52 protein-coding genes (1 of these 52 running past the window's edge) are annotated in these 55,310 nt (G+C 73.3%); 16 read left to right on the top strand and 36 right to left on the bottom strand.

All coding sequences use genetic code 11. From position 1 onward, the window contains the following. Positions 1 to 346 precede the first annotated feature (346 nt). Positions 347 to 856 carry an RNA polymerase sigma factor gene (locus J5Y09_RS18355; RefSeq protein WP_209353278.1) on the top strand — a complete coding sequence of 170 codons (510 nt, stop codon included), beginning with the start codon at positions 347 to 349 and terminating at the stop codon, positions 854 to 856. Further along, positions 853 to 1,518 carry a hypothetical protein gene (locus J5Y09_RS18360; protein WP_209353279.1) on the top strand — a complete coding sequence of 222 codons (666 nt, stop codon included), beginning with the start codon at positions 853 to 855 and terminating at the stop codon, positions 1,516 to 1,518. Before J5Y09_RS18355 ends, J5Y09_RS18360 begins: the two co-directional genes overlap by 4 nt. Positions 1,519 to 1,811: 293 nt before the next feature. Here the strand turns inward: J5Y09_RS18360 and J5Y09_RS18365 are convergent, their stop codons facing one another. The 5 genes from J5Y09_RS18365 to tsaE all read right to left on the bottom strand — a co-directional run bounded on the left by J5Y09_RS18365 (position 1,812) and on the right by tsaE (position 8,164). Beyond that, positions 1,812 to 2,672, bottom strand: a complete 861-nt coding sequence (locus J5Y09_RS18365; protein ID WP_209353280.1) for a calcium-binding protein — start codon at positions 2,670 to 2,672, stop codon at positions 1,812 to 1,814. Positions 2,673 to 2,933: 261 nt separating this feature from the next. After that, complete coding sequence (gene addB / locus J5Y09_RS18370) at positions 2,934 to 5,981, bottom strand: double-strand break repair protein AddB (RefSeq protein ID WP_209353281.1); 3,048 nt, start codon at positions 5,979 to 5,981, stop codon at positions 2,934 to 2,936. A 13-nt stretch (positions 5,982 to 5,994) separates the two neighbouring features. Continuing rightward, positions 5,995 to 6,723, bottom strand: coding sequence for a nucleotidyltransferase family protein (locus J5Y09_RS18375; RefSeq protein WP_209353282.1), 729 nt, complete (start codon positions 6,721 to 6,723; stop codon positions 5,995 to 5,997). Then, positions 6,720 to 7,709 (bottom strand): aminoglycoside phosphotransferase family protein, encoded by a 990-nt coding sequence (locus tag J5Y09_RS18380; RefSeq protein ID WP_209353283.1) that lies wholly within the window; start codon positions 7,707 to 7,709, stop codon positions 6,720 to 6,722. Before J5Y09_RS18380 ends, J5Y09_RS18375 begins: the two co-directional genes overlap by 4 nt. Then, positions 7,706 to 8,164: a tRNA (adenosine(37)-N6)-threonylcarbamoyltransferase complex ATPase subunit type 1 TsaE gene (tsaE, locus tag J5Y09_RS18385; RefSeq protein ID WP_209353284.1), complete on the bottom strand. Its 459-nt coding sequence runs from the start codon at positions 8,162 to 8,164 to the stop codon at positions 7,706 to 7,708. The genes J5Y09_RS18380 and tsaE overlap by 4 nt, the downstream gene beginning before the upstream one ends. Before the next feature lie 82 nt (positions 8,165 to 8,246). Between tsaE and J5Y09_RS18390 the strand changes: the two genes are divergently transcribed. Continuing rightward, entirely contained in the window at positions 8,247 to 9,263 is a 1,017-nt protein-coding gene (locus tag J5Y09_RS18390; protein ID WP_209353285.1) for an NAD(P)/FAD-dependent oxidoreductase, read from the top strand. 29 nt (positions 9,264 to 9,292) lie between these two features. Here J5Y09_RS18390 and J5Y09_RS18395 read toward each other — a convergent pair whose 3' ends face one another. After that, entirely contained in the window at positions 9,293 to 10,537 is a 1,245-nt protein-coding gene (locus tag J5Y09_RS18395) for a putative DNA modification/repair radical SAM protein (RefSeq protein WP_209353286.1), read from the bottom strand. A gap of 123 nt (positions 10,538 to 10,660) precedes the next feature. Here J5Y09_RS18395 and J5Y09_RS18400 point away from each other — a divergent pair, with 123 nt between their 5' ends. Continuing rightward, on the top strand, positions 10,661 to 10,879 hold the full coding sequence (locus J5Y09_RS18400; RefSeq protein WP_209353287.1) for a DUF4170 domain-containing protein: 219 nt from the start codon (positions 10,661 to 10,663) through the stop codon (positions 10,877 to 10,879). Here J5Y09_RS18400 and J5Y09_RS18405 read toward each other — a convergent pair. Beyond that, positions 10,868 to 12,139: a bifunctional folylpolyglutamate synthase/dihydrofolate synthase gene (locus J5Y09_RS18405; protein WP_342451501.1), complete on the bottom strand. Its 1,272-nt coding sequence runs from the start codon at positions 12,137 to 12,139 to the stop codon at positions 10,868 to 10,870. The genes J5Y09_RS18400 and J5Y09_RS18405 overlap by 12 nt on opposite strands. Positions 12,140 to 12,144: 5 nt before the next feature. Then, positions 12,145 to 13,071, bottom strand: coding sequence for an acetyl-CoA carboxylase, carboxyltransferase subunit beta (accD, locus tag J5Y09_RS18410; protein WP_209353288.1), 927 nt, complete (start codon positions 13,069 to 13,071; stop codon positions 12,145 to 12,147). 184 nt (positions 13,072 to 13,255) lie between these two features. Between accD and J5Y09_RS18415 the strand changes: the two genes are divergently transcribed. Continuing rightward, a complete protein-coding gene (locus J5Y09_RS18415; RefSeq protein ID WP_209353289.1) occupies positions 13,256 to 14,149 on the top strand; it encodes a LysR substrate-binding domain-containing protein in 894 nt (297 codons plus the stop codon). 46 nt (positions 14,150 to 14,195) lie between these two features. On the opposite strand, the gene trpA is transcribed toward J5Y09_RS18415, so the two are convergent. The 12 genes from trpA to J5Y09_RS18475 form a co-directional block, all read right to left on the bottom strand. Next, the gene (gene trpA, locus J5Y09_RS18420) at positions 14,196 to 15,026 is read right to left on the bottom strand and encodes a tryptophan synthase subunit alpha (protein ID WP_209353290.1); all 831 of its coding nucleotides are present in this window, start codon (positions 15,024 to 15,026) and stop codon (positions 14,196 to 14,198) included. 154 nt (positions 15,027 to 15,180) lie between these two features. Beyond that, positions 15,181 to 16,419: a tryptophan synthase subunit beta gene (gene trpB, locus J5Y09_RS18425; protein ID WP_209353291.1), complete on the bottom strand. Its 1,239-nt coding sequence runs from the start codon at positions 16,417 to 16,419 to the stop codon at positions 15,181 to 15,183. A gap of 114 nt (positions 16,420 to 16,533) precedes the next feature. After that, positions 16,534 to 17,508: a dienelactone hydrolase family protein gene (locus tag J5Y09_RS18430; RefSeq protein ID WP_209353292.1), complete on the bottom strand. Its 975-nt coding sequence runs from the start codon at positions 17,506 to 17,508 to the stop codon at positions 16,534 to 16,536. Between the two features lie 51 nt (positions 17,509 to 17,559). Further along, positions 17,560 to 18,213 carry a phosphoribosylanthranilate isomerase gene (locus J5Y09_RS18435; RefSeq protein ID WP_209353293.1) on the bottom strand — a complete coding sequence of 218 codons (654 nt, stop codon included), beginning with the start codon at positions 18,211 to 18,213 and terminating at the stop codon, positions 17,560 to 17,562. A gap of 4 nt (positions 18,214 to 18,217) precedes the next feature. Continuing rightward, a complete protein-coding gene (gene pyrF, locus J5Y09_RS18440; protein ID WP_209353294.1) occupies positions 18,218 to 18,931 on the bottom strand; it encodes an orotidine-5'-phosphate decarboxylase in 714 nt (237 codons plus the stop codon). Continuing rightward, positions 18,928 to 19,242, bottom strand: coding sequence for a LapA family protein (locus tag J5Y09_RS18445; protein ID WP_209353295.1), 315 nt, complete (start codon positions 19,240 to 19,242; stop codon positions 18,928 to 18,930). The genes pyrF and J5Y09_RS18445 overlap by 4 nt, the downstream gene beginning before the upstream one ends. A 1-nt stretch (position 19,243) precedes the next feature. After that, the gene (locus tag J5Y09_RS18450) at positions 19,244 to 19,561 is read right to left on the bottom strand and encodes an integration host factor subunit beta (protein ID WP_198378182.1); all 318 of its coding nucleotides are present in this window, start codon (positions 19,559 to 19,561) and stop codon (positions 19,244 to 19,246) included. A gap of 49 nt (positions 19,562 to 19,610) precedes the next feature. Continuing rightward, complete coding sequence (sppA, locus tag J5Y09_RS18455) at positions 19,611 to 20,525, bottom strand: signal peptide peptidase SppA (RefSeq protein WP_209353296.1); 915 nt, start codon at positions 20,523 to 20,525, stop codon at positions 19,611 to 19,613. A 108-nt stretch (positions 20,526 to 20,633) separates the two neighbouring features. Further along, positions 20,634 to 22,346: a 30S ribosomal protein S1 gene (gene rpsA, locus J5Y09_RS18460; protein ID WP_209353297.1), complete on the bottom strand. Its 1,713-nt coding sequence runs from the start codon at positions 22,344 to 22,346 to the stop codon at positions 20,634 to 20,636. Between the two features lie 197 nt (positions 22,347 to 22,543). Continuing rightward, positions 22,544 to 23,734, bottom strand: a complete 1,191-nt coding sequence (locus J5Y09_RS18465) for an MFS transporter (RefSeq protein ID WP_209353298.1) — start codon at positions 23,732 to 23,734, stop codon at positions 22,544 to 22,546. A gap of 102 nt (positions 23,735 to 23,836) precedes the next feature. Continuing rightward, positions 23,837 to 25,537 (bottom strand): stimulus-sensing domain-containing protein, encoded by a 1,701-nt coding sequence (locus J5Y09_RS18470; RefSeq protein ID WP_209353299.1) that lies wholly within the window; start codon positions 25,535 to 25,537, stop codon positions 23,837 to 23,839. A 20-nt stretch (positions 25,538 to 25,557) separates the two neighbouring features. Further along, positions 25,558 to 26,259, bottom strand: a complete 702-nt coding sequence (locus tag J5Y09_RS18475) for a response regulator transcription factor (RefSeq protein WP_198376555.1) — start codon at positions 26,257 to 26,259, stop codon at positions 25,558 to 25,560. A 106-nt stretch (positions 26,260 to 26,365) separates the two neighbouring features. Between J5Y09_RS18475 and J5Y09_RS18480 the strand changes: the two genes are divergently transcribed. Continuing rightward, a complete protein-coding gene (locus J5Y09_RS18480; protein WP_209353300.1) occupies positions 26,366 to 27,100 on the top strand; it encodes a HugZ family pyridoxamine 5'-phosphate oxidase in 735 nt (244 codons plus the stop codon). A 90-nt stretch (positions 27,101 to 27,190) separates the two neighbouring features. Further along, positions 27,191 to 28,786 (top strand): phosphoenolpyruvate carboxykinase, encoded by a 1,596-nt coding sequence (locus tag J5Y09_RS18485; protein WP_209353301.1) that lies wholly within the window; start codon positions 27,191 to 27,193, stop codon positions 28,784 to 28,786. Positions 28,787 to 29,011: 225 nt separating this feature from the next. Here J5Y09_RS18485 and J5Y09_RS18490 read toward each other — a convergent pair whose 3' ends face one another. The 6 genes from J5Y09_RS18490 to J5Y09_RS18515 form a co-directional block, all read right to left on the bottom strand. Beyond that, on the bottom strand, positions 29,012 to 29,395 hold the full coding sequence (locus tag J5Y09_RS18490) for a hypothetical protein (RefSeq protein WP_209353302.1): 384 nt from the start codon (positions 29,393 to 29,395) through the stop codon (positions 29,012 to 29,014). 163 nt (positions 29,396 to 29,558) lie between these two features. Further along, on the bottom strand, positions 29,559 to 30,563 hold the full coding sequence (locus tag J5Y09_RS18495) for an adenosine kinase (protein ID WP_209353303.1): 1,005 nt from the start codon (positions 30,561 to 30,563) through the stop codon (positions 29,559 to 29,561). A gap of 143 nt (positions 30,564 to 30,706) precedes the next feature. Then, positions 30,707 to 31,621: an AEC family transporter gene (locus J5Y09_RS18500; RefSeq protein WP_209353304.1), complete on the bottom strand. Its 915-nt coding sequence runs from the start codon at positions 31,619 to 31,621 to the stop codon at positions 30,707 to 30,709. A 39-nt stretch (positions 31,622 to 31,660) separates the two neighbouring features. Next, positions 31,661 to 32,101, bottom strand: a complete 441-nt coding sequence (locus J5Y09_RS18505) for a hypothetical protein (RefSeq protein ID WP_209353305.1) — start codon at positions 32,099 to 32,101, stop codon at positions 31,661 to 31,663. Positions 32,102 to 32,157: 56 nt separating this feature from the next. Then, positions 32,158 to 32,805 carry a bactofilin family protein gene (locus J5Y09_RS18510; protein ID WP_245217224.1) on the bottom strand — a complete coding sequence of 216 codons (648 nt, stop codon included), beginning with the start codon at positions 32,803 to 32,805 and terminating at the stop codon, positions 32,158 to 32,160. A 99-nt stretch (positions 32,806 to 32,904) separates the two neighbouring features. Next, positions 32,905 to 33,564, bottom strand: a complete 660-nt coding sequence (locus tag J5Y09_RS18515; RefSeq protein ID WP_209353306.1) for an EI24 domain-containing protein — start codon at positions 33,562 to 33,564, stop codon at positions 32,905 to 32,907. Positions 33,565 to 33,754: 190 nt separating this feature from the next. Here J5Y09_RS18515 and J5Y09_RS18520 point away from each other — a divergent pair, with 190 nt between their 5' ends. The 3 genes from J5Y09_RS18520 (at position 33,755) to J5Y09_RS18530 (ending at position 35,486) form a co-directional block, all read left to right on the top strand. Further along, positions 33,755 to 34,720: a Bug family tripartite tricarboxylate transporter substrate binding protein gene (locus J5Y09_RS18520; protein WP_209353307.1), complete on the top strand. Its 966-nt coding sequence runs from the start codon at positions 33,755 to 33,757 to the stop codon at positions 34,718 to 34,720. Positions 34,721 to 34,751: 31 nt separating this feature from the next. After that, the gene (locus J5Y09_RS18525) at positions 34,752 to 34,982 is read left to right on the top strand and encodes a hypothetical protein (protein ID WP_209353308.1); all 231 of its coding nucleotides are present in this window, start codon (positions 34,752 to 34,754) and stop codon (positions 34,980 to 34,982) included. A 114-nt stretch (positions 34,983 to 35,096) separates the two neighbouring features. Continuing rightward, positions 35,097 to 35,486, top strand: coding sequence for a hypothetical protein (locus J5Y09_RS18530; RefSeq protein ID WP_209353309.1), 390 nt, complete (start codon positions 35,097 to 35,099; stop codon positions 35,484 to 35,486). 94 nt (positions 35,487 to 35,580) lie between these two features. Here the strand turns inward: J5Y09_RS18530 and J5Y09_RS18535 are convergent, their stop codons facing one another. From J5Y09_RS18535 to J5Y09_RS18550, 4 genes are all read right to left on the bottom strand, one after another. Next, on the bottom strand, positions 35,581 to 36,018 hold the full coding sequence (locus J5Y09_RS18535) for a DUF488 domain-containing protein (protein ID WP_209353310.1): 438 nt from the start codon (positions 36,016 to 36,018) through the stop codon (positions 35,581 to 35,583). Then, positions 36,015 to 38,315, bottom strand: coding sequence for an NADP-dependent malic enzyme (locus J5Y09_RS18540; protein WP_209353311.1), 2,301 nt, complete (start codon positions 38,313 to 38,315; stop codon positions 36,015 to 36,017). Before J5Y09_RS18540 ends, J5Y09_RS18535 begins: the two co-directional genes overlap by 4 nt. A gap of 85 nt (positions 38,316 to 38,400) precedes the next feature. Then, the gene (locus J5Y09_RS18545) at positions 38,401 to 39,978 is read right to left on the bottom strand and encodes an ABC transporter substrate-binding protein (protein WP_209353312.1); all 1,578 of its coding nucleotides are present in this window, start codon (positions 39,976 to 39,978) and stop codon (positions 38,401 to 38,403) included. 80 nt (positions 39,979 to 40,058) lie between these two features. Further along, positions 40,059 to 40,463 carry a VOC family protein gene (locus J5Y09_RS18550; protein WP_209353313.1) on the bottom strand — a complete coding sequence of 135 codons (405 nt, stop codon included), beginning with the start codon at positions 40,461 to 40,463 and terminating at the stop codon, positions 40,059 to 40,061. Positions 40,464 to 40,506: 43 nt separating this feature from the next. On the opposite strand from J5Y09_RS18550, the gene mutS reads away from it, so the two are divergent. The 3 genes from mutS to J5Y09_RS18565 are packed head-to-tail and all read left to right on the top strand — an operon-like array spanning position 40,507 to position 47,575. Next, entirely contained in the window at positions 40,507 to 43,212 is a 2,706-nt protein-coding gene (gene mutS / locus J5Y09_RS18555; RefSeq protein WP_209353314.1) for a DNA mismatch repair protein MutS, read from the top strand. A 15-nt stretch (positions 43,213 to 43,227) separates the two neighbouring features. After that, complete coding sequence (locus J5Y09_RS18560) at positions 43,228 to 46,047, top strand: [protein-PII] uridylyltransferase (RefSeq protein WP_408904066.1); 2,820 nt, start codon at positions 43,228 to 43,230, stop codon at positions 46,045 to 46,047. Between the two features lie 43 nt (positions 46,048 to 46,090). Further along, the gene (locus J5Y09_RS18565) at positions 46,091 to 47,575 is read left to right on the top strand and encodes a UdgX family uracil-DNA binding protein (protein WP_209353315.1); all 1,485 of its coding nucleotides are present in this window, start codon (positions 46,091 to 46,093) and stop codon (positions 47,573 to 47,575) included. A 9-nt stretch (positions 47,576 to 47,584) separates the two neighbouring features. On the opposite strand, the gene hrcA is transcribed toward J5Y09_RS18565, so the two are convergent. Together hrcA and J5Y09_RS18575 are read right to left on the bottom strand one after the other, a co-directional pair. Continuing rightward, positions 47,585 to 48,658 carry a heat-inducible transcriptional repressor HrcA gene (gene hrcA / locus J5Y09_RS18570; protein ID WP_209353316.1) on the bottom strand — a complete coding sequence of 358 codons (1,074 nt, stop codon included), beginning with the start codon at positions 48,656 to 48,658 and terminating at the stop codon, positions 47,585 to 47,587. Between the two features lie 131 nt (positions 48,659 to 48,789). Further along, entirely contained in the window at positions 48,790 to 49,125 is a 336-nt protein-coding gene (locus tag J5Y09_RS18575; protein WP_209353317.1) for a hypothetical protein, read from the bottom strand. Between the two features lie 153 nt (positions 49,126 to 49,278). On the opposite strand from J5Y09_RS18575, the gene rph reads away from it, so the two are divergent. The 3 genes from rph to J5Y09_RS18590 all read left to right on the top strand — a co-directional run bounded on the left by rph (position 49,279) and on the right by J5Y09_RS18590 (position 51,865). After that, positions 49,279 to 50,001, top strand: a complete 723-nt coding sequence (gene rph / locus J5Y09_RS18580; RefSeq protein WP_209353318.1) for a ribonuclease PH — start codon at positions 49,279 to 49,281, stop codon at positions 49,999 to 50,001. Between the two features lie 5 nt (positions 50,002 to 50,006). After that, positions 50,007 to 50,654: an RdgB/HAM1 family non-canonical purine NTP pyrophosphatase gene (gene rdgB, locus J5Y09_RS18585; RefSeq protein WP_209353319.1), complete on the top strand. Its 648-nt coding sequence runs from the start codon at positions 50,007 to 50,009 to the stop codon at positions 50,652 to 50,654. A gap of 77 nt (positions 50,655 to 50,731) precedes the next feature. Continuing rightward, on the top strand, positions 50,732 to 51,865 hold the full coding sequence (locus J5Y09_RS18590) for an endonuclease/exonuclease/phosphatase family protein (RefSeq protein WP_209353320.1): 1,134 nt from the start codon (positions 50,732 to 50,734) through the stop codon (positions 51,863 to 51,865). Between the two features lie 77 nt (positions 51,866 to 51,942). Here the strand turns inward: J5Y09_RS18590 and zigA are convergent, their stop codons facing one another. From zigA to aroA, 4 genes are all read right to left on the bottom strand, one after another. Next, entirely contained in the window at positions 51,943 to 53,145 is a 1,203-nt protein-coding gene (gene zigA, locus J5Y09_RS18595; protein WP_209353321.1) for a zinc metallochaperone GTPase ZigA, read from the bottom strand. Beyond that, positions 53,142 to 53,777 (bottom strand): DUF1826 domain-containing protein, encoded by a 636-nt coding sequence (locus J5Y09_RS18600; RefSeq protein ID WP_342451502.1) that lies wholly within the window; start codon positions 53,775 to 53,777, stop codon positions 53,142 to 53,144. Before J5Y09_RS18600 ends, zigA begins: the two co-directional genes overlap by 4 nt. A 63-nt stretch (positions 53,778 to 53,840) precedes the next feature. Then, the gene (gene cmk, locus J5Y09_RS18605; RefSeq protein WP_209353322.1) at positions 53,841 to 54,476 is read right to left on the bottom strand and encodes a (d)CMP kinase; all 636 of its coding nucleotides are present in this window, start codon (positions 54,474 to 54,476) and stop codon (positions 53,841 to 53,843) included. Beyond that, a protein-coding gene (aroA, locus tag J5Y09_RS18610) for a 3-phosphoshikimate 1-carboxyvinyltransferase (protein ID WP_209353323.1) crosses the window boundary here: on the bottom strand, positions 54,473 to 55,310 show its 3' portion. Its footprint extends 509 nt past the window's final position; 838 of the gene's 1,347 nt are visible here — the last part of the coding sequence; its start codon lies beyond the right edge, outside the window — the gene reads right to left on this strand; the stop codon is at positions 54,473 to 54,475. The genes cmk and aroA overlap by 4 nt, the downstream gene beginning before the upstream one ends.

Raw genomic sequence — 55,310 nt, forward strand, 5'->3', positions numbered from 1 at the left:
AGCCGCCGCCATCGCCGGCCGCGCCGCCGCCTCCCACGCCGCCGCCGCCTCCGCCTGCGCCAGCACCGCCATCGCCGGCGCCCGCACCGCCGCCGCCGCCGCCGGCGCCACCGCCACCCGCGCCACCGCCCCCTGCGCCACCGCCCCCTGCACCACCGCCGCCGCCATCGCCGCCATCATCGTCGGCCAGCGCCGGCGCGCCCCCGAGCAGCAGGAGCAACGCCAGCACGGCAAAGGGACCGAAACCTCGACTGCGCAAACCTCTCGCCCTCGTCAGACCATGATTCCCGGGATATGAGACACCGAAACGGTTGCACCATTCCTTATTCTCCGGAGTCGTCATCGCGTGTCCTCCTTCCAAGCGGACCTGGTCGCGCTCCTGCCGCGCCTTCGCCGCCTGGCCCGGGCGCTGACCGGGAGTCCCGCGGCGGCGGACGACCTGGTGCAGGACGCCTGCGAACGGGCCCTCCGGAACCACTCCTCCTTCGAACCAGGAACGCGCTTCGACGCCTGGATGTTCCGGGTGCTGCGGAATTTATGGCTGGACAGCCACCGCCGCCGCGCCGCCCGCGGCGGGGTGCATGAGCCGATCGACGCCGCCGAAACGATCTCCGGGGCGGATGGTGCCGAAATTATGGCACTTCGTCTGTCCGTGAAGGATGTGGAGCGGGCCATGCTGCGTTTGCCGGAGGAGCAACGCGAGGCGCTGGCCCTGACATGCATCGAGGAATTCACCTTCGCCGAGGCGGCGGCCCTTCTGGGCATCCCGCCGGGCACGGTGATGAGCCGGGCGGCACGGGGACGGATGGCACTGGCGCGGATGCTGAAACCCGCCCCAGGAAGGGACGAGTCATGAGCGTCACCGACGAGACCCTGCTGCTGTTCGTCGACGGCCTTCTCCCCGATGCCGAGGCCGAGGCGATCGCCGCCGCGATCGAATCCGACCCCGCGCTCGCCGAGCGCGCCGCGCTGCTGGCCGAAGGGCGCGACGCCGCGCGCGGCGCCTTCGCCGATACGCTGGCGGAACCCGTGCCGGCGCACCTGGTCGCGGCGGCGATGGCGCCGGCCGCGGGGAACGACAATCGCCCGGGCTGGCGGCGCACCGGCTTCGGGCTGCTCGCCGGCGTGGCCGCGGGATTCGCGCTCGCCCTGTCGCTGCCGAGCGGGGACGGGGACGGGATGCTGACGCCGCGCATCCTGGCCGCGCTGGATTCGCGGGCCGGGACCGTCGGCGGCGGCGTCGTCGTCGCCGGCACCCACGCGACCGAGGCGGGCATGATCTGCCGCGCCTTCACCGTGGCCGAACGCGCCGGCGGGATGGCAGGCCTCGCCTGCCGGGAGGAGAATGGCTGGCGCCTGCGCGCCGCCGTCGCCCGCGCCGGCGGGGGCGGCTACCAGCCCGCGAGCGGCGTCGACCCCCTGATCGGGGAGGTGCTGGAACGGCTCGGCGCCGGCCCGGCGCTCTCGGCCGAGGAGGAAGCCGCGGCGCGCCGTCGCGGCTGGACGCCGGCGTACTGACCGCGCGCCCGGCCCGCCGTTGAGCATGGCGGGCAAGCATTCGCTCGCTTCGATCGTGCCGGCGCGGTCCGCCGCTCCGACGGCATGACGCGACAAGCGGCACGGAGGCAAACCCCCGTGCCGCATACCAGACCATTCCTCGTGGCCGCGACCGTCGCATGGCGCGACATCGGCAGGATGCCGGGCCACCCCCCAGCGGCCCGGCACCCACCCTCGGCATCCGCGGCGCCCCGCGACTGGCAGGACGCGCGGCGGTGGTCGCGGTCCCGGCATGGCCGGGACCGTCCCGCGCCTCAGCCGAAGGAGAAGTCGTCGCTCGTCAGCGACGCGACGCGCACGCCGACCAGCGTGACCGAGACGCCATCCAGCGGGTCGCCCCAGGCGACGACGGCGTTGCCGCCGAGATCCTGGCGGAAGCGGAGGTCCGAGAAATCGTCCACGCCCGCATGGGCGATCTGGATCTTGTCGTCGGTGACCGAGAAGTCGGTGATGCGGTCGGCCCCCGTGCGGCCTTCGAAGCGGAAGGTGTCGTCGTCCGCGCCGCCGGTCATCACGTCGTTGCCGAGCCCGGCGAGGAAGAAATCCGCACCCGTGCCGCCACGCATGACATCGGCGCCCGCGCCGCCGTCGAGCGTGTCGGCCTCGGTGCCGCCATCCATCACGTCGTTGCCGATGCCGCCGCGCAGGATGTCGTTGCCGGCCTCGCCGAACATGCGGTCGGCGCCGTCGCCGCCTTCCAGCGTGTCGTTGTCCGCGCCGGCGTTGAGCTGGTCGGCGCCCGCGCCGCCGCGCAGCAGGTCGTTCTCCTTGCCGCTGCGCAGGATGTCGTTGCCGATGCCGCCGTCGAGCGTATCGTTGCCGAGATCGTCCACCAGCACGTCGTCGCCCGCGTCGCCGAACATCACGTCGTTGCCGATGCCGCCGACCAGGCTGTCGAAGCCGGCGCCGCCATGGATCGTGTCGTCCTCCGCGCCACCGAAGACGGTGTCGTTGCCGTCGCCGCCGAGGATGCTGTCGTTCCCGGACTCGCCCCACAGCACGTCGTTGCCGAGGCCGCCGGAGATGAAGTCATTGCCGGCGCGGCCGAAGACGATGTCGGCAAGGCTGCTGCCGACCAGCCGGTCGCTGTCCTCGGTGCCATGGATGGTGGGCATCGTTTTGTTCTCCCGGTTCTGATTTGGCCGGCGCGGGGCGACCCGATCCGGTTGCCGGTACAACGCAATCCTGCGCGAGGTTCATCCGACGGGCTGGGTCATCGCATTCGCGTCATTTCGTTCGCGCGGAGGCGCAACCCTTCCGCGGACGGCATTCACGCTTCGATCCTGCGCGCGGTCGACACAGCTGCGATGCCCGCCGGGGGCGCGGCGCCGGCCAGGGCGCGGGTCAGGCCGCGTGCATCGCCGGCGCGCCGGCCGTCATTCCCCGGAATCGCTGCCCGCCGACCATTCCGCGATGCGCGAGAGGTGGTCGTACTCCCCGCCCGCCGCCGCGCGCCCGGGATGCGGGCGCGACAGGAAGGGTGCGTCGCCCAGCAGCCAGCGTTCCGCCAGCGCCGCGAGGCGATCCGCCGCGAGGTCGGCGTAGCGCGCGCCATCCTCGGTCGCGGCGCCGAGGGCGCGGACCTCGCCCGGCTGCTCGCCGCCGGTCAGGCGCCAATACAGCAGGTCCCCGACCAGCCCGTCCCCGGTGCCCGGGAAGCCGCCCTGCTCCAGCAGCCAGGCCTCGATCGGCAGTTGCGGTGCGCCGCCGGCGGCAAGGTCGCGCGCCTTGGGGACAACGCCGGTCTTGTAGTCCACCACGCGCCAGGACCCGTCCGGCAGGCGGTCCAGCCGGTCGGCGCGGGCCTCGACCTCCACCTCGCCTCCGGGCAGGCGCAGCAGGGCGCGGCCCTTCACCTCGACAAGGCAGGCGGACAGCGGCGCGGGGCCGCGCAGCGCGGCCTCCTGCTCCAGCACGAAGGCGCCGATATTCGCCAGTCGCGGCGCCCAGAAGGCGAGCACGCCCGGCCGCTCGGCATGGGCGGCGAGCGCGGCGGCGGATGCGGCGTGCCAGGCCTGGGCGGCCGGCGCCTCCCCCGGCCAGCCCGTGCCGATGGCGCGCAGGAAATGCGCCATCGCGACATGCACGAGGTTGCCGTAGTCGAGCGCCCCGACCTCCTCCTCCAGCGGCTTCAGCGCGGAGAGGTTCAGGATGCGCCGCGCGTAGAAGGCGTAGGGGTCGGCGATCAGCAGCTGCGCGTCGGACACCGTCAGCCGCCGCGGCCGGCGCGCGGCGGGCGGCGCCGGGGCGGGACGTCGCCAGGGCGTCACGCTGTCCGGCGCATCCAGCGCCGCGGCCCAGGCGGCGGCGGGGGAAGGTGCGAGCGCCAGCCCCGCCTGCCCGGCGAGGAAGGTGTCGAGCCGCGTCAGCCAGCGCGCCGGCACGGTGGGCGACCCGCCGCGCCGCCCGGCGGCCGAGAGCACCACCTCCGGCGCCGCGGCCGCGGCGAACAGGAAATCCGCGGCGACGCGGCCGATTCGCGCCTCGGGTTCCGGCAGGCCGAAGGCGGCGCGCATCGGGCGGCTCATCCAGGGGCCGGGATCGGTGGCCTGCGGCCAGACCGTCTCCTCCAGCGCGCCGAGCACGACGCGGTCGAAGGATTGCAGCCGCGCTTCCAGCAGGCCGAGGATCGCCACGCGCGGATGCGCCGCATCCCCCCGCCGCCGCGCCGCGCGGAGGGAGGGCGCGACAGGCCCGGCGAGCGTCGCCTCGAACAAGTCGGGCCAATCGGCGGGCGCGATCGGCGGCAGTTTGGGGAGCGCCTCCCGCAGCGCGTGCAGGTGGCGGGCGAGCGGCTCGCCCTCCTCCCCCGCATACAGCCTGAGGCCGCCGGGCAGGTCGGGGGTCGCGGCCAGCGCCTCGGCCGCCTTCATCTGCGCATCGAACAGGTCGGCGACGGGCCGGGCGGGGCTCGTCGGCAGCGCGGCGAAGCCGTCGAGCGCGGCGGCCAGCGCCTTGATCAGCGCCTCGACCGAGGCCGGCGCGTCGCCGCGCGCGGCGGTGACTGCGCCGCGCAGCCCGGCGAGGCCCGGCGCCGGGCGCGGCCCGCGCAGCGCGATCCGTTCGAGCCGCCGCGCCGCGGCGAGCCACTCCGCCCGCTCCATCCCGCCGGCGCACAAGGGGTGCTTGAGCAGCGCGAGCAGCGGGACGGGCGCGAGATCCTCCGCCACCGCGCGCGCCAGCAGGCGGAGGAAGGTCGCGGCGGGCGTCTCGGCCAGCGGGTCGCCGGCCGAATCATCCGCCGTGATGCCGTGGCGGGCGAGGTCCGCCGAGACGCGGCGCGCGAGGTCCCGGTCCGGCGTGACGAGCGCGACGCGGCGGCCGGGCGTTTCCACCGCCTCCCGCAGCAGCAGGGCGATGGCGGCGGCTTCCTGCTGCGCCTCGCTGGCGGTCAGGCGCGACAGGCCCTCCATCGCCGCCCGCCAGCGCGGCGGGTCGCGCTCGGTCCAGGCGGCGAGGCCCTCGGCGGGGGCCAGCGCGCGGGCGAGCAGCACGGCGCGGTCGGGCGCGGCACCGGCAGGGGCGGGTTCGTGCCAGGGAAGAAGGTCCGCGGGCGTCGCGCCGAGCGCGGCGAGCAGCCGCGCCTGGCCGGCCAGCGGATGCGTCGGCGCGGCGCGGACCGCATCCCACAGCGCCGCGTCCATCGGCTCCGGCAAGCCCTGCAACACCACGGCCCCGGCCGGCGCCGCGGCCAGCACGCCGAGCAGCGCGGCGGCGGCCGGGATGGTGCCGCCCGCGCCGATGCCGGCGGCGATCGTCGGCTCGGCGGGCGGCTGGTCGCGCCAGGCCGCCGCCTGGAGCACGAGCGCCTTCACCCTCCGCAGGCCGATGTCGAGCAGGCCGCGATCCTCGAGCCAATCGGCCCAGTCGGTCGCCGCCCCGCGCAGCACGGCGGTGGTGATGCGCCAATGCGCCGCGTGCCGGTCCGGCACCAGCCCGTCGAGCCGCGCGAGCCAGCCCTCGGCGAAGGCGCGCGGCCCGGCCTCGGCCACCAGGGCGAGGTCGGATTCCTCGAGCGCCACCTCGTCGAACAGCCGGGCGAGTTCGCCGGCGAGCAGCCAGGCCTGTTCCGGCGTGGCCGGCCCGCCGGCGCGGGACGGGATGCGCGCGGCCATGGCGGCGAGCACCGCCTGCCGCGTGAGCGGATCGACCGCGGGCGGCAGGTCGAGCAGATCGGGCAGCGCGAGCTCGTCCGCTTCCTCGGTGGACAGGCCCGCCAGCGCGCGCATGCGCGGCAGCAGCAGGGCGCGGCCGCCGGCGGCGGTCAGGAAGGCTTCCCGCAGCCCGCGCGCGGCGCGCCGCGTCGGCAGCAGGATGGTGGCGCGGGCGAGTGCGACGGGATCATCCGCCGGCATCCGCGCCAGCAGCCCGGCGGCCAGGGTTTCAAGGAAGGGCGCGTGCGGCGGGATGGCGTGCAGGGTCATCCGCGCCCGCCCTTCAGAACAGCGCCCGCGTCAGGCCCGCGCGCAGCGTGTCCTCCGCGTTGCGCAGGTCCTCGGGCGTCGAGAGGTGGAACCACACGCCGTCATGCACGAGCCCGAACAGGCGGCCTGATTCCATCCCGCGGTCGTACAGGCGGTTCAGGCTGAAGGCCCCGGCCGGCGCGCCTTCGAACAGCGCGGGGTTGAGGATCTGCACGCCGGCATAGAGGTAGGGCGCGATCTCCCGTTCCTTCGGGCGACGCATCCGCCCGACCGGGTCGAGCAGGAAATCGCCCTTGCCGACCACGCCTTCCACCTGCGTGGTGCGCACCATCAGCAGCAGCGCGTCCATCTCCGCCGGGTCGAAGGCGGCGGCGAGCCGCGCGAGCGCCGGCGTCGGGCCATCCAGCCAGAAGGCATCGCCATTCACCACCGCGAAGGGCGCGCCGCCCAGCGCCGGCAGCGCGCGCGCCACGCCGCCGCCGGTTTCCAGCAGCGTCTCCTCCGCCTGGAGATGGATGCGCGGATGGTCGCGCCGGGCCATCGCGATCGCGATCTGCTCCCCGCGCCAATGCGCGTTCACCACGGCCTGCGTGACGCCGGCCGCGGCGAGCCGGTCCAGCGCATGGTCGAGCAGCGAGCGGCCATCCAGTTCCAGCAGCGGCTTGGGCCGGTCGTCGGTCAGCGGCCGCATGCGCGTGCCGAGGCCGGCGGCCAGCACCATGGCGTGGGTCAGGGCAATCATGCGGCCTCCGTCGCGGCGGCGGGTGTGGTGCGGCGCGCGGGCGGCACATGGGCGTCGAGGATGTCGCGCAGCGGCGTCGCCGCCGGATGCGCCAGCGCGGCATCGAGCAGCCGCCAGCAGCGTGGGCCATGCGCCAGGTAGCGCGGCTTGCCGTCACGCCGGTCGAGCCGCACCCACAATGCCGCGACGCGCAGATGCCGCTGCGCCGCGCAGGCGGCCATGGCGGCGGCGAAGCCGTCCCGGTCCACGTCGCCGCGCGCATCGAGGTAGCGGTCGATCGCGGCGGCGCGGATCTCGGGCGCGACGTCGCGCCGCGCATCCTCGACCAGCGAGACCAGGTCATAGGCCGGGTGGCCGATCGCGGCATCCTGGAAGTCGATGATCCCGGTGCGGCGCGGGCCGGCGCGGTCTTCCAGCCGCAGCAGGTTGGCGGGGAAGTAGTCGCGATGGACGAAGCCGTCCGTGCGCGCGAAGGGCGCGAGCATGGCGCGGATCGCCTCGTCGAACGCCGCGCGCGTCGCGGCATCCGCGGGCGCGCCCATCGCCGCCGGCCACCACCAGTCGAGGAAGGTCGCCGCGGTCGCCCGGGCCATGGCCGCGCCGTCCCAGGCGGGCAGGAAGGCGGGCGGGGCATGGGCGTGCAGCGCGGCCAGCGCCTCCGCCGCTTCCAGATACAAAGGCAGCGGATCGGCGCCGGCATCGAGCAGCGCCGCATGCGTCGCGTCGGAAAAATCCTCGATCAGCAGGAAGCCGGCTGCCGGATCCTCCGCGAGGATACTCGGCGCCGAGAGCCCGATGCCCGAGATGTGGCGCGCGACGGCGAGGAACGGGCGCACATCCTCGGGCGGCGGCGCGTCCATCAGCAGCGCGGGCGCCGGCCCGCCGACCAGCCGCGCATAGCGGCGGTGGGACGCATCGGCCGGCAGCGGCACCAGGCGCGCGGCGCCGAAGCCGGCGGCGCGGAGGAAGTCTCCCGCCTCCCTCATGCCGCCAGCGCCCGCATCCGCGCATCCCAGCCCGACAGCGTCGCGCGGCGCGCATCCTCCGCATCGCCCTGCGCCAGCGCGACACGCAGCGCGTCCGCAGGCGCCAGGCCGCCCAGCCTTTCAGGCCATTCCACCAGCACGATCCCTTCCCGCGCTTCGTCCCAGCCGAGTTCCGCAAGCCCCGCCGGCCCGTCCAGCCGATAGAGGTCGAAATGATGCGCGGCGCAGGCCGGCAGGTCGTAGGACTGCACCAGGGTGAAGGTCGGGCTCGGCACTTCCAGCGCCGGGTCGCCGGATGCTGAGCGCAGCACGGCACGGGCGAATTCGCTCTTTCCCGCGCCGAGCGCGCCTTCCAGCAGCACCGCATCGCCCGGCCGCAGCAGCGCGGCGAGGCGCGCGGCCAGGGCATGGGTGGCGGCAAGGTCCGGCAGGTCGATGGTCACGGTCCGGGGCATCGGGGGGCGGGCCGGGGAGCACCCGGCTAGGATCGGCGGCCCGACCCGTCTATCACGCGGGCCGGGATTCGGGGGAGTGGCCATGGCCGCGCAGGTCGAAACGGATGTCGCGATCATCGGCGCGGGGCCGGTCGGGCTCTTTGCCGTGTTCGAATGCGGCATGCTGCGCATGAAATGCGTCGTGATCGACGCGCTGGAAGCCGTGGGCGGCCAATGCAGCGCGCTCTATCCGGAAAAGCCGATCTACGACATCCCCGCGCATCCCTCGATCGCGGGCGGGGAATTGGTCGCAGCACTTGAAAAGCAGGCTGAGCCCTTCGGCGCGACCTACCTGCTCGGCCGGCGCGTCGAGGGCCTGGCGAAGGATGGGGAGGCGATCCTGCTGACCACCAGCGCGGGCGACACCGTGCGCTGCAAGGCGGTGATCATCGCCGCCGGCGCGGGCGCCTTCGGGCCGAACCGGCCGCCGCTGGAAGGGCTGCCCGGCTACGAGGCCTCCGGCGCCGTGCGCTACATGGTGACGCGGCGGGAGGAGTTCCGCGGCAAGCGCGTGGTGATCGCGGGCGGCGGGGATTCGGCAGTGGACTGGGCGCTGTCGCTGAAGGACATCGCGGCGAAGGTGACGGTGGTGCACCGCCGGCCGAAATTCCGCGCCGCGCCGGAAAGTGCCGCGCAGCTGGACGCGGCCGCGCAGCGCGGGGAGATCGAGCTCGCCATCCCCTACCAGCTGCATGGGCTGAAGGGCGATGGATCGACCCTCGAATCCGTCGTGCTCGCGACGCTGAAGGGGGAGGAGATGGCGGTGCCGGCCGACCACCTGCTCGCCTTCTTCGGGCTGTCGATGGACCTCGGCCCGATCGCCGAATGGGGGCTGGGGCTGGAGCGCAGCCACATCGCGGTGGAGCCTTCGACCTGTGCCACGAACATCGACGGCGTGCACGCGATCGGGGACATCGCGACCTATCCGGGCAAGCTCAAGCTGATCCTGCAGGGGTTCTCGGAAGCGGCGATGGCGGCGCATGCGATCCACCCCAGGGTGTTCCCGGGGGAGGCGCTGCATTTCGAGTATTCGACGAGCAAGGGGGTTCCGGCGGCGTGAGGTCGGGGGAGGTTCCCCTCCCCCGCCCTTCATCCGAACAGCGACATCTGCACGGGCCGCCCGAACGCGGTGCGCGGCACCACGCTCTGGCGCAGATCCGCCGCGTCCAGCGTCCGCGGCACATGCCCCGCCGCGGTGACGAAGGGCGCGATCCTCGTCACCGGCAGGGATAGCCGCGCGAGGTCCTCCATGCGCAGCGTGCGGTGGCGCCGTGCCGCCAGCAGCCGCGCCACCGTCTTCGTCCCGAGGCCCGGCACGCGCAGCAGCATCTCCCGCGGCGCGTGGTTGAGGTCGACGGGGAAGCGGTCCCGATGCTTCAGCGCCCAGGCGAGCTTCGGGTCGGCCTCGAGGTCGAGCATCCCGCCATCGCCGCCGGCCATGATTTCCGGCAGGGAGAACCCGTAGAAGCGCAGCAGCCAGTCCGCCTGGTACAGCCGGTGCTCGCGCACCAGCGGCGGCGGCACCGGCGGCAGCAGCGCGGCGGCGTCGGGAATCGGCGAATAGGCCGAGTAGTAGACGCGCCGCAGCCCGTGCGCGGCGTACAGCGTGGTGGACAGGCCGAGGATCGCGCCATCGTCGGATGCATCCGCGCCGACGATCATCTGCGTGCTCTGCCCCGCGGGGGCGAAGCGCGGCGGCTTCGCGCGGCGCGCGGTGCGGCGGGCCTCCTTCGCCTCGTCGATCGACAGCGTCAGGCGGCCCATGGCGCGGCGGATGCCGGGCAGGTCCTTCTCGGGCGCGAGGCGCTTGAGGCTCGCCTGTTGCGGCAGTTCCACGTTGATCGACAGCCGGTCGGCGTAGCGCCCGGCGGCCTCGAGCAGCGCCGGGTCGGCATCCGGGATCGTCTTGAGGTGGATGTAGCCGTGGAAGCCGTGCTCTTCCCGCAGCGACCGCGCGACGCGCACCAGTTGTTCCATCGTGTAGTCGGGCGAGCGGATGATGCCGGAGGACAGGAACAGCCCCTCGATGTAGTTGCGCCGATAGAAGTCGAGCGTCAGGCCGACGACCTCCTCCACCGTGAAGCGCGCGCGGGGCACGTTGCTGGACGCGCGGTTGACGCAATAGGCGCAGTCGAAGACGCAGGCATTGGTCAGCAGCACCTTGAGCAGCGAGATGCAGCGCCCGTCCGGCGCATAGGCGTGGCAGATGCCGCTGCCTTCCGTGCTGCCGAGGCCGCCCTTGCGGGAATCGCGGCGCTCGGTGCCGGAGGAGGCGCAGGAGGCGTCGTACTTCGCGGCGTCGGCGAGGATCTCGAGCTTGCGGCGCAGGTCCATGGGTCGCGGTGTCCGGAGGGTATGTTCACTATATGTTCGTACATCCGGCGGCACAATCGCATCGTCTCTTGCTGCGTTGCAGCGTAACGGGGCAAGAACGGGTCGCGATCGAGGAGGCTCACCATGGCCGCGCGGAAACTCTGGTTCGTCTGGGGCGGCGTCTTCGCCGACAGCGCCTGGCAGGAGATCGAGTCCGGCACCGAGCAGTGCTTCGGCCCCTTCCACGATGCCGCGACGGCGGAACGCACCTGGCGCGACGAGATGCGCCGCCGCGTGGACACGGCGCAGCACCGCCTGTTCGTGCTCGAGGTGCCCCGGCCGGGCGGCGACTCAGCCGGCTGAGGCCTTGAGCACCTCGCCCGCGAGGTAGAGGCTGCCGCAGACCAGCACGCGCCCCGGCGGGCCTTCCCGCCCGATCCGCGTCAGCGCCTGGGTCACGGTGGGACCGGGGCGCGCGACGCCGCCGCTTGCCGCGACGATGTCCTCGACCGGCATGGCCAGGTGTTGCCCGGGTTCCGCGACCGCGGTCAGCGTCGTGGCGAAGGGGATCAGCGGGCGGAGGAAATCGACGCTCGCCTTGCCCTTCTTCATGCCGACGACCAGGTGCAGCGGCCGGTCGGCCCAGGCGGGCAGATGGGCCGCCAGCGCCACGCCCGCGCCCGCATTGTGCCCGCCATCCAGCCAGAGCTCGAAGCCCGGCGGCAGCGAATCGGCCAGCGCGCCCGACAGGCGCTGCAGCCGCGCCGGCCATTCGGCGGCGGCGACGCCGCGCGCGATGGCATCGTCCGTCAGCCAGGCCGGGTTCCAGGCGCGCAGCGCGGCGATGGCGATCCCCGCATTCTCGATCTGGTGCGGGCCCGGCAGGCCGGGGGGCGGCAGGTCGATCGCGCCCCGCGCATCGGTGTAGCGCAGCCCACGCGGGACGGGCTCGCAGCGCCAGTCCCGCCCGCGCGCGAGCAGTGGCGCGCCGTGGTCGGCCGCGACGCGCGCCAGCATCGCGGCGGCCTCCTCGGCATGCGCGCCGGTCGCACAGGGCACGCCGGGCTTCATGATGCCGGCCTTCTCGAAGGCGATGGCGCCCAGCGTGTCGCCGAGAAAATCCATGTGGTCCATGGACAGGCTCGTGATCGCCGTCGCCACCGGCCGGTCCACGACGTTGGTCGCGTCGAGCCGCCCGCCCAGGCCCACTTCCAGCACCAGCATGTCCGCCGGCACGCGGCTGAACAGCAGCAGCGCGGCCGCGGTCGTGATCTCGAAGACGGTGATCGGCTCGCCGCCGTTCGCCGCCTCCGCTTCCTCGAGCGCCGCGGTCAGCGCGACGTCGGAGACGAGCGTTCCGGCCAGCCGCACGCGTTCATGGAACCGCACCAGGTGGGGGGAGGTGTAGACATGCACGCGCTGCCCCGCCGCCTCGCCGATCGCGCGCAGGAAGGCGCAGGTGCTGCCCTTGCCGTTGGTGCCCGCGACATGGACCACCGGCGGCAGGCTGCGTTCGGGGTGGCCGAGCGCCGCGAGCGCGCGATGCATCCGCCCGAGGCTGAGGTCGATCAGCTTCGGATGGAGCGCGTGCAGGCGCTCGACGATCGCCTCGGCGCGGGACACGCGGGTCAGGCCTTGGCCGGGCTTGCCTCGGCCTCGCTGGGCAGGCCCTCGGCCGCCTCGGGCGCCGGAGCCTCGGCCGGCGCCTCGACCAGCGGCGTGCGCAGCAGGCCGATGATGCGCGCCAGCGTCGCGCGCATCTCCCCCCGCTTGACCACCATGTCGAGGATGCCGTGCTCCAGCAGGTATTCCGCGCGCTGGAAGCCCTCGGGCAGCTTCTCCCGCACCGTCTGCTCGATCACCCGCGCGCCGGCGAAGCCGATCAGCGCGTTGGGCTCGGCGATGTGGATGTCGCCCAGCATGGCGAAGGACGCGGTCACGCCGCCGGTCGTCGGGTCGCACATCACCACGATGAAGGGCAGGCCCGCTTCCTTGACCAGCCGCGTCGCGATGACGGTGCGCGGCATCTGCATCAGCGACACCGCGCCTTCCTGCATGCGCGCCCCGCCCGAGGCGGTGAAGACGATCAGCGGCGCGTCCTGCAGTACGGCGAGCTTGGCGGCGGTGACGATCGCCTCCCCCACGCCCGCGCCCATCGAGCCGCCCATGAAGGCGAACTCGAAGGCGGCGACGACGGCGCGCTGGCCGTCGATCGCGCCATGCGCGACCGCCACCGCGTCATCCATCGAGGACTTGGTCTGCGCTTCCTTCAGCCGGTCCGTGTAGCGGCGCTGGTCGCGGAAGCGCAGCGGGTCGGCCGGCGCCCGCGGCAGCTCGATGCGGGAAAAGCCGGGATCGAGCGTGCATTCCAGCCGCCGCGCGGCGGAAATCCGCATGTGGTGGCCACAATGCTGGCAGACATGCAGCGCCGTCTCGAGGTCGCGGCGGAAGATCATCTGCTCGCAGGACGGGCATTTGTGCCAGAGGTTCTCCGGCACGTCCCGCTTGAACAGGCCCGAGATCTTCGGCAGGGCCCAGTCGGAAATCCAGTTCATGAACGGCACTCGCCCCCGATGGCCGGCGGGCGCAGGGCGTCCGCGGCGGCGCCGGACCACCGGCGCGGCGCCTTATATGGGGTGCCGGGCCCGGGGGCCAGCCGCCCGGCATGGCTGGACGAAGGATCGGCCCGCGCCCATGTTCGCGCGTGACCGATAGACCCTATCAATCGCTGCCTCGCCGATGAACCTCCGCGACCTCCGCTACATGCTTGCCTTGGCCGAGCACCGCCATTTCGGCCGCGCCGCGGAGGCCTGCCGCGTCTCCCAGCCGACGCTCTCGGTCCAGCTGCGGCGGCTCGAGGAAACGCTCGGCGTCGTGCTGTTCGAGCGCAGCAGCAAGCAGGTGGTCCCGACCCCGGTCTGCGAGATGCTGCTCGCCCATGCCCGGATCGCGGTGGCGGAGGTGGACGCCATGGCGGCGCTGGCCCGCGCCACCGCCGACCCGCTGCGCGGGCCGTTGCGCCTGGGGGTCATTCCCACCCTCGGCCCCTACCTGCTGCCGCTGGTCTTCGCGCCGCTACGCGCGGCGCTGCCGCAGCTGGAGATCGAGCCCTGGGAGGACGTGACCGGCGCGCTGCTGGAACGGCTGCGGGTGCACGAGCTGGACGCCGCGCTGATCGCGACCGAGCCCGAGGGCGCCGACCTGTCGACCGAGCCGCTGTTCACCGAGCCCTTCCTCGCCGCGCTGCCGCCCGAGCACGCGCTGTGCGGCCGGGCCCGGGTGGCGGAGGAGGACCTCGCCCCGGACGTGCTGGTGCTGGCCGACGGGCACTGCCTGCGGGACCAGGCGCTGGCCGCCTGCGGCCTCGCCGGCCCGCGGGGCGGGTCGCTGCGCGCTTCGTCGCTGGCGACGCTGATCAACATGGTCGCCGCCGGCTACGGCACGACGCTGATCCCGGGACTTGCGGCGGGCGCGGCGCAGGATGCGGGCATCACGCTGGTGCCGCTGAAGCGGCGGGCGACGCGCACGGTGCGCATCGCCTGGCGCGCCGCCTTCCCCCGCCGCGCGGCGGTGGAGGCCGTGGCGAAGGTGATCGCAGAACGGCTGCGCGGCTTCTCCGCCGCGGCGGAATGAAGGCGGCCGCCGAGCACGATATCCGTCCGGCCGGACGGATGGCGCGCTACGCCGCCTTGCGCACCCCGTGCACAGCTTCGGCCAGCGCGCGCACCTGGTCGAGCACCTTGCGCACCGTGTCCGGCTTCGCGCGGCCCTGCTCGTCGAGGCTCGCCGCCAGCGTGTCCACCAGCGCCGTGCCGACCACCGCGCCATCGGCCAGCCGCGCCGCTTCCGCCGCCTGTTCCGGCGTGCGGATGCCGAAGCCGATGCAGATCGGCAGGTCGGTATGCGGGCGCAGCCGCGGCACGGCGGCGGCGAGGTCCGCCGTGCTCGCGCTGCGCGTGCCGGTGATGCCGGTGATCGAGACGTAATAGACGAAGCCCGAGGTCGCCGCGAGCACGCGCGGCAGGCGCGCCTCGTCCGTCGTCGGCGCCACCAGGCGGATCAGGTCGAGGCCGTTCGCCTTCGCCTGCGGCTCCACCTCGTCCGCTTCCTCGGGCGGCACGTCGACGATGATGAGTCCGTCGACGCCCGACGCCGCGGCATCGGTGCAGAAGCGATCCACGCCGTAGGACAGGACGGGGTTGTAGTAGCCCATCAGCACGATCGGCGTCGCCGCGTCCTCCTTGCGGAAGTCGCGCACCATGGCGAGCACGCCGGCGAGCGTAGCGCCCGACTTCAGCGCGCGCAGCCCGCCCTTCTGGATCGACGGGCCATCGGCCATCGGGTCGGTGAAGGGCACGCCGATCTCGATCACGTCCGCGCCGGCGCCGGGCAGGCCGCGCAGGATCGCCATCGATGTGGCGGGGTCGGGATCGTAGCCTTCGAGGAAGGTGACGAGCGCGCCGCGCCCCTGCTCCTTCAGCGCGGCGAAGCGCGTGGATATCCTGCTCATTGATATACCCTCAGACGGCGGGCGCCGCCCGTCCGGGCGGCTTGCCTTCGCGCCGTGGACTGGTGCGCCGGCGATGGATGGCGATCGGGGCGCGGTCGCGCCGTGCGCTCCCGGCCCGCGCCGATGCGCGGGCCGCCCGTCATGCCGTGGCCGATCACAGCTTCACCCCGAGGTGCCGGGCGACGGTGAAGATGTCCTTGTCGCCGCGGCCGCACATGTTCATCACGATGATCTTGTCCGCCGGCATCGCCGGCGCCTGGTGCAGCACATAGGCGAGCGCATGCGCGGGCTCGAGCGCCGGGATGATCCCTTCCAGCTTCGAGCAGAGCTGGAAGGCGGCCAGCGCCTCGTCGTCGGTCGCATGCACGTAGTTCACGCGGCCGAGCTCGTGCAGCCAGGAATGCTCCGGCCCGACGCCCGGATAGTCGAGCCCCGCGCTGATCGAATGCGCTTCGAGGATCTGCCCGAACTCGTCCTGCAGCAGGTAGGTGCGGTTGCCGTGCAGCACGCCCGGCCGGCCCTTGGTCAGAGACGCGGCGTGCTCATGCGTCTCGACGCCCTTGCCCGCGGCCTCGACGCCGTACATCGCGACGGATTCGTCGTCGAGGAACGGGTAGAACAACCCCATGGCGTTCGATCCGCCGCCGATCGCGGCGACCAGCGCATCCGGCAGGCGGCCTTCCGCGGCCATCATCTGCTCGCGCGTCTCCTCCCCGATCACCGACTGGAAGTCGCGCACCATGGCCGGGTAGGGGTGCGGGCCCGCCACCGTGCCGATGCAGTAGTAGGTGTCGTGGACATGCGCGACCCAGTGGCGCAGCGCCTCGTTCATCGCGTCCTTCAGCGTGGCGGCGCCGGAGGTCACCGGCACCACCTCCGCCCCCAGCAGCTTCATCCGGAAGACGTTGGGCTGCTGGCGCTCGACGTCCGTCGCGCCCATGAAGACCGTGCAGGGCAGGTCGAACAGGGCGCAGGCCGTCGCGGTGGCGACGCCATGCTGGCCGGCGCCGGTCTCGGCGATGATGCGCGTCTTGCCCATCTTCTTGGCCAGCAGGATCTGGCCGAGCACCGCGTTGATCTTGTGCGCGCCGGTGTGGTTCAGCTCGTCGCGCTTGAAATAGACCTTCGCCCCCATGCCCGGCGCGGCCTTGGCGCGCAGGTGCTTCGTCAGGCGGTCCGCGTACCAGAGCGGGCTCGGCCGGCCGACGTAGTGCGTCAGCAGGCGGCGCCATTCCGCCTGGAAGGCCGTGTCCTTCTTCGCTGCCTCGTAGGCCTGCTCGACCTCGAGGATCAGCGGCATCAGCGTCTCGGCGACGAAGCGCCCGCCGAACTGGCCGAAGCGGCCGCGGGCATCGGGGCCCTGGCGGAAGGAATTGGGCAGGGGCTTGTTCAAGGGGCTCTCTCGGACGTCCGGGAAAGCCGGGGGTTTAGCGGATCGCCCCCGGCTCGGCCATAGGCCGGCGCCTCCCGCCGTCCGCGCGCGGGGCGAACCCGCGCGCGCCGGGGCTCAGCGCGGCCGCACGTCGATCACATGCTGCCGCATATGGCCCGCCACCTCACCCACCGCGCGGCCGCGATGCGCGGCGTCGCCCTGCGTCTCGGTGCCGACGCTGCGGCAGCCTTCCCGGCTGCGGAGATACGCGGCGATCGTCTGCTCATTGGCCCCGATGCGGAACAGCGAGGCGCCGGCGACGCCCGAGGTGCGTTCGCGCCACAGCCCGTCCCCGCCCTGCTGCCAGACGCAGCGCGTGATGTTCTCCCCCTGCGCGTCGGCGCGCACCGGGCCGGGCGGGTCGTCGAAGCCGTGCCGGGCGTTCGCGATGGTGCTGACCGTGACATCGCCGCTCGCGGCGCGGAGGTAGGAGGCCAGGTCGTCGCAGGCCGGCTTGCCCGTGCGGTTGTCGCGGTCGCCCACGATGATCCGGATCGGCCGCCGCCCGGTATCGCGGTTGCCGACGCGATAGGCGCATTCCGGCGCCACCGCCGCGAAGGCCAGGAACCGCGCCGCATTGGCCGGGCGCCCCTGCTGCGCCCAGGCATGGGCCGCGAGCAGCGTGCCGCCCCCGCCGCCTTCCCCGAAGCCCACCAGCCCCGCGCGGCGCCGGTCGATGCGCGGATGCTGCGCCGCGGCGTCCAGCGCGCCATAGGCGTCGAGCGCGAAATCCGCCGCGGTGACCCAGGCGCGCTCCGTCGCCGGGCGGGAGGTGTCGATGCTGCGCGGCGCGTAGTGGTCGAGCACCAGCACCGCCGCCCCCGCGCCCTGCAGCGCCGCGACATAGGCTTCCAGATGCGCGTCGCGCTTGCCCCGGACGTCGTGCGACAGGATCACCAGCGGCACCCGCTCCGTCCCCGGCGGCAGGTGGAGATCGGCGATCATCGGCTGGTTGCTGGCGCCGACATAGGTCAGGGGATCGGGCCGGGGCCCCCCGCCGCCGCAGGCCGCGAGCAGCAGGAGCATCAGCAGCGGGGCGAGGCGCGTCATCAGTCGGTTCCTCCCTGGGCGCGCCACGCTGCGGCGCGGGCGGGGGCCTCGTCAACCTGTGGGCGAGGCGCCCTTCGCCGCGGCGACGAAGTCGCGCACCAGACCGGCATCCTTGACGCCCCGCGCCCGCTCGACGCCGGAGGAGACATCGACGCCCGGCGCGCCCGCGATGCGGATGGCCTCGGCCACATTGCCCGGCGTCAGCCCGCCCGCGAGCAGCCAGGGCCGCGGCACCGAACGGCCGGCCATCAGCCGCCACTCGAAGGGCTGCGCGTTGCCGCCCGGCAGCGGCCCGCCCGGCGGCGGGCGGGCATCGAACAGGAAGCGGTCCACCACCGGGGCGAAGTCCGCGACGGGGGCGAAGTCCGCCTCCTCCGCCACGCCGATCGCCTTCATCACCGGCAGGCCGAAGCGGGCGCGGATCGCCGCGGCGCGGGCCGGCGTCTCCTCCCCATGCAGCTGGATCAGGCCGAGCGGGACGGCGGCGAGCACGGCCGCGATCTCGGCATCCGTCGCATCGACGAACAGCCCGACCCTCAGCGGCCCGCCCGGGCGGAGCGCGGACAGCGCCCCGGCCTGCGCCGGCGTGACCGCGCGCGGGGAAGGCGGGAAGAACACGAACCCGATGAGGTCGGCCGCCGCATCGGCGGCGGCGTGAAGCCCCTCGGCATCGCGGATGCCGCAGATCTTGACCTCGATCGCCATCGGTTCAGCCCGGCAGGGTCGCGGCGATGGAAGCCGCCGCCGCCGCCGGGTCCGCCGCGCCGGTGATCGGCCGGCCGACCACGATCCAGTCGGCGCCGGCGGCGACCGCCTCGGCCGGGGTCGCGGTGCGCGCCTGGTCGCCCGCGGCGCTGCCCGCCGGCCGGACGCCGGGCACCACCAGCGCCGGGCCGGGGCCGAGTTCGGCGCGCAGCAGCGCGGCTTCCTGCGGGCTGCACACCAGGCCATCGGCGCCAGCCGCGACCGCCATCCGCGCCAGGCGCAGCACCTGGGCGGCGGGGCTGTCCGCCACGCCGGTCGCGGCCAGCGCGGCGGCGTCCATGCTGGTCAGCACCGTCACGGCGAGCAGCAGCGGGCGATCGGCGCCGGCGCGCTCGGCGGCGTCCCGCGCCGCGGCGACCATCGCCGGGCCGCCGCCCGCATGCAGGGTGACCATCGCCGGGCGCAGCGGCAGCAGGGACCGCAGCGCGCCGGCGACCGTGTTCGGGATGTCGTGCAGCTTCAGGTCCAGGAAGACCGGCGCATGCCGCGTCACCGCCGCGACCGCGGGGGCACCGGCGGCGCAGAACAATTCCAGCCCGACCTTCAGCACGCCGCAGCGCCCGGCGAGTGCGGCCGCGAGCGCTTCCGCCCGTGCCAGGTCGCCCGTGTCGATCGCCGGGATCAGGCGCGCGGCGCCGCCCGCGGGGCGCGCGATCATTCCGCCGGGCCCGCCAGCCGGTCGGCCGCCGCGGCGCGGTCGCGCGCGCGGAAGCCCTCGACCTCCCGCTGCAGGCCTTCCGCCCGGCGCAACGCCGCGCGGCCGCGGCTGCGCAGCGGCAGGTCCGACATCCAGACGATCCCGGCGCCAAGCAGGAAGGCGACGCACGCCGCTAGCAGCACGGCGATCGACAGCGGCGCCTGCCACACCCAGTCGAAGGGCCACAGCCGCAGTTCCACCATCTGCCGGTTCGACAGCGCGAACAGCACGACAAGCCCCGCCAGCGGCAGGAACAGCAGCCAGCGGATCATCTCAGGCCGCGCTGGTCGCGCGCGCCGAGGCACGCGCGGCGGGCTTGTTGATCCGTTCGCGCAGTTCCTTGCCGGGCTTGAAATAGGGCACGGCCTTGGCGGTGACCTCCACCGCTTCCCCCGTGCGGGGATTGCGGCCGGTGCGCGGGTCCCGCGTGCGGGTGGAAAAGGCGCCGAAGCCGCGCAGTTCCACCCGGTCCCCGCGGGCCAGCGCGTCGGTGATCTCGGTGAAGATGGTCGCGACGATCAGCTCGATGTCCGGCAGGCGCAGATGCGGGTTGGCTGCGGCAAGGTGCGCGATCAGCTCCGACTTGGTCATTCCTTGCCTTCCCTCGTGCGCCCGTCCCGGACGCGGCGCCTTTCGCGCTTCAGCGGGAAGGCTGCCAGAGGGCCCGGGGGGCGTCAACGCCAAGCCATTCTGACAAAAGGCTTTTCATGACGCCTTCCGTCGCCTGCGAGATCAGCCGCTCGGTTGTCGAGCGGGTCTGCATGTCGCGCACCGGCAGGCTTTCGGGCACCTCGCGCTCGGCGGCGAGCCAGGCCCGCGCCTCCCTCTCCCCGCCGATCGCGTCGATCAGCCCGACATCCAGCGCCTGGCGGCCGGTGAAGACGCGGCCATCGGCGAGTGCCCGGGCGCGATCGGCGTCCATCCGCCGGCCCGCCACGACCATGCCGACGAACTGCGCGTGCAGGTCCTGGATGACGCGGTCCAGCGCGGCGCGGCCCTCGGCGGACAGCGGCCGGAACAGGCTCGGCTGGTCCTTGAGCGGGCCGGAGGCGATGACCTGCGCGCTGACGCCGAGCCGCGCCATCAGCTCCGACACGTCGAAGGATTGCAGCAGCACGCCGATCGAGCCCGTCAGGCTGGAATCGCGGGCGTAGATCCGCGCCGCGGGCAGCGCCGCCATGTACCCGGCCGAGGCCGCCGTCGCGCCCATCAGCGCCACCACCGGCTTGCGGGCGGCGACGCGGCTGAGCGCGCCGTGCAGCGCCTCCCCCCCCGCGATGGTGCCGCCGGGGCTGTCGATGGCGACGATCACGGCGCGGACCGAGGCGTTCGTCGCGGCGCGGTCCAGCGCCTCGATCACGCGGCGATCCTCGGCGATGAAGCCGTTGATCGGCAGGCGCAGCACATGGTCCCCGCCCGGCAGCACGCGCTCGCCGCGCATGCCGGCGACCAGCGCGATGGCGCCGAACAGCGCGAAGATGGCCAGCGCCCGCCACAGGGTCAGGCGGCGGCGCAGCCGGCGGCGGTCGGCGAGCAGGTCGGGCTCGAGGGACATGCCGCCTCAATGGCGAGGCGCGGGGCGCGACGCAACCCCGCAGATGCAAGAACCCCCGGGCCGTTGCCGACCCGGGGGTTCCGATGCAGCCCGGAAAGGGCGGACGTCTTACTCCTCGCCGGCCATCTCGCGGCGGCGGCGGATCGCCGCGCCGAGGATGTCGCCGAGGGAGGCGCCGCTGTCGGCGGAGCCGTATTCGCGCATCGCCTCGCGCTCCTCCTCGATCTCCTTGCCCTTGATGGTCAGGGCGAGGCGACGGGCGGCGCGGTCCACGGCGGTGACGCGGGCGTCAACCTTCTCCCCGATCGCGAACTTGTCGGGGCGCTGGTCGGCGCGGTCGCGGGCGAGTTCGGCGCGGCGGATGAAGCCGGTCAGGACTTCCTCGACCTTCACCTCGATGCCGTTGGCCTCGACCTTGGTCACGACGCAGGTGACGATGTCGCCCTTGCGCACGCGGTCCAGCACCTCGGCGGCCGGGTCGGCCTCGAGCTGCTTGATGCCGAGGGAGATGCGCTCCTTCTCGACATCGACGTCGAGCACCTTCGCCTTGATGACCTGGCCCTTAGAGTAGCGGTTCATCGCCACTTCGCCGGCTTCCTCCCACGACAGGTCGGACATGTGGACCATGCCGTCCACGTCCGGGCCGACGCCGATGAACAGGCCGAACTCGGTGATGTTGCGGATCTCGCCCTCGATCACGTTGCCGGGCGGGTGGGCCTCCAGGAACAGCTCCCAGGGGTTGCCTTGCGCCTGCTTGAGGCCGAGCGAGATGCGGCGCTTGGGCTCATCCACGTCGAGGATCATCACGTCCACCTGCTCGGAGGTCGCGACGATCTTGCCCGGATGGACGTTCTTCTTGGTCCAGGACATCTCGCTGACGTGCACGAGGCCCTCGACGCCCGGCTCCAGCTCCACGAAGGCGCCGTAGTCGGTGATGTTCGTCACGCGGCCGCCGAACTTGGCGCCGACCGGGTACTTGAGCGCCACGCCGTCCCACGGGTCGGACATCAGCTGCTTCATGCCGAGGCTGATGCGCTGCGTCTCGGAGTTGAAGCGGATGACCTGCACCTTCACGGGCTGGCCGATGGTCAGCGCCTCGCTCGGGTGGTTGATGCGGCGCCAGGCGATGTCGGTGACGTGCAGCAGGCCGTCGACGCCGCCGAGGTCCACGAAGGCGCCGTAGTCGGTGATGTTCTTCACCACGCCGTCCAGGATCATGCCTTCCTTGAGGCCCTGGATCAGTTCGCTGCGCTGTTCGGCGCGCGTTTCCTCGAGCACCGCGCGGCGCGACACCACGATGTTCCCGCGGGCGCGGTCCATCTTGAGGATCTGGAAGGGCTGCGGGCTGCCCATCAGCGGGCCGACGTCGCGCACCGGGCGGATGTCCACCTGGCTGCCGGGGAGGAAGGCCACGGCGCCGCCGAGGTCGACCGTGAAGCCGCCCTTCACGCGGCCGAAGATCACGCCGTTCACGCGCTGGTTGGCGGTGAAGGACTTCTCGAGGTTCGTCCAGGCTTCCTCGCGGCGGGCCTTCTCGCGCGACAGCACGATGGAGCCGTCGCGGTCTTCGTACCGCTCGACGAACAGCTCGATCAGGTCGCCGGGCTTCACCTCGGGCTTCATACCGGGGGCGGCGAATTCCTTGAGGGGCACGCGCCCCTCGCTCTTGAGGCCGACATCGACGACCGCGACATCGTCATCCACCCGGATGACCTTGCCGGTGACGACCGATCCGGCAAATCCGGTGTCGGCGCCAAGCGTTTCATCGAGAAGGGCGGCGAAATCCTCGCTGCCCGCGCGGTCGGCGGTGATGGTGGCCATGCAGTCCTGTGCTTTCCGGTGTCCCCCGCCAGCGCGGCGGGTGATGCGGCCTGCGCGCCCGCCCATGGGCAGGAACGACTTGGACCGGCGCGCCCTTCGCGGCAGCGAACCCGGTCCCGATGGGTGGGCGCGTTTCGGTCCGCCCGTTTCCGGTCCCGTGAGGGGACACGGGCGCATAGGCGTGGGCAGGAAAAGAGTCAAGGAGAACGGGCGTGCGCCCCCCCCGCCAGGGGGCCGGTCGGGCCGCGCCGCGCCATCGCGGCCGCGTAGACGGTCAGCGCCGTCAGGCACAGGGCGAGGAAGCCCGCCGCCGTGAGAAGAGGAGCAGCGGGCGCGCCGGTCATGTCGCGCACGAGGCCGGCGAAGGGCGGCAACAGGGCCAGCCCCAGGTAGAACAGCGTGTAGTGCACGCCCATCCCGAAGGCCCGGCTCTCGGCCGACAGGGCGCGGCCGGCAAAGGCCATGATCAGGCTCGACGGCGGCGCGGCCAGCAGGCCGAAGGCCGGCAGGGCCAGCCAGGCCGGCGCCCCGGCGGCCGTCGCGGCGAGTGCCGCCACCATGCCGAGGATGCACAGCACGGTCACGAGCAGCGGCCGGCCCAGCCTTTCCGCGATGGCGCCGCCCATGGGCTGCAGCGGCAGGATGGAGAAGCCGATCAGCGAGGCGAGCGCGCCGGCCTCCGCATGGCTCATCCCGTTCGCGACCAGGAAGGCGGGCGTGAAGCCGACCGCCACGGCGAAGGCGGCGTTGTAGCCGGCCCAGACGACGCCGAGCGCCAGCAGAGGGCGCCATTCATGCGGCAGCAGCCACATCCGGCGGTGGCTGGCGGCCGCGGGGCTGGCGCCGCGCACCGCGACCGCGAGCAGCACGAAGGCGAGCGAGCAGAAGCCGGCGGAAAGCCACAGGCCCGCCCGCCAGTCCGCGCCGAGCAGGGGCAGCACGAGCAGGGCCAGGCCGATGCCGAACGGCCAGGCCATCAGCATCAGCCCCATGGCGAGCGCGACGCCCGCGCCAGAGAAACGGTCGAGCACCATCTTCGCGCCCGCGATGGTGAGCAGCGTGCCGCCGACACCGGCGACGAGCCGCCCCGCGAGCGCGACGCCGAAGCCTGGCGCGAGGGCGAGCAGCAAGCCCCCGAGCGCCATGAGCCCGACGCCGCCCAGCAGCACGACGCGATCGCCGAACCGCGCCAGCAGCCATCCCGCCGGCAGGGCGACGAAGACCCCGGCGAGGGAGTAGGCGCCGATCAACGTGCCGAGCGCGGCCCAGTCCGCGACAAGGCCGCCAATCAGGAGAGGCCCCAGCGCGCCGACGACCTGCAGCTGCGCACCCATGGAAATGCGGGCGAAGGCCAATACGCCGACCTCGCCCCAACGTCCCAGCATCATCTCGGGGCCTCTGTCTTCGCGACGCACCGCCGCGGACTTCGCACCCCGCGGCACGCCGCACAAGGCGGCGCGACGAAGCGCGCGCGCGGCGTCAGCCGCCGGCTATGCCGTCGGCAGCCGGACGACGAACCTGGCGCCAGCAACCTTCCCCTCGGCGTCGCGGCGGTTCTCCGCCGTGATCTGCCCGCGCAGCCCCTCGACGATCTGCTTGCTGATCGACAGCCCGAGGCCCGAATGCTGGCCGAAGCGTTCGCCGCTCGGGCGCTCGGAATAGAAGCGCTCGAAGATGCTCTCGAGCTTCTGTTCCGGGATGCCCGGGCCTTCGTCCTCGATCGCGACCTCGACCATCGCGCCGGCGGGGCGCGCCTTCATCCAGACCGTGCCGCCGGCCGGGCTGAAGGACAGCGCGTTGCCCAGCAGGTTGCGATAGACCTGTACGATGCGGCCCTCGACGCCGCGCACCACGAGCGGTCCGGCTGGCGCTTCCAGCACAAGGTGCGGCGCGTCCGCAGTCTCCCGCGTCGCCTCGTGCAGGTCGGCGAGGGCTGAAAGGATCGGCGCGATGTCCACCGGCGTGGAGATGGTGCGCGACAGCTCCGCATCGACGCGCGAACTGTCGGAGATGTCGGCGATCAGCCGGTCCATCCGCACCGCGTCCTCGGCGATGATCGCGAGCAGGCGGCCGCGCTGTTCCGGGTTCTCGATGCGGCGCAGCGTCTCGAGCGCGCTGCGCACGCTGGTCAGCGGGTTGCGCAGTTCATGCGCGACATCGGCGGCGAAGCGCTCGTTCGCGTCGATGCGCGCCCACAGGGCGCGGGCGGAATTCTGCAGGTCGCGCGCGAGCACGCCGATCTCGTCGTTGCGGACCAGCAGGGGTTCGGGGACCGATTCCTCGCGCCCCTCGCCTTCGCGGATGCGCTGGGTGGCGCGGGCGAGGTCGAGCATCGGCGTCGCGATGGTGCGCGCGAGGTAGAAGGAGAGCATGACCGTCAGCACCAGCGCCGTGCCGAACAGCAGCAGCACGGAGGCGCGGATCTGGAACAGCCTTTCGTCCACTTCCCGCGCCTCGCGCGTCAGCAGCACGATGCCCACGCCCTGATTGCCGCGCCGCGCGGGTTCGGCGACCGAGACCAGCAGCCGTCCGTCGCCGGTGCGGCGGATATAGGGGCGCACGCCGCCTTCCAGGGCGAGGCGCAGCTCCTCCCGCCGGTCGGGGCCGATATCGGGCTGCCAGTCGAAGTCGGGCGTCTCGGGCCCCACATCGACGGCGACGCCGCCCGACCCGCCGGTGCCGCGCAGCGTGCCAGGCAGCACGGAGACGAGCCGGTCATAGACGCCGCCGACCGTGGCCGTGAGCGCGCCGCGGGGTTCGGGCGGCGGCAGGGGCTCGGTCACCACCGCGCCGCCGGGGCCTTCCCGCACGCGGCTGTCGGCGACCATCAGGCCGGTATTGTCGAACAGCCGCGCCTGGGTGTTGGGCGATGGCTCGACGAGGCGGCGCAGCAGCGGGCGGGCGGCTTCCGGCACCAGGATGGCGCGGTCGCCGTCGATGCGCACCGCGGCTTCGGCGATGCCGCCGGCATAGATGCGCGCCTGGGTGCGCAGGCCCTCGACCTCGGCCGCCAGCAGCCCGTTCTGGTACTGGTCGAGATACAGCAGCGAGGCGGCCAGCAGCGCCGGCGGCACGGCGTTGACCAGCAGGATGCGGCGCAGCAGCGGCGAGAAGCGGCGCGGCGCGCGCGGTTCGGCCGTGCTTTCGGCGCGCGGGCGCGGCGCCGCGCGGCGGCCCGAGCCGTCAGGCATGCGGGGCCAGGGCCATCGTCTCAGGCTTCCTTGTAGCGGTAGCCGATGCCGTAGAGCGTCTCGATCTGGTCGAACTCCGTGTCCACCTGGCGGAACTTCTTGCGGATGCGCTTCACGTGGCTGTCGATGGTGCGGTCGTCGACGTAGATGTTCTCGCCATAGGCGGCGTCGATCAGCTGGTCGCGGTTCTTCACCATGCCGGGGCGGATGGCGAGCGCCTTGACGAGCAGGAACTCGGTGACGGTCAGCTGCACCTGCCCGCCCTTCCAGACGCAGGTGTGCTTCGTCTCGTCCAGCACCAGGTCGCCGCGGGCGATGACGCCGCCGGGCGGCGCGCCGGACCCTTCCGCGCGCGAGGCCTCGTTGCGGCGGAGCAGGGCGCGGATGCGTTCCAGCAGCAGGCGCTGGCTGAAGGGCTTGGTGATGTAGTCGTCGGCGCCCAGGCGCAGGCCCATCAGCTCGTCCACCTCCTCATCCTTCGAGGTGAGGAAGACGACCGGCATGTTCGACCGCTGGCGCAGGCGCTGCAGCAGCTCCATCCCGTCCATGCGCGGCATCTTGATGTCGAGCACGGCGAGGTCGGCGGGGCGGGAGAGCAGGCCCTGCAGCGCGCTCTCGCCATCCGTGAAGGTGCGCACCGAATAGCCTTCGGCCTCCAGCGTCATCTGCACGCTGGTCAGGATGTTGCGGTCGTCGTCCACGAGGGCGATGGTCTGCGGCATTGTCCTGCACTGTGCTCCGGGCATTCCGGGCTGGCCGCGGTTGCGCTGCGGCGGCCCTGGTTCCACTTTCGCGCCGGATTGTGGCACGAGGCGGGCCGGAGGGGACATGGCATCGGTCGAGGGAATTGGCGAGGCCAGGCGGCTCATCCGCGGCGCGGCCGCCGCGACGCTCGCGACGCAGGCGGACGGGCAGCCCTTCGCGAGCCTGGTGACGCCCGCGCCGGGGCCCGACCTCTCGCCGCTGCTGTGGCTCTCGACGCTGTCCGAGCATACGCGGCACCTCGCGCAGGAACCCCGCTGCTCCCTGCTGTTCACCGGCACGACGGAAGGCCCGAACCCGCAGACCGCGCCGCGCGTGACGGTCACGGGGCTTGCCGAACGCGTGCCGGAGGCAGCGGTGGCGGGGCTGAAGGCGCGCTGGCTGGCGCGCCATCCCTATGCGGCGCTCTATGCCGACTTCGCCGATTTCGGCCTGTGGCGCGTGCGCATCCTGGGCGCGCTGCATGTCGGCGGCTTCGCCCGCGCGGAGCGGATCCGCGCGGCGGAACTCGCGCCCGACCCGGCCGCGGTCGCCGCGATCCTGGAGGCGGAGGCCTCCATCGTCGAACACGTGAACGCCGACCATGCGGATGCGGTGGCCGCGATCGCGGAAGGGCTGCTCGGCGCCGGCCCGGGCGAGTGGCGAGTCGTTTCGGTCGATGTTGACGGTTGCGACCTCTCCGAAGGTAACCGAACGGTTCGTCTTGCGTTCTTAACGCAGGTAAGCGATGCGGACGCCGTGCGCACGGCCCTCATCCGCGCCGCACGGGAGGGACGGGCGAGAATCGCCGGGACCGGCTGAGCAGCGGCTTTCGCCGCAATTCCGCCGCCGCCATCGCCGAAACGGCGCCGTCACCGCATTGCAACGTGGTGTCCAGGAGAGTTGTCGCGCATGTCCGCATCCCCCACCGCGCTGGTCGGCACCGGCGTGATCCCCAGCGGCGAAGTCCATCCCAACCTGACCGCCCCGACCCTGGTCGCCGCGGCGCTGCGGCGCGGGGAAGGGCGGCTGTCGGCCGACGGCGCCTTCATCGCCGTGACCGGGCAGCACACCGGCCGGTCCGTGCAGGACAAGTTCGTGGTGGATGAACCGGCGACGCGCGACGCGGTCTGGTGGGGCAAGATCAACCAGCCCCTGCCGGCGGACAAGTTCGCCGGCCTCGTCGCCCGCGTGCAGGCCTATCTCGGCCAGAAGGCGGAACTCTTCACGCAGGACCTGCATGCCGGCGCCGATCCCGCGCACCGCATCCGCGTCCGCCTGGTGACGACCAACGCCTGGCACGCGCTGTTCGCGCGCAACATGTTCATCCGCCCGGAGCGCGACGCGCTGGACGGCTTCGCGCCCGACTGGACCATCCTGCACGCCCCGGAATTCGAGGCCGACCCCGGCACGGATGGCTGCCGCACCGGCACGGTCATCGCGCTGTCGCTGGCGACGCGCACCATCCTGATCGCCGGCACCTCCTATGCGGGCGAGATCAAGAAATCGATCTTCACCGTGATGAACTGGCTGCTGCCGGAACGCGGCGTGCTGCCGATGCATTGCAGCGCCAATGTCGGCGAGAAGGGCGACGTCGCGCTGTTCTTCGGCCTGTCCGGCACGGGCAAGACGACGCTGTCCTCGGACCCCGAGCGGGCGCTGATCGGCGACGACGAGCATGGCTGGTCCGATGCCGGCGTCTTCAACTTCGAAGGCGGCTGCTACGCCAAGGTGATCCGCCTGTCGCGCGAGGCCGAGCCGCAGATCTGGGACGCTTCCCACCGCTTCGGCGCGGTGCTCGAGAACGTCGTGGCCGATGTGGACGGCAACCTCGACCTCGAGGATGCGTCGCTGACCGAGAACACGCGCTCCTGCTACCCGATCCACTACATCCCGGGCGTGGTCGGCAGCGGCACGGCGGGGCTGCCGAAGAACGTGGTGATGCTGACCGCGGACGCCTTCGGCGTGCTGCCGCCGATCAGCAAGCTGTCCTCCGCGCAGGCGATGTACCACTTCCTGTCGGGCTACACGGCGCGCGTCGCCGGCACCGAGAAGGGGCTTGGGAAGGAACCGCAGGCGACCTTCTCCACCTGCTTCGGCGCGCCCTTCCTGCCGCGCCACCCGGAGGTCTACGGGCGCATGCTCGCCGACCTCATCTCGAAGCACGGGGCCGATTGCTGGCTGGTCAACACCGGCTGGTCGGGCGGGTCCTACGGCACGGGCAGCCGTATGAGCATCCGGCACACGCGCGCGCTGCTGCGCGCGGCACTCGACGGGTCGCTGGCGAAGGTCGACTACGTGCGCGACCCCTTCTTCGGCCTGATGATGCCCAAGAGCGTGCCGGGCATCCCCGACAACGTGCTGAACCCGCGGGAGGCCTGGGCCGACAAGGCGGCGTATGACCGCACGGCGCAGAACCTGGTCGGCCTGTTCGAGAAGAATTTCGCGACGTTCGCCGGCGCGGTGGGCGACGACGTGAAGGCCGTGGCGATCCGCGCCGCGGCCTGACGCACTCGCCCGGCCAGGCCTTCGCGCCTGGCCGGGATCCTCCCGACATCATCCGGTGGCCGCACGCGGACCCTGCCCGGGCGCGCGAGGCGCATCGCCATCGGGAAGGCAGGCCCGCCTTGCGGAAGCCGCCACTGGGGCGGCCCGCGGCGGGGGAGGGGATAGGCCGCGGGCCGCCCGAACGACCGCGCCGTCAGGGGGCAACGGCGCGGTCGCGTCCGGCCATCACATGCCGGCGGTCAGGCGCTCGGCCTCCGCCATGGCGGAGGTCGCCGCCGCCACGTCCCGCCGCGACAGCGCGGCGCGCGCATCCTGCATGACGGCGACCGCGCCGGCGCGCAGCGGGATCGTCTCGGTTCCCGCGATGGTGCCGCGCGTCAGGACCAGCGTCTCGGCGCGCTCCACCAGTTCGAGCGCGAGCGGCAGGCGGCCGCCGCGCGCGGCATCGGCCGCCTGGCGGAGCAGCGGGCCGACATCCCGCGCGCCGATGCCGTCGGCCTCGGCGGAGACGCGGTCGCCGCCGCTGAGCGGCTGGGTTCCCTGGGCCAGGGCCGGGCTGATGGCCAGTCCCAGGCCAAAGATGGCGAGGCTGATCGGGTGCTTGCGCATGATGTCCTCCTCAATCCGTCGAACAGGTGCCAGAAACACCTTGAATGAGGCCATTCCGTGGACACGGCATGGCCATTCAGTCGACTTTGATTGGACGGGCGAATACTGGACCCAACCACCCCGGAAGACTACGAATATTTTCCCGAAGCCGGCGCGGTCCGCCCTAGCCCAGCGCCGCCGCGATCCCCTGCGCCCCGCCCGCGACCAGCGCCTTGAGGTCCGCCTGCGGCCTGGCCCCGAAATGGGAAATTGCCTCGGCCGCCGCAACGGAGGCCCAGCGGCCGCATTCCGGCAGCGGATGGCCGGCGGTCAGCGCCGCGAGGAAGCCGGCCGCGTAGGCGTCTCCCGCACCGGTCGTGTCCAGGACCGTGGTGGGCACGGCGGCGATCTCGTGCGTCGCCGCGCCGGCGATGATGACGCTGCCCTTCTCGCTGCGCGTCAGCGCGGCGAGGCCCACATCGGCCCGCGCCTGCGCCGCCGCTTCCTCGAAGGTGTGGGCGTGATACAGCGCGCGGATCTCGGCCTCGTTGGCGAAGAGGATGTCCGCTTCCTCCTTCACGAAGGCGAGGAAGGCGTCGCGGTGGCGTTCGACGCAGAAGGCGTCGGACAGGGTGATGGCGACCTTGCGCCCAGCCGCGTGGGCGATGCGCGCGGCGGCGCGGAAGGCGGCCTGCGCCGCCGGCGGGTCGTACAGGTAGCCTTCCAGGTAGGTGACCTGCGCCGCGGCCACCGCGGCGGGGTCCACGTCCTTCTCCCCGAAGGTCACGCAGGCGCCGAGGAAGGTGTTCATCGTCCGCTGCCCGTCGGGCGTGACGAGGATGAGGCAGCGCGCGGTGGGCGCGCCGCCGGACAGCGGCGGGGTGGGGAAATGCACGCCGGCCGCGGTGATGTCGTGGCGGAAGACGGCGCCGAGCGCATCGTCCGCCACCTTGCCGAGATAGCCGACCTTGGCGCCGAGCGCGGCGGCCGCGGCGCAGGTGTTGGCGGCCGAACCGCCGCTGCTTTCCACGCCCGGGCCCATGTCGGCGTAGATGGTCTCGGCCTGGTCGGGGCCGATCAGCGCCATGCCGCCCTTGGCCATGCCGTGGCGGACCAGGACGTCCTCCTCGGCGCGCGCGAGCACGTCCACGATGGCGTTGCCGATGCCGAGGATGTCGAGGCTGGTCATGCGCGTGGTCGTCCTGTGCCCTGGGATGCGCGGCGCATAGCGTGAAGGGCGGGGGAGGGGAACCTCCCCCCCATCCTGTCCCCCGGTGCCAAAAAAGGTTGAGGGGGGCCGGGGGGAGAAGTTCCCTTCTCCCCCATCCTTCTTCACGGCGCGACGAGCCACACCCAGAACGGCAGCGTCGCGATCGCCGCGATGTGTTCGGTCGTCGTGATGGCCGCCATCAACGGCGCATCCCCGCCCATCGCCCGCGCCATGACGTAGGAGGTCGCCGCGGTGGGCAGCGCCATGAACACCACGGCGACGGCGGTCGCCAGCGGCGGCACGCCAAACAGGGTGCAGAGCCCCCAGGTCACCGCGGGCATCACCATCAGCTTCAGCACGCCTGTTGCCGCCTGCGTCGGCACGCGGTCGGAAAAGGATTGCAGCGACAGCGCCGCGCCCACGCAAAGCAGGCCGAGCGCGACGGACGCGCGCCCCAGCGCCTGAACGGTGGGCGCGATGCCGGGCGGCAGCCCGCCCGCCGCGGCCACGGCGAAGCCGATCGCGACCGCGAGCAGCAGGGGGTTGAGCAGCAGCTGCCGCGCGATCGCCGCCGGCCGCGGCGGCCCGCGCTTGCCGTCGAAGGCGAAGGCGAGCGTCGTCACCACCTGCACGAAGGGCACGATGATGCCGGTCGCGACCGCGCCGAAACCGGTGCCCGCCGCGCCGAACAGCGCGCCGACGATGGCGAAGCCCATCAGGTTGTTGAAGCGGATGCCGCCCTGCAGGATGGAGGTCATGGCCGCGTGCCCATGCCCCATGCCGCGCGCCATCAGCACCGAGACGAGCGTGCCGAGCGCCAGCGCCCCCCAGATCGCCGCCGCGATGCGCCCCAGCGGCAGAGTCGCGAGGTCGAGCGGCGCGAGCGCCGCGACGATCAGGCTCGGCAGAAGCACCCAGTAGATCAGGCGTTCCATGCCGGCCCAGATCACGTCGTCGCGCAGCAGGCGCCGCTTGATCAGCGCGCCGAGTCCGAGCAGGGCGAAGGCGGGCACGAAGGCGTCGAGCCAGGCGCTCATGCCGCGACGCCGGGGATGGGGTGGGTCAGGACGATGCCCTCACGGCGCCCGGCCGGGCAGGGCGGCGAGGCAGGCCGCTTCCGTCACCCGCGCGCCGCCATGCGCCCGCGCGGCGGCGTGCCCCACCAGCAGCGCGCCGCCCTCCGGGTAGAGGATGACGTCGAGCCGGCATCCGGGCGCCTCGTAGAGCCATATCTCGGCATCGCCTTCCGGCCTGCGCAGCGCGGGTTCGCCGAGTCGCCGGCGCAGATCCTCGGCGCGCAGCCCGGCCAGGGCGGCGGCGGAGGACACGGCGCCGGCCGGCGGGCGCGCCTGGGTGGGCGTCGGGGGGCGGACGGCCGGCGCGGCGGGCGCGACGAGTCCCGCACGGGCGGACCGCAGCGCCTGTTCCATCGCTCGCGCCTGTTCCGCCTCCCGTTCCGCCGCGCAGCCCATCAGCAGCAAAGGCAGCAGGCAGGCGGGACGCAGGCCGGGGGGCATTGCGGGCGGGAAGTCCTCTCCCCTGGCCGCCCGGCGCGGGGCCGGGCGGGGCGGGATCAGGCGTCGGCGGGCTCGCTCGAGCGGACGGGGGCGAGCGCCGGGCGCTGCGCGGGGGCGCTCGCCTCGGTGATCATCTCCATCTTGCCGGAGAGCTGGCCGCCATCCTCGACCGACAGGCGCCGGCTGCGCGCCGTGCCGAGCACGCGGCCGGTCGCGCGGATGGTCAGCGAGCCGTTGGCGATCAGCGTGCCGTCGAAGGTGCCGGCGATCTCGGCATCCTCGACCTGGACCTCGCCCTTGAAGACGCCGGAATGGCTGATGACCAGTTCCTGCGCCTGGAGCAGCTGGCTCTCCATCGTGCCTTCGATGACCAGCCGCTCGGCTTCCGTGACGGTGCCCTGCAGGCTGATCCCCTTGCCGACGACGAGGGTGCGGCGGTCGGCCGCTTCCGGGCGCACGGGCGGGCGCGGCGCCGTGGTGGCGGCGGGCGGCGTCGCGACGCGGGAGACGCCGGCGCCCGCGGGCGCCGAGTTCGGCTTCGGCGCGACCGGGCCGGAGGAAGCCGGCGTGGCCGACACGGCGATGCCCGCCGGCCGGAAGGGCGGCATGGCGAGATCCGAATCGCGCGCGGCCGGAATGGTCGTGGGCGCGGCCTCGCTGCCGGTGGCGGTGGCCGGTTCGTCCTTGCGGCGGAACAGCGACATCGAAGACCCCCCCTCGATTCCATGGGTTTACGTGGTGTGTCGGGGCTAGCATGCGGCCGCGCGCCGCCACAACGCCCGAACCCGGCTTATCCCCAGGTTTTACGTGGCCTCGCCGCGGTGCAGCAGATGCACCGCCGCAGCCGTCCCGAGCACCGGGACAAGCAGGTTCAATCCTGGGACGAGTGCCGTCAGGGCGAGCAGCAGGCCGAGCGTCCAGCCCGCGAGACGCCGCCGTCGCCAGGCCATGCGCGCCGCCTCCGGGTCCATGCGCAGCAAGGCCGTCTGCTGCACCAGCCCCGAGCCCAGCGCATGGGCGGAGAGCAGCAGCGCCGCCATCGCCCCGACCACCGGCACGAAAAGTAGCGGCAGCAGCAGGATCTGCAGCAGCAGCAGCCGGAGGCCGAAGCGCAGCCCGAAGGCGACCTGCGCGGCGACCGAGGCGCCCTGCGCCGGCGGCAACCCAGGGTAGTGCCGGCGCTCGACCGCCGCCGCCACGGGCTCGACCAACTGGGATGAGATCGCCGCCGCCACCGGCAGGAACAGCCACCAGGCGGCGACCAGCGCCGCCGCGCCGCCGCCGGCCTGCGCCAGCCAGGACAGCCAGCCCGGCTCGCCGGCCGCCGCCCAGGCCGCGAGTTCCACCGCGCCCCAGGCCAGCAGCCCGATCGCGGCCGCGGCGCCGAGCACGCCCCAGAGCAGCGGGCGGCGGAAGGCGGGATCCCCGATCTGGCCGAGGGCGAGGAAAAGGGCGGCGGGCATGGCGTGGACATGCCGCCGCGCGCGGCGCAGGTCCAGAGCGGCGCCGGTCGCCGGCCGCGTCCCGGAGGATGCCCCGCCGCGCCACAGCCCGGCGTTCCCCTGGCCGGAGGCCCGCGCCGCCCGGCGCATGCCTTGGCGCCGCCACCGCCGCGCGCCAGACTCGGCGCCGGCACGCGAGGAGGAACTCGGCATGATCGGACGGCGCGGCGCGATGGCGCTCGGCATGGCGGCGGCGACGGCCGGCGGCGCGCGGGCGCAGGGCGGCTGGCCCGAGCGCCAGATCCGCCTGATCGTCGGCTATCCGGCGGGCGGCCCCTCGGATGTCTTCGCGCGGCTGCTCGCGGCGCAGATGGGCCCGCGGCTCGGGCAGAGCCTGGTGGTCGAGAACCGGCCCGGCGGCGGCGCGGTGCTGGCGAGCGAGACCGCCGCGCGCGCCCCGGCGGACGGCTACACCTGGCTGCATGTCGACAACGGCATCCTGGTCTACAACCCGGCGCTCTACGCCCGCCTGCCCTACGACCCGGACCGCGACCTCGCCGGCATCGGCTTCATCGGGCGCTTCCCGCTCTACGTCGTCTGCCGGGCCGATGCGCCGCACCGGGATTTCGCGGCGCTGGTCGCGGCATCCCGGGCGCGGGCGCCGACCTATGGCTCGCCGGCCGTCGCGTCGCCGCACCATCTGGCGATGGAACTGGCCAAGCGCCGCTCCGGGCTCGCCGCCGAACACGTGCCCTATCGCGGCGGGCAGGCGGCGATGCAGGACCTGCTCGCGGGCAATGTGGACCTCGTGATGATCGACACGGCGACGGGCCTGCCCTTCATCCGCGACGGGCGCGTGCGCGCGCTCGCCGTGCTCAGCGAGCAGCGCACCGCCGAAGCCCCCGCGGTGCCGGCGCTGCGGGAACTCGGCCATGACGCGGTGGCCTTCGGCTGGCAGGGGATCAGCGTGCCGAAGGGAACGCCGGCGCCGATCGTGGCGCGGTTGAACGCGGAACTGGTCCGCGCCGTGGCGTCGGAGGACATGCAGGGGCGCGCCCGGACGCTCGGCATCCAGACCAATGCGTGGGGCGCGGCAGAATTCGACGCCTTCGTCGCGGCCGAGAACGCGCTGTGGCGGCCACTGATCCGGGAACTGGGCATCCGGCTGGATGCTTGACCTCACGTTAAGGTTTGCTCAACTTCCAGGCATGAACCGTCGCGCGATCCTCGTCGGCCTTGCCGCCGCCGCCCTCGCCTTGCCGGCCCAGGCCCGGGAAGGCGCCGTCCAGCGCACCGGCCGCGCCATGGAACGCGCCGCCAAGCGCACCGGGGAAGGCATCGAGCGCGGCGCCCGCCGCACCGGCTCCGCGCTGGAACGCGCCGCTGGCTGGACCGGCGAACGGCTGCGCCGCGCCGGGGAATGGGCCTTCGGGTCCTGAGCCCCCGCCCCGCGCGGCGGGGTCGGCGGGACTTCGCCGCTGCGGCATGACGCTGCCCCGTTGTCGCCGCACCGGCGGCGCATCATCTCCCGCATCGCTCCCAGGGAGTGACCGATGCGATTCGTCCCGCCTGCCCTTGCCCTGATCCTGTTCGCCGCGCCCGCGCTGGCGCAGACGGCCGCCCCCCTGCCGCCGCCGGTGCCGCGCGCCGTCGAACCCGCGCCGGCCGCGCCTGCCGCGCCGAACGACGCGGCGCCGGCCCGCACGCCCGGCGTCGCCGAGCGGACCGGCGCCGCCCTCGACCGCGCCGCGGAACAGACAGGCCAGGCGCTCGGCCGCGCGGCGGACGAGAGCGGGTCGGCCGTCGGCCGCGCCATGCGCTGGACCGGGGAAAGGTTGCAGGGTGCTGGCGAATGGACCGCGCGGCAGGGGGACAGGCTGACCGGCCCTGGGACGCCGCCGGCGGCGGCCCAGCCTGCGGCACCAGCGCCGGCGCGGCCCTGAAGCACCGGCGGTAGCGTCCGGCGGGCGAGGTCGCGGATCGTCGGGGCGGCCTGCCGTCGCGGCGCGGGAGTGCCGACCGGCCCGCGCCGACCCGTCAGGGACGCAGGTGCACGATGCCGCCGCCCACCGCCTCGGCCACCAGCGTGCGGTGGCATTGCGCCGGGTCCGCTTCCAGGCACAGGACGCACACACGCTGCCGGCCTGCGAGGTCGCGCAGGTTGGCCAGCGCCGCCTGCGGCTCGTCGCCCGCCAGGTGTGCCGCGAAGATTCGCCGCATCTCGGCCGGCCGGCCCGCGCGCACCGCCGCCCGGCCCGCGGCCGGCGTGCCGAGCGCGCGCAGATGCAGGTAGCCGATCCCCGCCGCCTCCAGCGCGGCCGAGAGCGCGCCCTTGGCGAAGCCCGGCCGCCGGCTGTTCGCCAGCGCCCGCACATCGACCAGCGTCGCGACCTCCGCGCCCTTCAGCGCGGCGATCAGCCGGTCCGGCGTGGTCCCCTCATAGCCGATGGTGAGGACCTCGCCGGGGCGGCTCATCGCGTCACGGCGGCATGCGCGGCGAGGCAGGCGACGTCGAGGATCTGGTTCACCCCCGCCTGCATCGGCACGATCTGCGCCGAATGCGTCAGCCCGGTCAGCAGCGGGCCGATCACGGTGGCGCTCGTCAGCCGCGGCACGGCGCGCGTCAGGATGTGCGCGGCGTGCAGCCCGGGCATGATCAGCACATTGGCCGGCCCGGTCAGGCGGCAGAACGGGTAGAGCGAGGCGCGCAGCCCGGGGTCGAGCGCCACGTCGGCCGACATCTCCCCATCGAACTCGAAATCCGCGCCGCGTTCGGCGAGCAGCTTCACCGCGTCGCGGATCGAGCCCGGGATGGTGCCGCGCGGATCGCCGAAGGTGGAGAAGGACAGGAAGGCGACACGGGGTTCGAGCCCGAGCCGCCGCGCGGCGGCCGCCGAGCCGCGCGCGATGCCGGCCAGCGTCTCCGCATCCGGGCGTTCGTGCACCGCCGTGTCCGCCACCAGCACCGTGCCGGCGCGGCGGGAGACGACGATGGACACGCCGAACACGCTGCGCCCGGGGACGGGGTCGATCGCCATGGAGATGCCCTCCATCGCCACCGCGAAGGACCGCGTCGTGCCGGTCACCAGCGCGTCGGCCTCCCCCGTCGCCACCATGCAGGCGGCGAAGACGTTGCGGTCCTGGTTGACCAGGCGCTGGCAGTCGCGGAACAGGAAGCCGTCGCGCTGCTTCTTGCCGTAGAGGTATTCCGCGTAGCGGCGGTTGGAGTCCGACACGCGGGCGTTCTGGATCTCGATCCCTTCCGGCAGCGGCACGCCGAGGGCGGCGGTGATCGCGGTGATCCGGTCCTCCCGCCCGACCAGCACGGGCGTGCCGTAGCCGGCGTTGCGGAAGGCGATGGCGGCGCGGATGACCTTCTCCTCCTCCCCTTCCGCGAAGACCACGCGCTTCGGATTGTTGCGCACGGAATCGGCGATCGCCTCCAGCGCGCCGACGGTCGCGTCCAGCCGGTTGGCGAGGTCGCGTTCGTAGCGCTGCAGGTCGAGCAGCGGCTTGCGCGCCACGCCGCTGTCCATCGCCGCGCGGGCGACGGCCGGCGAGACGCGGGAGATCAGCCGCGGGTCGAAGGCGTTGGGGATGATGTATTCGGGGCCGAAGCGCAGCGCCTTGCCCGCGCCGGCGCCGGCCACTTCCTCGGGCACGTCCTCCCGCGCCAGCATCGCCAGGGCGCGCGCCGCGGCGACCTTCATCGCGTCGTTGATCGTGCTCGCGCGCACGTCGAGCGCGCCGCGGAAGATGAAGGGGAAGCCCAGGACGTTGTTGACCTGGTTGGGGTAGTCCGAGCGTCCCGTCGCGATGATGCAGTCAGGCCGCGCGGCGCGCGCCTCGTCCGGCGTGATCTCCGGGTCCGGATTGGCCATGGCGAAGATGATGGGCTTCGGCGCCATGGCGCGGACCATCTCCTGCGTCAGCGCGCCCTTCACCGACAGGCCGAAGAACACGTCGGCGCCGTCGAGCGCCTGCGCCAGCGTGCGTGCGCCGGTGGTCACGGCATGGGCCGACTTCCACTGGTTCATGCCCTCGGTCCGGCCGCGCCAGATCACGCCCTTGGTGTCGCACAGGATCACGTTCTCGGGCCGCATGCCCATCGCCTTGACCAGCTCGGCGCAGGCGATCGATGCCGCGCCGGCGCCGTTGATCACGAGCCGCGTCGTCGCGATGTCGCGCCCGGTCAGGTGGATGGCGTTGATCAGCCCCGCGGCGGCGACGATGGCGGTGCCGTGCTGGTCGTCGTGGAAGACCGGGATGTCCATCAGCTCGCGCAGGCGCTGCTCGATGACGAAGCATTCCGGCGCCTTGATGTCCTCGAGGTTGATGCCGCCGAAGGACGGCCCGAGGTAGCGCACGGAATTGACGAAGGCGTCCACGTCCTCCGTATCCACGCACAGGTCGATCGAATCGACGTCGGCGAAGCGCTTGAACAGCGCCGCCTTGCCTTCCATCACGGGCTTGGACGCCAGCGCGCCGAGATTGCCCAGGCCCAGCACCGCCGTGCCGTTCGAGATGACGGCGACGAAATTGCCCTTCGCCGTGTAGTCGTAGGCGAGCTTGGGATCGCGGTGGATGTGCAGGCAGGGTTCGGCCACGCCCGGCGAATAGGCGAGGCTGAGGTCGCGCGCCGTGATCAGCGGCTTGGTCAGGCGGATCTCCAGCTTGCCCGGGCGCCCTTCGGCGTGCATGGCGAGCGCTTCCTCGCCCGTCACGCGGGTGGTGCGCGTGTCCTCGGCGGGCGGCTGCTTCACGTCATCCATTGTCGTTCTTGTCCCCGATAGGCGGTGCAGGCGCCATTCTGGCCCCGGGGGCCGCCACTTGCGACCCCCCGGCTTCGCAGGCGCGTCAACCGCGCCGCAGGTTCCACGGATAGGGGGAGGACCCCTCCAGCATCCCGGTCAGGTCGCGGCGGAAGGCCGTGCGGATCCGGAACTGGCCGAGCGGCACGAAGGCCTCTTCCTCGAGCGCGTGGCGGCCGAGTTCTCCGGCGAGCGAGCGCTGCCTGGCCTGGTCGGTCTCGTAGAGCCAGGCTTCCGCCAGTTCCTCCGCCCGCGCGCTTTCCCACCAGCCGAACCAGCCGCGCAGCCCCTGCCCGCGCACCAGGAAGGACAGCGCCGGATTGGCCCAGGCGGTGGCACCCCCGGTCGTGTGCAGCATCGACCAGCCGCCGCGATCGACCGGCTCGCGCGAGTTGCGGCGCTGCACCACCGTGCCCCAGTCGCTTTCCGCCAGGTCGATGTTCATGCCGATCCGCTTGAGCCGGTCGGCGGAGACGAGGCCGAGCGGCCCGATGTCCGGAAAGTCGGTCGGGTTGATGATGACGGCGCGCTGGTTGGCGTAGCCGGCTTCGCGCAACGCCGCGCGCGCGCGGTCGAGGTCGCCCGGGATCATCGCCGCCCCGGTATCCTCGTGATACGGCGTGCCGCGCGGCCAGAGGCTGCGGCAGAGATCCCAATCCTCCCGCGCATCGCCGCGGGAAGCACGCATGTAGTCCTCCTGCAGCACCGAAAGCCGCACCGCCTTGCGCACCGCCGGATTGTCGAAGGGCGGATGCAGGCAGTTCATGCGCATAACGGCGAGCCGGCCGAGCGGGTCCGTCACCTCCCGCCGCACGTCGCGCGCGCGGGCGAGCAGCGCGCCGAGGTCCGGATGCGGCCTTTCCCACCAATCGATCTCCCCGCTCTGCAGCGCGGCGGCGGCGGTCGCGGGGTCGGGCAGGATGTGCCACTCGATGCGCCGGAAATGCGCGACCTTGGCCCCCGAGGTCCAGGAGGGTGGTTCGGCCCGCGGCACGTAGCCGTCGAACTTCTCGTACACCACGCGGCTGCCGGAATTGTACTCGCCGGGGATGAAGCGGAAGGGGCCGGAGCCGATCACCTCGGTGATCGCGCGGCCCGGATCGGTGTTGGCGATCCGCTCCGGCATGATGAACAGGGTCGAGGAATCGGGCTTGGCCAGCGCGTCGAGCAGCAGCGGGAAGGCGCGCTTCAGGCGGACCTGGAAGTTGCGGTCATCCGCCGCTGTCCAGTCGTCGACCACGCGGGCGAGCAGCTGGCCGAAGGGTTCGCGCGCGCACCAACGCTTGATGGAGGCGATGCAGTCGGCCGAGCGCACCGGGCTCCCGTCGTGGAAGCGCAGCCCTTCCCGCAGCCGGAACCGCCAGGTCAGCCCGTCCGACGATGTATCATGCCCCTCCACCATCTGCGGCCTGGGCGTGAGGGACGCATCGACGCCGAAGAGCGTGTCGTAGACGTAGTAGCCGTGGTTGCCGGTGACCGTCGCGGTGGTGAAGATCGGGTCGAGGACGGAGAGGTTCGCCTGCGGCACGAAGCGCAGCGTCGTGGCGCGGGTGTTCTGCGCGACCGCGGGCGCGGCCATCAGCCCGGCGGCGCCGGTGGCGAACAGGGTGCGGCGACGGATCATGGAACTGCCTCCTCGCGGGCGTCGTGGCGCGCCCATGGTGGAAGGCTAGGACGGCGCGGCGCGCGGGGGAACCCGCACCGTCAGGCGAGATTCGCCGGATCGTTCATGTCGAAGGTGAGTTCCACCCGCAACCCGAAGGGGTCGGTCAGGAACAGCTGATGCAGCGGGAAGCCCGGCAGCAGCGCCTCAGCGAAGCCGATGCCGCGTTCGGCCAGCCGCGCGCGGATGTCGTGCAGGCCGCGCGCACGGAAGGCGACGTGCTCGAAGGACGCGCCCTTCGAAGGCCCTTCCGGCGGCCCGACCGTCTCCCGCGCCGCGAGGTGCAGGATCGGCCGCCCGCCGGCATAGAGCCAATGGCCCGGGAAATCGAAGGCGGGCCGCGGCCCTTCCTTCAGCCCCAGCAGGTCGCGGTAGAAGGCGAGCGCCGCGGGCAGGTCCTGCGGCCGGCAGCGCAGATTCGCGTGGTCCAGCCCGTCGATCCGCATCGATCCCTCCCGCCCCGCCTGTTTCCGGTTTAGAGCAGCGGACATGACAGGCGCCCCGTCCCCGGACCGCAAGGAGATTCCGCGCGCCGAAGGCGCATCCGGGATCCCGCGCGCCGACGGCGCGACCCCCGCCATGGCGCAATGGTTCGCCGCCAAGGCCGCGCATCCGGACGCGCTCGTCTTCTTCCGCATGGGCGACTTCTACGAGCTGTTCTTCGCCGATGCCGAAGCGGCTTCGGCCGCCATCGACATCGCGCTGTCCTACCGGGGCGAGCATCGCGGCGAGAAGGTGCCGATGTGCGGCGTGCCCGCCCATGCGCATGAGCTCTACCTCGCCCGCCTGATCCGCCAGGGCTTCCGCGTCGCGATCTGCGACCAGATGGAGACGCCGGAGGAAGCCAAGCGCCGCCGCGCGCCGACCATCCGGCGGGAGGTGGTGCGCCTCGTCACCCCCGGGACCGTCACCGAGGACGCGCTGCTCGATGCCGCGCGGCCCGCCTGGCTGCTCGCCCTCGCGCCGGATGGCGACCGGCTCGGCGCCGCCTGGCTCGATGTGACGACCGGTGCCTTCGGTACGGAAAGCCTGCCGGCCGCCGACCTGCCCGCGCTGCTCGCGCGGCTCGAACCGGCGGAGGTGCTGGCGCCGGAGGCGCTGGCGCGCGGTGCCGCGCTCGCCGCGCTGTCCGAGCGCATCGCCGTGTCCGACCCGCCGCGCGACGGTCCGCGCCGCCTGGCGGACACCTTCTCCGTCGCGACGCTGGACGGCTTCGGCGCCTTCACGGCGGAAGAAGCGGCCGCCGCCGCCATGGCGGTGGACTATGTGCGCCTGACCCAGGCCGGCGCCCTGCCGCGCCTGTCCGCGCCCGTCCCCGCCGGGGCGCGCGGCCTGCTGCAGATGGACGGCGCGACTCGCCGCAGCCTTGAGATCCTGCGCAGCGAACGCGGCGAGGCGCGGCATTCGCTGCTCGCCGCCGTGGACCGCACGGTGACGGCCGCCGGCGCGCGCGAACTCGCCGCGCGGCTGGCAGCACCCCTGGCCGAGGCCGCGCCGATCGCGGCACGGCACGACGCCGTCGCCTTCCTGCTGGCGGCGGATGCGGTGCGCGCCGGCCTGCGCGCGGCGCTGAAGGGCGCCCCCGACATGGCGCGCGCGCTGGCGCGCCTGTCGCTCGACCGCTTCGCCCCGCGGGACCTCGGCGCCATCCGGGATGGCCTCGCCCGCGCCGAGGCGATGGCCGGCGCGATCGACGCCGCCGCCGGCGTGCCGCCCGTCCCCGCCCTGGTCGCCGGCGCGCGCGCCGCGCTGATGCCGTCGGACAGCCCGCGCGCCGAACTCGCGCGCGCGCTGGCGGATCCGCTGCCCGCGCGGCTCGAGGATGGGGGCCTCGTCGCCACGGGCTACGATGGCGAACTCGACGCGCTGCGGCGGCTGGCCGCCGGGGCGCGGGAGGCGATCGCGGCGCTGCAGATGGACCTCGCCCAGGGCTGGGGCGTGGCCAGCCTGAAGATCCGCCACCACCAGCAATTCGGCTTCCTCGCCGAAGTGCCGGCCGCGGCCGGGGAAAAGCTGCTGCGCGCCGCGCCCAAGGACGGGCCGATGGCGCCGGTGCATCGCCAGACCATGGCGAACGCGATGCGCTTCACCTGCGCGGCGCTCGCCGAACTCGACCGCCGCGTGGCGGAGGCGGGGGAACAGGCGAGCAAGCGGGAAAGGGCCGTCGCGCAGCACCTGCGGCGGCTGTGCCTGGCGGCGGCACCGGCGATCGCCGCGGCGGCGGCGGCGATGGCGGAACTCGACGTGCATGCGGCCGCCGCCGAACTCGGCGCCGATGGCCGCTGGTGCCGGCCCGACATCGCCGATCGCGCCGACTTCGCCATCGCCGCCGGCCGGCATCCGGTGGTCGAGGCCGCCCTCGCCCGCGCACGCGGCCCGGCCTTCGTGCCGAATGACTGCGACCTATCGCCCGGCCGGCGGCTCTGCCTGCTGACGGGGCCGAACATGGCGGGCAAATCGACCTTCCTGCGGCAGAACGCGCTGGCCGTCGTGCTGGCGCAGGCGGGGCTGTTCGTGCCCGCCGATGCCGCGCGGATCGGGCTTGTCGACCGGCTGTTCTCCCGCGTCGGCGCGGCGGACGACATCGCCGGCGGCCGGTCCACCTTCATGGTCGAGATGGCGGAAACCGCCGCGATCCTGAACCAGGCCACGGCACGATCCCTGGTGGTGCTGGACGAGGTCGGCCGCGGCACCGCGACCTGGGATGGGCTCGCCATCGCGTGGTCCGTGCTGGAGGCGCTGCACGACCGCATCCGCTGCCGCACCATCTTCGCCACGCATTTCCATGAATTGACCGCGCTGGCCGGCAAGCTGCCCGACCTCGCCCCCGCCACCATGCAGGTGCGGGAATGGCGCGGGGAGGTGGTGTTCGAGCACCGCGTGGGCCCCGGCGCCGCGGAACGATCCTGGGGCGTGCATGTCGCGCGGCTGGCCGGCGTGCCGCGCCCGGTGCTGGTCCGGGCGCAGGAGGTGCTGAAGGCGCTGGAGGCCCGCGCGCGGGGCCTGGACCCGCTGTCCGAGGAATTGCCCTTGTTCGCCCGCCCGGCCGCCCCGGCGCCGCCCGCCGCGCCGGACCATCCCGCGCTGGCCGCGCTGGCGGAACTCGATGCGGACTCGCTCAGCCCGCGAGAGGCGCTCGATGCGCTCTACCGGCTGAAATCTCTGCTGGGGCCTGTCGCGGAGGCGGCGGACTAGGTAGTCTGGCGGACGATGACCTCCCTGGACGAAGCCGGAACGACCGCCGGACCCGCCGAGGGCCCCGCACCGCGGCCGGCCCGGATGGTGGGCGAGCCGCCCGTGGTCCTGGCCAATCTTCTCTCCGACCTCATGCCGCGCGCGCGCCCCGTGCCGCGGGACGAGGCGGTCACGCTGCTGCGCCGCCACCTGGGCCGCATCCAGAACCGCGTGCAGCAGGCCTTCGAGGCGCATGAGCTTTCGGGCCTCGCGGCCGCGCGCTGGCTGGCCGCGCTGACCGACACGGTCATGGCCGGCATCCACGCCTACACGGAAGCGATGCTGCCGCCGGCGGCCGGCGAGAAGCCCTGGGCCCTGGTCGCGACCGGCGGCTACGGGCGTGGCGTGCTCGCGCCGTTCTCCGACATCGACCTGCTGTTCCTGACCGACGGCGCGATGGGCCCGCGCGGGAAGCAGTCGGTCGAGTTCATGCTCTACCTGCTGTGGGACCTCGGGCTGAAGGTCGGGCACGCGACGCGGTCGCGCGCCGACTGCATCGTGGACGCGAAGGGCGACGCGACGGTGCTGACCGCGCTGCTCGATGCCCGCCACATCGCCGGCGAGGCCGCGATCTTCACGCGTTTCGAAGCGGCCTTCCGCGCCGCCCGCGCCGAATGGGGGCTGAAGCCCTTCCTGGCCGCCAAGCGCGCCGAACGCACCCAGCGCCATTCGCGCTACGGCGAAAGCCCCTTCCTGGTCGAACCCCATGTGAAGGAAGGCCGCGGGGGCCTGCGCGACCTGCAGACGCTGTACTGGCTGGCGCGCTACGCCTTCAACGTGCAGCGCATGCCCGAGCTCGTCGGGCCGTCCACGCCCGGCGGCGGGCTGCTGACGGCCGAGGAAGCGCGCGCCATCCGCCGCGCCTGGGATTTCTTCTGGACCGTCCGCTTCCACCTGCACCTGGTCGCCGGACGGGCGGAGGAGCGCCTGACCTTCGACCTCCAGCCCGTCGTCGGCGCCCGCATGGGCTATACGCGCCACGGGCTGCAGGACGGGGTGGAGCGCTTCATGAAGCACTTCTTCCTGACCGTGCGCGACGTGGCGCGCTTCACGCGCATCCTGGAACCGGCGATCGAGCGTGCGGCGCTCGGCCCGCCGGCCGTCGTGCCGTCCTCGGACAAGGCGCTGACGCAGGCGGGCTTCGCGCTGGCGGACGGCAAGATCATCGCCGCCCCCGGCCACGACTTCACCATCGACCCCGCGCTGATGCTGCGCATCTTCCGCATGGCGCGCGACCGCGGGCTCGACATCCATCCGCTCGCCTTCCGCGCCATCGTCCGCCATGCGCGCCACGTCGCGCGGCTGCGCGGGGAACGCGAGGCAAGCGGCGAGTTCCTCGACATCCTGACCGGCCGCGACCCGGCCACCTGGCTGCGCATGCTGAACGAGGCGGGGCTGATCTCCCGCCTGCTGCCGGACTGGCAGCGCATCGTCGGGCTGATGCAGTTCGACACCTACCACGTCTTCACGGTGGACGAGCACACGATCGAGGCGGTCGGCGTGCTCGCAGCCCTGGAACGCGGCGAACTCGGCGAAGTCGCGCCGGTGGCCTCCGAGCTCATCGGCCAGTTGCAATCCCGCCGCGCGCTGTTCGTCGCGGTGCTGCTGCACGACATCGCCAAGGGCCGCGGCGGCGACCACAGCGAGATCGGCGCCCAACTGGCGCAGACCATCTGCCCGATGCTCGGCCTGACGCCGGAGGAGACGGAGACCGTCTCCTGGCTCGTGCTGCATCACCTGCTGATCAGCCAGACGGCCTTCAAGCGCGACATCGAGGATCCGAAGACGATCCTCGACATCGCGGAGGTGGTGCAGTCGCCCGAACGCCTTCGCCTGCTGCTCGTGCTGACGGTGGCCGACATGCGCGCGGTCGGGCCCAAGGTTTGGAACGGCTGGAAGGCGACGCTGCTGCGCGAATTGTACTGGCGCGTGGCCGAGGTGCTGGCCGGCGGCCTGTCCGTGCCCGAACGCGACGTGCGCGTCGCCCGCGCCAAGGAAGCCGCCGCCCTGCTGCTGGCCGACCGGCCGAAGCCGGAGGTCGATGCCTTCCTCGACCTGGGCTACCCCGGCTACTGGCTGTCCTTCGACCCCGAGACGCACGCCCGCCACGCGGCGATGATCCAGGAAGCGCGCGAAGCCAAGGCGCCGCTGACGGTCCGCACGCGCGTGCTCGACAGCCGCGCGGTGACGGAGGTGACGGTCTTCTGCACCGACCATCCGGGGCTGTTCAGCAAGATCGCCGGCGCGCTCGCCGTCGCGGGTGCCACCATCGTCGATGCGCGCATCCACACCATGACGGACGGCATGGCGCTCGACACCTTCTGGGTGCAGGACGCGCAGGGCGGGGCCTTCGACGCGCCGCACCGGCTCGCGCGCCTGGCTGTGCTGGTGGAACAGTCGCTGTCCGGCCGGCTGCGGCTGCGCGACGAGATCCGCAAACTGAAGCGCGAACCCGCGCGGCTGCGCGCCGTGACGGTGCCGCCGCGCGTCGTCATCGACAACCACGCCTCGAACACCCACACGGTGATCGAGGTGAACGGCCGCGACCGGCCGGGCCTGCTGCACGACGTGACGGCCGCGATCAGCGACCAGGGGCTGCAGATCGCCTCCGCGCACATCACTACCTACGGCGTGCGCGCGGTGGACGTGTTCTACGTGAAGGACGTGTTCGGGCTGAAGGTGGAGAACGAACGCAAGCTGGCCGGGCTGCGCCGCGCGCTGGAGACGGCGCTCGAGATGGCCGAACGGCCGGGCGGCGGCGGGGTGGCGACACGGGCGGCGGCGGAGCCGGCCTGAAGAGGGCGGGGGGAAGAAGGGAACTCCTCCCCCCGACCTGCGCATGTCCACGATCTACGCCATCCTCCTCCCCGCCCCCGCCGACCTCGACGCCTGGCGCCTGGCCGCGCGGCGCATGCTCGCCGCCGGCCTGCCGCCCGCGCAGATCGACTGGCGCGTCGCCGGCGACGACGCCGCGCTGTTCGGGGAGGCCCCGCCCGACCACCCGCCTTCCACCGCGCGCGTGCCGCGCGCCTTCATCGACCTCGCCTCGGTCGTGATCCGCCACCGCGACGCGGCGCGCTTCGCGCTGCTGTATCGCCTGCTCTGGCGCATCACGCATGGGGAAGCCGCGCTGCTGCGCATCCCGACCGACCCGGACGTTGTGCGAGCGGAGGCCATGGCGAAGTCCGTCCGCCGCGACGCGCACAAGATGCACGCCTTCCTGCGCTTCCGCGAAGTGGCGCAGCCGGACGGGCCGCGCTTCCTCGCCTGGTTCGAGCCCGAGCACCACATCGAGGAAGCCGAGGCCGGCTTCTTCGTCCGTCGCTTCGCCGCGCTGCGCTTTTCCATCGTCACGCCGCGGCGAAGCATCCATTGGGATGGCCAGGACCTGGCCTTCGGCCCCGGCGGCCATCGCTGCGACGTGCCCGCCGAGGATGCGACGGAGGATCTCTGGCGCGCCTATTTCGCCGCCATCTTCAACCCCGCGCGCCTCAAGCCCGCGGCGATGCGCGCCGAGATGCCCAAGAAGTACTGGCGCAACATGCCCGAGGCCGCGGACATCCCCCGCCTGATCGCCGAAGCCCCGGCGCGGGTGCGGGAAATGGTCGCGCGTGGTGCGACGCCGCCCACGCCGGTGCCGCAGCGCCCGCGCCTGCTGGCGGCCGAAAGCGGCCAACGCGCGGCGGAGGAACGGCCCGCGCCGCGCGATGCGCGCGAGGCCGCCCTCGCCGCACTGCGCGCGCGCCTGCTGGCGGATGCGACGCTGCCGCTCGCCGAGGCGGCGACGCAGGCGGTGTTCGGCGAAGGCCCGGTCGATGCGCCGCTGATGCTGGTGGGCGAACAGCCGGGCGACGAGGAGGACCTTGCCGGGTGCCCTTTCGTCGGCCCCGCGGGCCGGCTGCTTGATGCCGCGCTGGCCGAGGCGCGGATCGACCGCGCGCGGCTGTATGTCACGAACGCGGTGAAGCACTTCAAGTACCAGCCGCAGGGACGCCGCCGCCTGCACCAGCGGCCGGACACGGGCGACATCGCGCGCTACCGCCCCTTCCTGCTGGAGGAGATCGCGCTGGTGCGCCCGCGCATCGTGCTCGCCATGGGCGTCACCGCGGGCCAGGCGCTGACGGGCGATGCGCGCGTCACGCTGTCGGGCCTGCGCGGTACGACGCACGAACTGCGCTGCGGCACGCCGATGCGCGCGACGGTGCATCCCGCCTATCTGCTGCGCCTGCCGGAAGGGGAAGGGCAACGGCGCGAACATGCGATGTTCGTCGAGGATCTGTGCGACGCGGCGGCCTATGCCGGCATCAGCACGTCCGGGCGATGAGCGGTCCGTTCAGCCGAGCAGCCGCCCGATCACCCGCGCCGTGTAGTCCACCACGGGAATGACCCGCCCGTAGTTGATCCGCGTGGGCCCGATCACGCCGATCGCGCCCACGATCCGCTCCTGCCCGTTGCGGAAGGGTGCGACCACCATCGACAGCCCGGCGCTGTCGAACAGCCCGCTTTCGGCGCCGATGAAGATCTGCACGCCCTCGCCCCGCTGCGCGAGGTCGAGCAGGCGCAGCATCGTCTCCTGCTGCTCCAGCCGCTCGAACAGCCGCTTGATCTCGCTGACGCGCGCGGCCTGGTCGATGGTTTCCAGCAGCCGCGCCTGGCCGCGCACGATCAGCGACCCGCCCTGCCCGCCCGACCATGTGGCGAGCCCCGCCTCGATCACCTGCTGGGTCAGCGCGTCCAGCGCGGTGCGGTTGGCCGTGACCTCCCCGGCGATGACGCCGCGGGCTTCCTCGAGCGTGCGGCCCGCAAGGCGCGCATTCAGGTAGTTCGACGCCTGCTGCAGGGCCGAAGGCGGCAGCCCCGCCGGCACCTCGATGACGCGGTTCTCGACCTGCCCGTCATCGTGCACCAGCACCACCAGCGCGCGCCCGGGGCCGAGCGCCACGAACTCGATATGCCGCAGCGCCCCTTCGGATGTGGGCGCGACCACCAGCCCCGCCGCGCCGGCGAGGCCCGAGAGCATCTGCCCGGCCTCCCCCAGCGTTTCCTGCAGCGAACGGCCGGAGGCGGCGCAGCGCGCGGAGATCGCGTCCCGCTCCTCCTCCCCCAGCGCGCCGAATTCGAGCAGCCCGTCTACGAACAGCCGAAGCCCGCGTTCGGTCGGCAGCCGGCCGGCGGAGGTATGCGGCGCATAGAGCAGCCCGGCATCCTCAAGGTCGGCCATGGCGTTGCGGATGGTGGCCGGCGACAGGCCGAGCGGCAGCCGGCGCGAGAGCGTGCGGGAGCCGACCGGTTCCCCGGTCTCGACATAGGTCTCCACCAGCTCGCGAAGGATCAGCGCGCTGCGGGAATCAAGGCCCGCCAGGGTCGCCCCCGCCGGACCGGGAGGAAGGATTGGAGTCGTTCCCATCTCTCGGCATGTTGTCGGGTGTCGCTGGAAGGCTAGGGAGCGCCTTGACCCGCGTCAACGCCCATCTCCCGCGGGATTCCGCGCGCGAAGCCCCCGCCGCGCGCGGAACGCCCGGGCCGCCGGGCGGGCGGTCAGAAGCGGCGGTCGAAGCGGTCCTCGCGCCGGTCGCGCACTTCGCGGCGACGCTCCCGCCGGTCCTCCCGCCGGTCGCGCCAGCCGCCCTGGTGCGCCGCGTCGCGGCGATCCTCCCGCAGGTCGCGCCGTTCGCGGCGGCGCTCGCGGATGTCCTCGCGCTGGTCGGGCGTCATGGAGACGCGCCGGGCATCGGCGATGGCCTTGGTGCGCTGCTCGGGGGTCATGGCGAGCCAGGCGTCGCGCGGGTCGGACTGGGCGAAGGCGGGCGTGGCGATCGGGACGGCCAGGATCGCGGTCGCGATCGCCAGGCCCAGGAAGCCGGTTCGGGTCATCGGGGGTTTCTCCGCTGCGGCCCGTGCGGGATGCCGGGCGCGCAACCATCGGGCGCCCGCCTTGTATCCGGTGCGTGTCCGATCGCATGTCGAAGCGTATCGATCCGCAACGCATGCGGTTGAACGACGGGGCGCAAAGGGCCAGAAGGGCGCATGTCGAACCGCCCCTCTGGCCGCCTGGCCGATGCCCTCCGCCCCGTCAGCCTCACCCCCGGCGCGGCGCGCCATGCCGAGGGGTCCTGCATCATCCGCATGGGCGTCACCGAGGTGCTCTGCACCGCGAGCGTCGAAGGCAAGGTGCCGCCCTTCCTGCGCGGCCAGGGCCAGGGCTGGGTCACCGCCGAATACGGCATGCTGCCGCGCGCGACGCATACACGCGGCGACCGGGAAGCCGCGCGCGGCAAGCAATCCGGCCGCACGCAGGAAATCCAGCGGCTGATCGGCCGGTCGCTCCGCGCCGTCACCGACCTCAAGGCGATGGGCGAAATGACGGTCACCGTCGATTGCGACGTGCTGACCGCCGATGGCGGCACGCGCTGCGCGTCCATCACCGGCGCCTGGGTCGCGCTGCACCTCGCCTTCGAGCATTGCCGGCGCATGAACGTCATCACCCGCAACCCGCTGCGCGACCAGGTCGCGGCCGTGTCCTGCGGCGTCTGGAGCGGCACGCCGGTGCTCGACCTCGACTACGCCGAGGACAGCAAGGCCGACGCCGACGCCAATTTCGTGCTGACCGGCGGCGGCGGGATCGTGGAAGTGCAGGGCACGGCGGAAGGCGCGCCCTTCAGCGACGACGAATTGCTGGCGCTGCTGCGGCTGGCGCGGGCCGGCACGGCGGAACTGTTCGCCAAGCAGCGGGATGCGGTGGGGATGTGAGAGCCATGGCCGGCGCCGATCAGACAGAGAAGGGACACCGTCGCCTCGCCCGCGGGTCGCGCATCGTCATCGCCACCCACAACAAGGGCAAGCTGCGCGAAGTCGCGGCCCTGCTCGCCCCGCATGGAATCGAGACCGTCTCGGCCGGCGAGCTCGGCCTGCCCGAGCCCGAGGAGACTGAGGAGAGCTTCCTCGGCAATGCCGCCATCAAGGCGCGGGCCGCGGCGCGGGCGGCCGGTCTGCCAGCGCTGTCGGACGATTCGGGCTTTTCCGTCGCCGCCCTCGGCGGCGCGCCGGGCGTGCGGACCGCGGATTGGGCCATGCAGCCGGACGGCTCGCGCGACTACGCCGATGCGATGCGCAAGGTGATGGAAGTGGCGCAGGAATTCGAGGACCGCACCGCCTGGTTCACCTGCGCCCTCGTCCTCGCCTGGCCCGACGGGCATGAGGAAGCCTTCGAGGGGCGCGCCATGGGCCACTGGGTCTGGCCGCCGCGCGGGGCGCGGGGCTTCGGCTACGACCCGATGTTCGTGCCCGATCGCGGCGCCGAGACCTTCGGGGAAATGGCGCCGGAGGAGAAGCACCGCATCAGCCACCGCGCCGCGGCGTTCCGGCTGCTCTCCGCCGCCTGCCTGCCCGCCATCGAATCGTAGCGCGACCGTCATGTGATCGCGGTCGCACCGGCGCGCGCCGCCCGTGCGGAATGCTGCGCGCACCGGAGGTCCCGCCCATGCGCCTCGCAGCCTTCAACGTCGAGAACCTGTTCGCCCGCGCCCGCGCGATGAACGGGGAGGATTGGCAGGATGGCCGCCGCATCCTCGAGGATTTCGCCCGCTTCAACGCGCTGATCGGCAAGCCGGCCTACAGCGCGGCGGACAAGCGGCGGATGGCAGAGCTGCTCGAGGCGCTCGGCCTCGGCCGCGCCGACGATGCCGAATACGTCCGGCTACGCCGCAACCGCGGCGATTTCCTGCGCCGGCCCAAGGGCGGGGGCATCGAGATCCTCGCCGCCGGCCGCGCCGAATGGAATGGCTGGCTCGAGCTGGAACGGGAGCCGGTGGACGACGTCGCGATGCGCCTGACGGCGCGCGTCATCGCCGATGTCGGCGCCGACGTGCTCGGCGTGGTGGAGGCGGAAAGCCGCCCGGCGCTGAAGGATTTCTCCGAGCGCATCCTGCCGCTGGAAGGCGCGGACCCCTATGCCGGCGTCATGCTGATCGACGGCAACGACACGCGCGGCATCGATTGCGGCGTGATGCTGCGCGACGGCTTCCGGCTCGCGACGATGCGTTCCCATGTCGACGACGCGGATGCGCAGGGGCTGGTCTTCAGCCGCGACTGCCCGGAATTCCACATCGCGACGCCGTCCGGCGCGCGGCTCGTGCTGCTGGTCAACCACCTGAAGAGCAAGGGCTTCGGGGCGAAGCGCGATTCGGACGCGAAGCGGCGCCGGCAGGCGGAGGCGATCGCGCGCATCTATGCCGCCCTGCGCGCGGCGGGGGAGGACAACGTCGCCATCGTCGGCGACCTGAACGACACGCCGCCCGCCGATGACGACCATCCCCTCGCGCCGCTGCTGCGCGGGACCGACCTGAAGGATATCTCCGTCCTGCCGGGGCACGATGATGGCGGGCGGCCCGGCACCTACGGCGCCGGCACGGCGGGCAACAAGATCGACTACATCCTGCTCTCGCCCGCGCTGCAGGCCCGGCTTCGCGGCTCGGGCATCTTCCGCCGCGGCATGTGGCCTGGCCTGCGCCCGCCGAAATGGGACACCTATCCCGAGATCGACCCGCGCCAGGGCGGCAAGCCGCACCAGGCGGCCTCAGACCACGCCGCGATCTTCGCCGACGTGGACATCTGACGTCGTGACGGCGCCCGGAGGCCTTCCGGCCTCTGGCGGGGTGAGGCCCGGAGAGGGGCGGCGCCCCTCCCGGCCGGTCAGTCGGCGCGCCACACGGGGAACGGATCCGCCAGCCGCGCCCAGCCCTTCGCGCCCGGGCGCATCTCGGCCTCGGTCAGCAGGCAGGACTCGAGGTCGCGGCGCAGCGCCGCCTCATCCATCCCGAGGCCGATGAACACGATCTCCTGCCGCCGGTCACCCCAGGGTTCCTGCCACTGCTGCGCGATGCCTGCGCGCCATTCAGCGTCGTTCGGCCAGCGCGCGGGCGGCTGCGCGGCCCACCAGAAGCCCGCGCCCTGGTGCCGGCTGACGCGCCCGGCCAACTGCCATTCCCCCGCCCAGGCCAGGCGCGTGGCCAGCCAGAAGAAGCCCTTCGCCCGCACCACGCCCGGCAGGTCGCCCTCGATCAGTTGCTTGAAGCGGGTGGGATGCAACGGCCGGCGCGCGCGCCAGACGAAGGATCGGATGCCGAACTCCTCGCTTTCCGGCAGGTGGTGGCCGGCCAGCGCCTGTACCCAACCGGCCGCCTGGCGCGCCTGCCCGAAGTCGAAGCGCCCGGTGCCAAGCACATGGCCGAGCGGCACTTGCCCTTCGATGCTCGAGACGATCTCCGCGCGCGGATTGAAGGTGGCGATGATGCCGGCCAGGCGCCGGAGGTCGACCTCCGATACGAAGTCCGCCTTGTTCAGCACGATGACGTCGGCGAACTCGACCTGTTCGACAAGCAGGTCGACCAGGAGGCGGTCGTCGTCCTCCCCCGTCGTCTGGCCACGCCTCGCCAGGGTATCGGCCGAGGCATAGTCATCGAGCCACGACTTCGCATCGACCACCGTGTCCATGGTGTCGAGCCGCGCGAGGTCGGCCAGCGAGAAGCCGTCCTCCGTGCGGAAGTCGAAGGTGGCGGCGACGGGCATGGGTTCGCCGATTCCCGTGCTCTCGATCAGCAGGGCGTCGAAGCGGCCTTCGCGGGCAAGCTTCGCGACCTCGGCCATCAGGTCCTCGCGCAGCGTGCAGCAGATGCAGCCGTTCGACATCTCGACGAGCCTCTCCTCGGTGCGGGAGAGCGCGCCGGCATTGCCGACCAGCGCCGCGTCGATGTTCACCTCGCTCATGTCGTTCACGATGACCGCGACGCGCCGCCCCTCGCGGTTGGCGAGGACATGGTTCAGCAGTGTCGTCTTGCCGGCGCCGAGGAAGCCCGACAGCACGGTGACGGGCAGGCGCGTGTCGCTGGCATTCATGCGAAGTGCCCCGGTTCGTCGATGCAGAACAGCAGCCGGGCCCGGCGCCCCTCCGGCAGATGGGAGACGGGGGGCGAGCGGTGCAGGCAGCCCGGCGGTGGCGGCGGCGCGTACCGCGTGCCCTTGAGCAGCGCGACGGCGAGCGCAGGCGCCTGGTGCGGCGCGCGGCAGTCCGGGCCGCACATGGTCCACTGCGTGCCTGCGCCGCGATAGGTGCACAGCAGGCGGAGCCCTACCGCGTCGATGTGCAGGCGGCGGCAGGAATCGTCCCGCACGCCTTCGAGCCGGAGGCGCACGCGCTCATGGCCCGTGAAGGTCGAGAAGAACTGCGCGAGCCGCAGCATGTCCGTCGCGAGGTCGAGCGGCACCGGTCCGGGCAGGCCGGCCCTCAGCCGGTCGAGCGCGGCCTCGGGCCGGTCCTCGCAGGCCGCGCGGAACGGCGCGGCGGCGAGCAGCCCGTCGGTCGCGCGACGCCAGCCGGCGGGCTCGGGGCGAAGCCAGAGGGCAAGCGCGACCTCCGGCCGCAGGATCTCGAGCAGCACCGCCTCGTCCGCGCTGACCGCGGCGCAGGGGGAGGCGCGCTCGCTGAGCGGCGCGGCGTCGGGGGGAAAGACTTCGCAGAGGTAGGACACGCGGCGCTCCGACAGCGGCCGCAATGTTATAATATAACTCACAACATTCCGACAAGCCGCCTCTCAGCCGCCAAGGCGGTCCTTCACGATCGCCAGCCCCGCCGCGAAGGCCGCCTCGGCATCCAGCGTCGAGGTGTCGAGCAGGATCGCATCCTCGGCCGGCCGCAGCGGCGCCACCGGCCGGTTCGCATCCTGCGCGTCGCGGTCGCGGATCTCCGACGTCACCTGCATCAGGTCCGCCGCGACCCCGCGCGCCTGGAGTTCGAGGAAGCGCCGCCGCGCGCGTTCCTCCACGCTGGCGGTGACGAACAGCTTCACCCGGGCATCGGGGAACACCACCGTGCCGATGTCCCGCCCGTCCAGCACCGCGCCATGCGCCCGGCCGAAATCGCGCTGGAAATCGAGCAGCGCGGCGCGCACGGCGGGGATGGCGGCAACGGCGCTCGCCGCCATGTCGGCCATCGGGCCGCGCAGGTCGCCGCGCTCGAGATCCGCGGGCGTGAGCGCGCGGGCGGCGGCCTCGGCCGCGACGGCATCGCGCGGGTCGGCGCCCGCATCCAGCACGCGCCGCCCGACGGCGCGATACAGCAACCCCGTGTCGAGGTAGGGCAGGCCGAGCGCCGCCGCGAGGCGCCGCGCCAGCGTGCCCTTGCCGGCGGCGGCGGGCCCATCGACCGCGACGACGGTCGTGCCCGTCACGGCGCGGCCAGCGCCTCGGTTCCCGCCAGCCCGTTCATCAGCGTGGCGAAGCCGGGGAACGATGTGTCGATGAAGGCGGCGTCGTCCACCGCGACCGGGGCACGCGCCGCGAGGCCCATCACCAGCGCGCTCATCGCGATGCGGTGGTCCATGTGAGTCTCGACCGTGCCGCCGCCGGGAATCGCGCCGCCGGTGCCGTGCACCACCAGGTCGTCGCCCTCGATCTCCGCGCGGATGCCGTTGGCGGCGAGCAAGGCGGCAGTCGCCGCCAGCCGGTCGCTCTCCTTCACGCGCAGTTCTGCGAGGCCCCGCATGCGAGTCGTGCCGGTCGCCGCCGCGGCGGCGACGGCGAGGATCGGATACTCGTCGATCATCGACGGCGCGCGGCCCGGCGGAACCTCGACGCCCGACAGCGCGGCGTATTCGGCCACGATGTCCCCGACCGGCTCGCCGCCCGACACGCGCTCATTCTCGACGCGTAGCGCCGCGCCCATGTCCCGCAGCGTCGCGATCAGCCCGGTGCGCAGCGGGTTGAGCCCGACATTCTCGACCACGACGCGCGAGCCGGGCACGAGCAGCGCGGCCACGATAGGGAAGGCGGCCGAGGACGGGTCGCCTGGCACCAGCACCGGCGCGGCCACCAGTTCCGGCTGGCCTTCCAGCGTGACGACGCGGCCTTCCGGCGTGTCGGTCACCGACACGGTCGCGCCGAAATGGCGCAGCATGTTCTCGGTGTGGTCGCGCGTCGGCTCCCGCTCCACCACCCGCGTCGTGCCCGGCGCGCAGAGGCCGGCGAGCAGGCAGGCGCTTTTGACCTGCGCGGAGGCGACGGGC

Source organism: Roseomonas nitratireducens (assembly GCF_017813355.1).
Lineage (GTDB): Bacteria > Pseudomonadota > Alphaproteobacteria > Acetobacterales > Acetobacteraceae > Neoroseomonas > Neoroseomonas nitratireducens.

Coding starts and splice junctions, on each gene's coding strand:
- J5Y09_RS18360 (WP_209353279.1), top strand. CDS start 853: ATGAGCGTCACCGACGAGACCCTGCTGCTGTTCGTCGACGGCCTTCTC.
- J5Y09_RS18365 (WP_209353280.1), bottom strand. CDS start 2,672: ATGCCCACCATCCATGGCACCGAGGACAGCGACCGGCTGGTCGGCAGC.
- addB (WP_209353281.1), bottom strand. CDS start 5,981: ATGACCCTGCACGCCATCCCGCCGCACGCGCCCTTCCTTGAAACCCTG.
- J5Y09_RS18375 (WP_209353282.1), bottom strand. CDS start 6,723: ATGATTGCCCTGACCCACGCCATGGTGCTGGCCGCCGGCCTCGGCACG.
- J5Y09_RS18380 (WP_209353283.1), bottom strand. CDS start 7,709: ATGAGGGAGGCGGGAGACTTCCTCCGCGCCGCCGGCTTCGGCGCCGCG.
- tsaE (WP_209353284.1), bottom strand. CDS start 8,164: ATGCCCCGGACCGTGACCATCGACCTGCCGGACCTTGCCGCCACCCAT.
- J5Y09_RS18390 (WP_209353285.1), top strand. CDS start 8,247: ATGGCCGCGCAGGTCGAAACGGATGTCGCGATCATCGGCGCGGGGCCG.
- J5Y09_RS18395 (WP_209353286.1), bottom strand. CDS start 10,537: ATGGACCTGCGCCGCAAGCTCGAGATCCTCGCCGACGCCGCGAAGTAC.
- J5Y09_RS18400 (WP_209353287.1), top strand. CDS start 10,661: ATGGCCGCGCGGAAACTCTGGTTCGTCTGGGGCGGCGTCTTCGCCGAC.
- accD (WP_209353288.1), bottom strand. CDS start 13,071: ATGAACTGGATTTCCGACTGGGCCCTGCCGAAGATCTCGGGCCTGTTC.
- J5Y09_RS18415 (WP_209353289.1), top strand. CDS start 13,256: ATGAACCTCCGCGACCTCCGCTACATGCTTGCCTTGGCCGAGCACCGC.
- trpA (WP_209353290.1), bottom strand. CDS start 15,026: ATGAGCAGGATATCCACGCGCTTCGCCGCGCTGAAGGAGCAGGGGCGC.
- J5Y09_RS18430 (WP_209353292.1), bottom strand. CDS start 17,508: ATGACGCGCCTCGCCCCGCTGCTGATGCTCCTGCTGCTCGCGGCCTGC.
- J5Y09_RS18435 (WP_209353293.1), bottom strand. CDS start 18,213: ATGGCGATCGAGGTCAAGATCTGCGGCATCCGCGATGCCGAGGGGCTT.
- pyrF (WP_209353294.1), bottom strand. CDS start 18,931: ATGATCGCGCGCCCCGCGGGCGGCGCCGCGCGCCTGATCCCGGCGATC.
- J5Y09_RS18445 (WP_209353295.1), bottom strand. CDS start 19,242: ATGATCCGCTGGCTGCTGTTCCTGCCGCTGGCGGGGCTTGTCGTGCTG.
- J5Y09_RS18450 (WP_198378182.1), bottom strand. CDS start 19,561: ATGACCAAGTCGGAGCTGATCGCGCACCTTGCCGCAGCCAACCCGCAT.
- sppA (WP_209353296.1), bottom strand. CDS start 20,525: ATGTCCCTCGAGCCCGACCTGCTCGCCGACCGCCGCCGGCTGCGCCGC.
- rpsA (WP_209353297.1), bottom strand. CDS start 22,346: ATGGCCACCATCACCGCCGACCGCGCGGGCAGCGAGGATTTCGCCGCC.
- J5Y09_RS18465 (WP_209353298.1), bottom strand. CDS start 23,734: ATGATGCTGGGACGTTGGGGCGAGGTCGGCGTATTGGCCTTCGCCCGC.
- J5Y09_RS18470 (WP_209353299.1), bottom strand. CDS start 25,537: ATGCCTGACGGCTCGGGCCGCCGCGCGGCGCCGCGCCCGCGCGCCGAA.
- J5Y09_RS18475 (WP_198376555.1), bottom strand. CDS start 26,259: ATGCCGCAGACCATCGCCCTCGTGGACGACGACCGCAACATCCTGACC.
- J5Y09_RS18480 (WP_209353300.1), top strand. CDS start 26,366: ATGGCATCGGTCGAGGGAATTGGCGAGGCCAGGCGGCTCATCCGCGGC.
- J5Y09_RS18485 (WP_209353301.1), top strand. CDS start 27,191: ATGTCCGCATCCCCCACCGCGCTGGTCGGCACCGGCGTGATCCCCAGC.
- J5Y09_RS18490 (WP_209353302.1), bottom strand. CDS start 29,395: ATGCGCAAGCACCCGATCAGCCTCGCCATCTTTGGCCTGGGACTGGCC.
- J5Y09_RS18495 (WP_209353303.1), bottom strand. CDS start 30,563: ATGACCAGCCTCGACATCCTCGGCATCGGCAACGCCATCGTGGACGTG.
- J5Y09_RS18500 (WP_209353304.1), bottom strand. CDS start 31,621: ATGAGCGCCTGGCTCGACGCCTTCGTGCCCGCCTTCGCCCTGCTCGGA.
- J5Y09_RS18505 (WP_209353305.1), bottom strand. CDS start 32,101: ATGCCCCCCGGCCTGCGTCCCGCCTGCCTGCTGCCTTTGCTGCTGATG.
- J5Y09_RS18510 (WP_245217224.1), bottom strand. CDS start 32,805: ATGTCGCTGTTCCGCCGCAAGGACGAACCGGCCACCGCCACCGGCAGC.
- J5Y09_RS18515 (WP_209353306.1), bottom strand. CDS start 33,564: ATGCCCGCCGCCCTTTTCCTCGCCCTCGGCCAGATCGGGGATCCCGCC.
- J5Y09_RS18520 (WP_209353307.1), top strand. CDS start 33,755: ATGATCGGACGGCGCGGCGCGATGGCGCTCGGCATGGCGGCGGCGACG.
- J5Y09_RS18525 (WP_209353308.1), top strand. CDS start 34,752: ATGAACCGTCGCGCGATCCTCGTCGGCCTTGCCGCCGCCGCCCTCGCC.
- J5Y09_RS18530 (WP_209353309.1), top strand. CDS start 35,097: ATGCGATTCGTCCCGCCTGCCCTTGCCCTGATCCTGTTCGCCGCGCCC.
- J5Y09_RS18535 (WP_209353310.1), bottom strand. CDS start 36,018: ATGAGCCGCCCCGGCGAGGTCCTCACCATCGGCTATGAGGGGACCACG.
- J5Y09_RS18540 (WP_209353311.1), bottom strand. CDS start 38,315: ATGGATGACGTGAAGCAGCCGCCCGCCGAGGACACGCGCACCACCCGC.
- J5Y09_RS18545 (WP_209353312.1), bottom strand. CDS start 39,978: ATGATCCGTCGCCGCACCCTGTTCGCCACCGGCGCCGCCGGGCTGATG.
- J5Y09_RS18550 (WP_209353313.1), bottom strand. CDS start 40,463: ATGCGGATCGACGGGCTGGACCACGCGAATCTGCGCTGCCGGCCGCAG.
- mutS (WP_209353314.1), top strand. CDS start 40,507: ATGACAGGCGCCCCGTCCCCGGACCGCAAGGAGATTCCGCGCGCCGAA.
- J5Y09_RS18560 (WP_408904066.1), top strand. CDS start 43,228: ATGACCTCCCTGGACGAAGCCGGAACGACCGCCGGACCCGCCGAGGGC.
- J5Y09_RS18565 (WP_209353315.1), top strand. CDS start 46,091: ATGTCCACGATCTACGCCATCCTCCTCCCCGCCCCCGCCGACCTCGAC.
- hrcA (WP_209353316.1), bottom strand. CDS start 48,658: ATGGGAACGACTCCAATCCTTCCTCCCGGTCCGGCGGGGGCGACCCTG.
- J5Y09_RS18575 (WP_209353317.1), bottom strand. CDS start 49,125: ATGACCCGAACCGGCTTCCTGGGCCTGGCGATCGCGACCGCGATCCTG.
- rph (WP_209353318.1), top strand. CDS start 49,279: ATGTCGAACCGCCCCTCTGGCCGCCTGGCCGATGCCCTCCGCCCCGTC.
- rdgB (WP_209353319.1), top strand. CDS start 50,007: ATGGCCGGCGCCGATCAGACAGAGAAGGGACACCGTCGCCTCGCCCGC.
- J5Y09_RS18590 (WP_209353320.1), top strand. CDS start 50,732: ATGCGCCTCGCAGCCTTCAACGTCGAGAACCTGTTCGCCCGCGCCCGC.
- zigA (WP_209353321.1), bottom strand. CDS start 53,145: ATGAATGCCAGCGACACGCGCCTGCCCGTCACCGTGCTGTCGGGCTTC.